General features: G+C 44.2%; 52 protein-coding genes and 2 pseudogenes (2 of these 54 running past the window's edge). 39 read left to right on the top strand and 15 right to left on the bottom strand.

Annotated features, from left to right (window positions below):
- The 6 genes from yycF to PAV_RS09105 form a co-directional block, all read left to right on the top strand.
- A protein-coding gene (yycF, locus tag PAV_RS09125) for a response regulator YycF (protein WP_005545409.1) crosses the window boundary here: on the top strand, nucleotides 1–475 show its 3' portion. The gene continues 260 nt to the left of window position 1, outside the view; only the last 475 of its 735 coding nucleotides appear in the window; its start codon lies beyond the left edge, outside the window; it ends in the stop codon at nucleotides 473–475.
- A gap of 80 nt (nucleotides 476–555) precedes the next feature.
- Nucleotides 556–2,343 (top strand): cell wall metabolism sensor histidine kinase WalK, encoded by a 1,788-nt coding sequence (gene walK / locus PAV_RS09120; RefSeq protein WP_372515385.1) that lies wholly within the window; start codon nucleotides 556–558, stop codon nucleotides 2,341–2,343.
- Nucleotides 2,340–3,119 carry a two-component system activity regulator YycH gene (yycH, locus tag PAV_RS36850; RefSeq protein ID WP_005545407.1) on the top strand — a complete coding sequence of 260 codons (780 nt, stop codon included), beginning with the start codon at nucleotides 2,340–2,342 and terminating at the stop codon, nucleotides 3,117–3,119. Before walK ends, yycH (PAV_RS36850) begins: the two co-directional genes overlap by 4 nt.
- Entirely contained in the window at nucleotides 3,065–3,658 is a 594-nt protein-coding gene (gene yycH, locus PAV_RS36845) for a two-component system activity regulator YycH (RefSeq protein ID WP_338010898.1), read from the top strand. The genes yycH (PAV_RS36850) and yycH (PAV_RS36845) overlap by 55 nt, the downstream gene beginning before the upstream one ends.
- Nucleotides 3,659–3,691: 33 nt before the next feature.
- Complete coding sequence (yycI, locus tag PAV_RS09110; protein WP_005545404.1) at nucleotides 3,692–4,441, top strand: two-component system regulatory protein YycI; 750 nt, start codon at nucleotides 3,692–3,694, stop codon at nucleotides 4,439–4,441.
- Complete coding sequence (locus tag PAV_RS09105) at nucleotides 4,438–5,259, top strand: MBL fold metallo-hydrolase (RefSeq protein ID WP_005545402.1); 822 nt, start codon at nucleotides 4,438–4,440, stop codon at nucleotides 5,257–5,259. The genes yycI and PAV_RS09105 overlap by 4 nt, the downstream gene beginning before the upstream one ends.
- On the opposite strand, the gene PAV_RS09100 is transcribed toward PAV_RS09105, so the two are convergent.
- Nucleotides 5,213–5,437 (bottom strand): hypothetical protein, encoded by a 225-nt coding sequence (locus PAV_RS09100; protein ID WP_005545400.1) that lies wholly within the window; start codon nucleotides 5,435–5,437, stop codon nucleotides 5,213–5,215. The genes PAV_RS09105 and PAV_RS09100 overlap by 47 nt on opposite strands.
- A 241-nt stretch (nucleotides 5,438–5,678) precedes the next feature.
- On the opposite strand from PAV_RS09100, the gene PAV_RS09095 reads away from it, so the two are divergent.
- Both PAV_RS09095 and PAV_RS33280 read left to right on the top strand, forming a co-directional pair.
- Nucleotides 5,679–6,926: a S1C family serine protease gene (locus PAV_RS09095; RefSeq protein WP_005545398.1), complete on the top strand. Its 1,248-nt coding sequence runs from the start codon at nucleotides 5,679–5,681 to the stop codon at nucleotides 6,924–6,926.
- 112 nt (nucleotides 6,927–7,038) lie between these two features.
- Nucleotides 7,039–7,209, top strand: a complete 171-nt coding sequence (locus tag PAV_RS33280) for a CxxH/CxxC protein (RefSeq protein WP_005545397.1) — start codon at nucleotides 7,039–7,041, stop codon at nucleotides 7,207–7,209.
- Nucleotides 7,210–7,361: 152 nt separating this feature from the next.
- On the opposite strand, the gene PAV_RS09090 is transcribed toward PAV_RS33280, so the two are convergent.
- Nucleotides 7,362–7,688: a YxeA family protein gene (locus PAV_RS09090; protein WP_005545395.1), complete on the bottom strand. Its 327-nt coding sequence runs from the start codon at nucleotides 7,686–7,688 to the stop codon at nucleotides 7,362–7,364.
- A gap of 425 nt (nucleotides 7,689–8,113) precedes the next feature.
- Here PAV_RS09090 and PAV_RS09085 point away from each other — a divergent pair, with 425 nt between their 5' ends.
- The 3 genes from PAV_RS09085 (at nucleotide 8,114) to PAV_RS09075 (ending at nucleotide 12,673) form a co-directional block, all read left to right on the top strand.
- The gene (locus PAV_RS09085; RefSeq protein ID WP_005545393.1) at nucleotides 8,114–8,857 is read left to right on the top strand and encodes an MBL fold metallo-hydrolase; all 744 of its coding nucleotides are present in this window, start codon (nucleotides 8,114–8,116) and stop codon (nucleotides 8,855–8,857) included.
- Nucleotides 8,858–9,037: 180 nt separating this feature from the next.
- A complete protein-coding gene (locus PAV_RS09080) occupies nucleotides 9,038–9,652 on the top strand; it encodes a TetR/AcrR family transcriptional regulator (protein ID WP_238555787.1) in 615 nt (204 codons plus the stop codon).
- A gap of 21 nt (nucleotides 9,653–9,673) precedes the next feature.
- Nucleotides 9,674–12,673, top strand: coding sequence for a YhgE/Pip domain-containing protein (locus PAV_RS09075; protein WP_005545389.1), 3,000 nt, complete (start codon nucleotides 9,674–9,676; stop codon nucleotides 12,671–12,673).
- A gap of 142 nt (nucleotides 12,674–12,815) precedes the next feature.
- Here PAV_RS09075 and PAV_RS09070 read toward each other — a convergent pair whose 3' ends face one another.
- The 3 genes from PAV_RS09070 to PAV_RS37535 form a co-directional block, all read right to left on the bottom strand.
- On the bottom strand, nucleotides 12,816–14,126 hold the full coding sequence (locus PAV_RS09070; protein ID WP_005545387.1) for an MFS transporter: 1,311 nt from the start codon (nucleotides 14,124–14,126) through the stop codon (nucleotides 12,816–12,818).
- A 220-nt stretch (nucleotides 14,127–14,346) separates the two neighbouring features.
- A complete protein-coding gene (locus PAV_RS09065) occupies nucleotides 14,347–15,861 on the bottom strand; it encodes a YhgE/Pip family protein (RefSeq protein WP_420798659.1) in 1,515 nt (504 codons plus the stop codon).
- Nucleotides 15,822–16,496, bottom strand: a complete 675-nt coding sequence (locus tag PAV_RS37535) for a YhgE/Pip domain-containing protein (RefSeq protein ID WP_420798658.1) — start codon at nucleotides 16,494–16,496, stop codon at nucleotides 15,822–15,824. Before PAV_RS37535 ends, PAV_RS09065 begins: the two co-directional genes overlap by 40 nt.
- A gap of 439 nt (nucleotides 16,497–16,935) precedes the next feature.
- Between PAV_RS37535 and PAV_RS35525 the strand changes: the two genes are divergently transcribed.
- Nucleotides 16,936–17,112, top strand: a complete 177-nt coding sequence (locus PAV_RS35525; RefSeq protein ID WP_005545385.1) for a helix-turn-helix transcriptional regulator — start codon at nucleotides 16,936–16,938, stop codon at nucleotides 17,110–17,112.
- Nucleotides 17,113–17,274: 162 nt separating this feature from the next.
- Nucleotides 17,275–22,029 (top strand): phosphodiester glycosidase family protein, encoded by a 4,755-nt coding sequence (locus tag PAV_RS09060; protein ID WP_005545383.1) that lies wholly within the window; start codon nucleotides 17,275–17,277, stop codon nucleotides 22,027–22,029.
- A 115-nt stretch (nucleotides 22,030–22,144) separates the two neighbouring features.
- On the opposite strand, the gene PAV_RS34555 is transcribed toward PAV_RS09060, so the two are convergent.
- Nucleotides 22,145–22,312 carry a hypothetical protein gene (locus PAV_RS34555; protein ID WP_005545381.1) on the bottom strand — a complete coding sequence of 56 codons (168 nt, stop codon included), beginning with the start codon at nucleotides 22,310–22,312 and terminating at the stop codon, nucleotides 22,145–22,147.
- A gap of 269 nt (nucleotides 22,313–22,581) precedes the next feature.
- On the opposite strand from PAV_RS34555, the gene rlmH reads away from it, so the two are divergent.
- Entirely contained in the window at nucleotides 22,582–23,061 is a 480-nt protein-coding gene (gene rlmH, locus PAV_RS09055) for a 23S rRNA (pseudouridine(1915)-N(3))-methyltransferase RlmH (protein WP_040735637.1), read from the top strand.
- 219 nt (nucleotides 23,062–23,280) lie between these two features.
- Here rlmH and PAV_RS09050 read toward each other — a convergent pair whose 3' ends face one another.
- Nucleotides 23,281–24,234 carry a DsbA family protein gene (locus PAV_RS09050; protein ID WP_005545378.1) on the bottom strand — a complete coding sequence of 318 codons (954 nt, stop codon included), beginning with the start codon at nucleotides 24,232–24,234 and terminating at the stop codon, nucleotides 23,281–23,283.
- Between the two features lie 151 nt (nucleotides 24,235–24,385).
- Between PAV_RS09050 and PAV_RS09045 the strand changes: the two genes are divergently transcribed.
- From PAV_RS09045 to PAV_RS08990, 12 genes and pseudogenes are all read left to right on the top strand, one after another.
- Nucleotides 24,386–24,946: a TetR/AcrR family transcriptional regulator gene (locus tag PAV_RS09045; protein WP_005545375.1), complete on the top strand. Its 561-nt coding sequence runs from the start codon at nucleotides 24,386–24,388 to the stop codon at nucleotides 24,944–24,946.
- A 538-nt stretch (nucleotides 24,947–25,484) separates the two neighbouring features.
- A pseudogene (locus tag PAV_RS09040) lies at nucleotides 25,485–25,903 on the top strand (response regulator transcription factor); the annotation flags it as partial.
- A gap of 81 nt (nucleotides 25,904–25,984) precedes the next feature.
- On the top strand, nucleotides 25,985–27,091 hold the full coding sequence (locus tag PAV_RS09035) for a HAMP domain-containing sensor histidine kinase (RefSeq protein WP_040735636.1): 1,107 nt from the start codon (nucleotides 25,985–25,987) through the stop codon (nucleotides 27,089–27,091).
- A gap of 107 nt (nucleotides 27,092–27,198) precedes the next feature.
- A complete protein-coding gene (gene vanY, locus PAV_RS09030; protein WP_005545369.1) occupies nucleotides 27,199–28,062 on the top strand; it encodes a VanY-A/VanY-F/VanY-M family D-Ala-D-Ala carboxypeptidase in 864 nt (287 codons plus the stop codon).
- 61 nt (nucleotides 28,063–28,123) lie between these two features.
- Nucleotides 28,124–28,741, top strand: coding sequence for a VanZ family protein (locus PAV_RS09025; RefSeq protein ID WP_005545368.1), 618 nt, complete (start codon nucleotides 28,124–28,126; stop codon nucleotides 28,739–28,741).
- 285 nt (nucleotides 28,742–29,026) lie between these two features.
- Complete coding sequence (locus PAV_RS09020; RefSeq protein WP_005545366.1) at nucleotides 29,027–29,470, top strand: cell wall hydrolase; 444 nt, start codon at nucleotides 29,027–29,029, stop codon at nucleotides 29,468–29,470.
- A 219-nt stretch (nucleotides 29,471–29,689) separates the two neighbouring features.
- On the top strand, nucleotides 29,690–30,430 hold the full coding sequence (locus tag PAV_RS09015) for a LytR/AlgR family response regulator transcription factor (RefSeq protein ID WP_005545364.1): 741 nt from the start codon (nucleotides 29,690–29,692) through the stop codon (nucleotides 30,428–30,430).
- A 1-nt stretch (nucleotide 30,431) separates the two neighbouring features.
- A complete protein-coding gene (locus PAV_RS09010; RefSeq protein WP_005545362.1) occupies nucleotides 30,432–31,703 on the top strand; it encodes an ATP-binding protein in 1,272 nt (423 codons plus the stop codon).
- 136 nt (nucleotides 31,704–31,839) lie between these two features.
- A complete protein-coding gene (locus tag PAV_RS09005) occupies nucleotides 31,840–33,897 on the top strand; it encodes a serine hydrolase domain-containing protein (RefSeq protein ID WP_005545360.1) in 2,058 nt (685 codons plus the stop codon).
- A 377-nt stretch (nucleotides 33,898–34,274) separates the two neighbouring features.
- Entirely contained in the window at nucleotides 34,275–35,480 is a 1,206-nt protein-coding gene (locus PAV_RS09000) for a hypothetical protein (protein ID WP_005545358.1), read from the top strand.
- A gap of 70 nt (nucleotides 35,481–35,550) precedes the next feature.
- Nucleotides 35,551–35,994 (top strand): SMI1/KNR4 family protein, encoded by a 444-nt coding sequence (locus PAV_RS08995; protein ID WP_005545356.1) that lies wholly within the window; start codon nucleotides 35,551–35,553, stop codon nucleotides 35,992–35,994.
- A 372-nt stretch (nucleotides 35,995–36,366) separates the two neighbouring features.
- The gene (locus PAV_RS08990; RefSeq protein WP_005545354.1) at nucleotides 36,367–38,133 is read left to right on the top strand and encodes a GMC family oxidoreductase; all 1,767 of its coding nucleotides are present in this window, start codon (nucleotides 36,367–36,369) and stop codon (nucleotides 38,131–38,133) included.
- A gap of 26 nt (nucleotides 38,134–38,159) precedes the next feature.
- Here PAV_RS08990 and PAV_RS34550 read toward each other — a convergent pair whose 3' ends face one another.
- Nucleotides 38,160–38,297 carry a hypothetical protein gene (locus PAV_RS34550; protein WP_157266713.1) on the bottom strand — a complete coding sequence of 46 codons (138 nt, stop codon included), beginning with the start codon at nucleotides 38,295–38,297 and terminating at the stop codon, nucleotides 38,160–38,162.
- 434 nt (nucleotides 38,298–38,731) lie between these two features.
- On the opposite strand from PAV_RS34550, the gene PAV_RS08980 reads away from it, so the two are divergent.
- The 8 genes from PAV_RS08980 (at nucleotide 38,732) to PAV_RS08945 (ending at nucleotide 45,991) form a co-directional block, all read left to right on the top strand.
- Entirely contained in the window at nucleotides 38,732–39,073 is a 342-nt protein-coding gene (locus tag PAV_RS08980) for a helix-turn-helix domain-containing protein (RefSeq protein ID WP_040735635.1), read from the top strand.
- A gap of 232 nt (nucleotides 39,074–39,305) precedes the next feature.
- Entirely contained in the window at nucleotides 39,306–39,665 is a 360-nt protein-coding gene (locus PAV_RS08975) for a thioredoxin family protein (RefSeq protein ID WP_005545349.1), read from the top strand.
- A 368-nt stretch (nucleotides 39,666–40,033) separates the two neighbouring features.
- Nucleotides 40,034–41,314 carry a cytosine permease gene (gene codB, locus PAV_RS08970; protein ID WP_005545347.1) on the top strand — a complete coding sequence of 427 codons (1,281 nt, stop codon included), beginning with the start codon at nucleotides 40,034–40,036 and terminating at the stop codon, nucleotides 41,312–41,314.
- A complete protein-coding gene (locus tag PAV_RS08965) occupies nucleotides 41,289–42,557 on the top strand; it encodes a cytosine deaminase (protein ID WP_005545344.1) in 1,269 nt (422 codons plus the stop codon). Before codB ends, PAV_RS08965 begins: the two co-directional genes overlap by 26 nt.
- Before the next feature lie 389 nt (nucleotides 42,558–42,946).
- Complete coding sequence (locus PAV_RS08960; RefSeq protein ID WP_005545342.1) at nucleotides 42,947–43,636, top strand: lysoplasmalogenase; 690 nt, start codon at nucleotides 42,947–42,949, stop codon at nucleotides 43,634–43,636.
- A 191-nt stretch (nucleotides 43,637–43,827) separates the two neighbouring features.
- Entirely contained in the window at nucleotides 43,828–44,655 is an 828-nt protein-coding gene (locus PAV_RS08955) for a helix-turn-helix transcriptional regulator (protein WP_005545340.1), read from the top strand.
- Nucleotides 44,656–44,740: 85 nt separating this feature from the next.
- Nucleotides 44,741–45,724, top strand: a complete 984-nt coding sequence (locus tag PAV_RS08950; RefSeq protein ID WP_005545338.1) for an ABC transporter substrate-binding protein — start codon at nucleotides 44,741–44,743, stop codon at nucleotides 45,722–45,724.
- Nucleotides 45,725–45,799: 75 nt separating this feature from the next.
- A complete protein-coding gene (locus PAV_RS08945) occupies nucleotides 45,800–45,991 on the top strand; it encodes a cupin domain-containing protein (protein WP_081505704.1) in 192 nt (63 codons plus the stop codon).
- 74 nt (nucleotides 45,992–46,065) lie between these two features.
- Here the strand turns inward: PAV_RS08945 and PAV_RS08940 are convergent, their stop codons facing one another.
- Entirely contained in the window at nucleotides 46,066–46,587 is a 522-nt protein-coding gene (locus tag PAV_RS08940) for a TIM barrel protein (RefSeq protein WP_238555801.1), read from the bottom strand.
- A gap of 198 nt (nucleotides 46,588–46,785) precedes the next feature.
- Here PAV_RS08940 and PAV_RS08935 point away from each other — a divergent pair, with 198 nt between their 5' ends.
- Entirely contained in the window at nucleotides 46,786–47,493 is a 708-nt protein-coding gene (locus tag PAV_RS08935) for a DNA alkylation repair protein (protein ID WP_005545331.1), read from the top strand.
- A 186-nt stretch (nucleotides 47,494–47,679) separates the two neighbouring features.
- Here the strand turns inward: PAV_RS08935 and PAV_RS08930 are convergent, their stop codons facing one another.
- Entirely contained in the window at nucleotides 47,680–48,369 is a 690-nt protein-coding gene (locus PAV_RS08930) for an MBL fold metallo-hydrolase (protein ID WP_005545330.1), read from the bottom strand.
- A gap of 285 nt (nucleotides 48,370–48,654) precedes the next feature.
- Nucleotides 48,655–49,232 (bottom strand): annotated as a pseudogene (locus PAV_RS08925) (TetR/AcrR family transcriptional regulator).
- Between the two features lie 144 nt (nucleotides 49,233–49,376).
- Here PAV_RS08925 and PAV_RS08920 point away from each other — a divergent pair.
- The gene (locus PAV_RS08920) at nucleotides 49,377–50,615 is read left to right on the top strand and encodes an MFS transporter (RefSeq protein ID WP_326101266.1); all 1,239 of its coding nucleotides are present in this window, start codon (nucleotides 49,377–49,379) and stop codon (nucleotides 50,613–50,615) included.
- 140 nt (nucleotides 50,616–50,755) lie between these two features.
- Here PAV_RS08920 and PAV_RS08915 read toward each other — a convergent pair whose 3' ends face one another.
- The 3 genes from PAV_RS08915 to PAV_RS08905 form a co-directional block, all read right to left on the bottom strand.
- The gene (locus PAV_RS08915) at nucleotides 50,756–51,970 is read right to left on the bottom strand and encodes a spr1629 family repressor/antitoxin (protein ID WP_005545321.1); all 1,215 of its coding nucleotides are present in this window, start codon (nucleotides 51,968–51,970) and stop codon (nucleotides 50,756–50,758) included.
- A gap of 39 nt (nucleotides 51,971–52,009) precedes the next feature.
- Nucleotides 52,010–52,765, bottom strand: coding sequence for a spr1630 family ClpXP-sensitive toxin (locus tag PAV_RS08910; RefSeq protein ID WP_005545319.1), 756 nt, complete (start codon nucleotides 52,763–52,765; stop codon nucleotides 52,010–52,012).
- Between the two features lie 247 nt (nucleotides 52,766–53,012).
- On the bottom strand, nucleotides 53,013–54,203 hold the full coding sequence (locus PAV_RS08905) for a coenzyme F420-0:L-glutamate ligase (RefSeq protein ID WP_005545317.1): 1,191 nt from the start codon (nucleotides 54,201–54,203) through the stop codon (nucleotides 53,013–53,015).
- Between the two features lie 127 nt (nucleotides 54,204–54,330).
- On the opposite strand from PAV_RS08905, the gene PAV_RS08900 reads away from it, so the two are divergent.
- Entirely contained in the window at nucleotides 54,331–55,218 is an 888-nt protein-coding gene (locus tag PAV_RS08900) for a LysR family transcriptional regulator (RefSeq protein WP_005545315.1), read from the top strand.
- A gap of 145 nt (nucleotides 55,219–55,363) precedes the next feature.
- Entirely contained in the window at nucleotides 55,364–56,119 is a 756-nt protein-coding gene (locus PAV_RS08895; RefSeq protein WP_005545313.1) for a suppressor of fused domain protein, read from the top strand.
- A gap of 128 nt (nucleotides 56,120–56,247) precedes the next feature.
- Here the strand turns inward: PAV_RS08895 and PAV_RS08890 are convergent, their stop codons facing one another.
- On the bottom strand, nucleotides 56,248–56,517 hold the full coding sequence (locus PAV_RS08890; RefSeq protein WP_005545311.1) for a hypothetical protein: 270 nt from the start codon (nucleotides 56,515–56,517) through the stop codon (nucleotides 56,248–56,250).
- Nucleotides 56,518–56,941: 424 nt separating this feature from the next.
- Here PAV_RS08890 and PAV_RS08885 point away from each other — a divergent pair, with 424 nt between their 5' ends.
- Nucleotides 56,942–57,671 carry the beginning of a TerD family protein gene (locus tag PAV_RS08885; protein WP_005545310.1) on the top strand. It continues 1,373 nt past the right edge of the window, so only the first 730 of its 2,103 coding nucleotides appear in the window; its start codon is at nucleotides 56,942–56,944; the stop codon falls past the right edge of the window.

Below are 57,671 nucleotides of genomic sequence, written 5' to 3'. Positions count from 1 at the left end.
TAAGGTGCTCGGTCTTGAAATGGGTGCGGATGACTATGTAACGAAGCCCTTCAGTACGAGAGAGCTGCTGGCTCGGGTAAAGGCGCATTTGCGGCGTCAAAACAAGGTTTCGACTCCGACCCAAGAAGAGGACGCCGAGGCGCTATTGGCTGAAAAGCAGGGTATCAAGCTTCACAAGCTGCTTATTGATACGGATATGTATGTGGTATATAAGAACGGCGCAATGCTTGATTTAACTCATCGGGAGTATGAACTGCTGTTCTATTTAGTGCGCAACGCAGGCAAGGTCATGACACGCGAGCATTTGCTGCAGGCCGTATGGGGCTATGAGTATTTCGGAGATGTGCGTACAGTGGATGTGACGATAAGGCGATTGCGCGAAAAGATTGAGGACGATCCAAGTAAGCCGGAATATATCATCACTCGGCGTGGATTGGGCTATATGATGCGCAATCCGCGGAGCGGAGGCTTCTAGTGAAGCGGGGAATAGGCCGGTTTTTTCGTACGATCCAAGCAAAGCTGATTATTATCTATGTATTGCTCATCTTGATTGCAATGCAACTCATAGGCGTCTATTTCGTCAGTTCCATGAAGCATACGCAGACGACCAACTTTACGAAGGAGCTGCAGAACACTGCAGAGCTTATGTCTATTTATGCCGGTCAGACGCTGAAAGGCGATGAAACACTGGATGATGAGCAGACATTGGAGGCGCTGAATAAGTTCGTGCGTAGCTTCATCAATATGAACGGCGTGGAGATTCAGGTACTAGACGTAACCGGAAAGGTACTGACGACATCTGTGCCAACCCATATGGAATATGTGGGGCGTAAAAATACAGAAACGGTAGTAAATCGAGCGCTACAGGGAATGCGGGATAACCAAGAGGTCATTATTGATGAGGATAACGTGCGCAAGCAGGTGTTGGCAAAGCCCGTTTACTCCAGTGGGAAGCTTGTTGGCGCCCTGTATATTGTCGCTTCGATGAAAGAACTGTATGCGACGATTGAGGGAATCAATCGGATCTTCCTCTCCGGGATGGCAATTGCGCTTGGATTGACGGCTGTTCTCGGGGTCATTCTAGCCCATACAATAACACAGCCGATCAAGGAAATTACGAAGCAGGCGACAAAGGTGGCGGAAGGGAACTTTGCAGGTCAGGTTCCTGTAATGGGCACTGATGAAATTGGTCAGTTGAGTGAAGCCTTCAATTACATGACCCGGCGCTTGCAGGAGGCGTTGAACGCCAATGAGGAAGAGAGGGAGAAGCTTACTTCCATCCTGACGAATATGAGTGACGGTGTAGTGGCGACGGACGAGCAGGGACAGGTTATCCTCGTCAACAGACGTGCATGCAAGCTGCTTAATGTAAAGCAAGGCGAAGTCGAGAGCAGCCATATTGCCGAGGTGCTTCGCGTGCCACAGGAGCAGATTAATGAGATGGTGAATGGCAAGCTTAATTGGATGCTGCTACCTCGGACAGAAGCGCATGAGGAGGATGGGGACAGTGAGACAATCTTGCGCATCTCCTTTACGCCAGTTCATCGCCGTGGAGAAGGAATGACGGGCTCGATTGTTGTCCTGCAGGATGTGACAGAGCAAGAGAAGCTAGAGCAGTCACGTCGTGAGTTCGTTGCGAATGTGTCACATGAGCTTCGAACGCCGCTAACGACGATTAAAAGCTATGTCGAGGCGTTGGGTGACGGTGCGCTGGAGGAGCCGAAGCTTGCAGGTCGCTTCGTCGGTGTCATTCAGAATGAGACGGAGCGTATGATCCGTCTTGTGACCGACTTGCTGCACTTGTCGCGTCTTGATTCGAAGCAGGCAAAGCTGCGCAAGCAGGTGACAGATATGACGGAGATGCTGGAGGACGTTATTGATCGATTCTCCTTCCAGTTCCGCAAAAAGGGAATCACTGCAGCAGTGGAAATCGCCCCAGACATCGGGAAGGACGGATCAGTGATGATTGATCGGGATCAGATTGATCAATTGCTGGACAATCTCGTGTCCAATGCAGTGAAGTATACGCCAGACGGTGGCGAGGTGAAGCTGGTTGCTGGGTTGGATGATTCTCGCAGTATGCTGCATGTATCGGTACAGGATAATGGTCTAGGTATTCCACAGAAGGATTTGGAACGAATATTCGAACGTTTCTATCGAGTAGATAAGGCACGCTCACGAAATATGGGCGGTACGGGACTTGGCTTGTCCATTGCCCGGGAAATTGTGCGAACGCATGGCGGGGATATATGGATTGAGTCGGAATGGGGCTCAGGTACTGAAATTACCTTCTCACTTCCGTTGACCTTGATGAATGCGGAAGGGAGTGAGGCAGGCGAATGATTGAGCGCATTAAGACGCTGTTGCTGACATTTCTAGTGCTGTTAAGCTTGCTGCAAAGCTTCTTTCTCGCATACAGCATGCCGAACTTCGACGTACGCAAAAAGTTCACTAGCGACTATATTATGACGGATCCGCTTGGTCCAGAGGAGAAGGTTGAGAATCTGGTGTTCCCGGAGCAGCTCGTGCTTCACCTAGGAGGGAACAAGCATACGGTTCTATATCCAGGCATGACCTTCTATAACATTATCGTCAAACGGCTGCAAGGACGTTCGTACGATGGATTCCAGTATCGTTCAGTCTCTGCGGTAGATTGGGCTCGCATTCGTGAGGAGAACGAAGGGGTAGAGCTGCTGTTCCACGCGCCTATTCCGGTAAAGCTGCTGCAGAGGGTGTTCCCGATCGGCGATGATAGTGTACTTATGAATGAAAGCATCCGTCGAATCTGGTTGTATACCACGAAGGATACGAAGGAAGTCCGCGTCTTCTTCTTCAATGCGGAGGGGGACGCTGTCTATGAGTCGACCAGTGCGAATTTGACGGAGCAGGATGTGAAGCAGCAAGTCGAATTCGGACGGGCCTGGACGCCTTATAAGCTTGTCGATGGAGCGTATTATGTTCCTGAGCAGCCTATTGAGATGCAGGAGGTTACACTGCCGTTTGACCGAATTACGGCGGAGCAGATGCAGCGCAGTTTGTTCAATGACCCAACCGTAACGAAAATATTGAGACTGGAAATTCTGAGATTTATACCGATGTTAAACGGGGGCTTGAAGTAAACCGTGGATTACAGTGGCTCATTTATTCCGATCCAGTTGTACAGACAGAAGGACAACAGGATATCACATCAGATGTAACCGCAGCAGTTCGGTTCATTAACCAGCATGGCGGCTGGAATGGCAGATATCGTGTTACGATGCCTGACAATATGAAGCGGGATTCGTTAAATGGAGCAGCCAGTGAATTAGGAACAGCAATCCGGTTCCAGCAGTATTGGGGCTCTTACCCGATTGTAAATACAAGCCGATTCCGGTTTGGCTATATGCAGGTCACGATGCAGGAAGGCACGGTTACGAGCTATGAACGATCTCTTGTGCAGCTTCATCAGCGTGCAGCGAAAAAAGAGATGCGCAAGTTGGCGATCGGCGATGCATTAATCAAAAAGTTGAAAGAGCTTAGCAAGGAGAAGCCGATATCAGCCATTGATCCCGTATATGTTCCGATATTAGGGAAAGACACGGTTCGACTGCTGCCTGCATGGCAGGTGAAGTACAAGGATGGAACGACTGCATTGCTCGATGAGGCTGCAGGAAAGTAAAGGGGATATTGCTCATCAGAAGGGAGGAGTCACATGGATTGGAGTCGGGCGAAGAATATATTGATCTATGCTTTTCTGCTGCTCAATATTGTGCTGGGCTATCAGCTCTGGCAAGAAGTACGCGACCAAATGCATTCCGAGCTGGATTGGACCTCCCTGTCTGACGCGGCAAAGAAGATGATGGAAGTGAAGAAGATACAAGTGACGGCTAAGATTCCTTCGGAAACTCCGGCCTTACGTGAAATTACGTATCGATTCCTGAAGCGCGGAGAGCAGATTGAGCCGCTTAAACAACCGCAGGATACGAAGATTGTATTCGCAGAGAACGATTTGATCAAGTCGCTTCAAGGGGACATTCCTCATATCGAAATGTACCGATATGACCCGTTGACCGGTCGGAATGGCACCTTCGTCTTACATCAGCGGCTGCCGAACGGGCTGCCCATATTCGAGGTGACACTGGATCTCGTGCATAGTCAGCAGAAGATCCAAGGCTTCCGGCAGCAATATGTGGAGCTGATTGAGGCGAAGGAAAGCAAGGAGCAAAAAATATTGCCGGCTTCTCAAGCTTTGGAGCATGTCATTTTGAGTGCTTTAATGTCTGGAGCTGTCGTTAAGGATGTACAGCTTGGCTATCACGGTCAAATATTCGATGCGGCCAATACGCAGGTGGCGGCGCCATCATGGCGCATCCTGTTGGAAAATGATGAAGTCTATTATGTGAATGCGATAAGTGGGGCGATTGATACGCCGCAAGAAGGAAAGAAGGAGAACGATAGATGAGTTTGCGATTTTCGGTATTGTCGAGTGGATCAACAGGCAATGCAACGGTCATTCAGAACGAGGATGCAACGGTGATGATCGATGTGGGCCTGAGCTGTAAACGGACAGAGCAGCTCCTGGAGGAGCAAGGACTTTCCGGCAAGCAGATTAACGCCATATTCGTTACGCATGAGCATTCTGATCATATTAAAGGTCTAGGTGCATTCTCTCGCAAGCATAATGTGCCGATCTATGCCAACGAAAATACTTGGGAAGCACTTGAGAAGCATGTGGGTGAAATCGCAGAGGAAAATCGGATTGTTATGCAAACCGGCGAGGCGCGCGACTTTGGGGATTTGCGTGTAGAATCGTACGGTATCTCCCATGATGCTGCCGAGCCGGTCGGCTATAAGTTCTATGAAGGCGAAACGAAGCTGAGTGTTACGACGGATCTTGGCTATATGAGCGATAAGGTTCGCGATGAGATTATCGATTCCGATGTACTTGTGCTGGAATCGAACCACGATACGGAAATGCTTCGTATGGGCCGATATCCATGGAACATTAAGCGGCGGATACTCGGGGATATGGGCCATTTGTCCAATGATGCGGCAGGCGAGGCGCTGTGCGAGATTGCGACAGGCAATACTCGCCGTGTGTATTTGGCCCACTTGAGCTTGGATCACAATATGATGGATCTCGCCCGCTTGACGGTGAAGGGAGTCATGGAGGACAACGGCCATTTTTTCAAAGAGAGCGAATTGCAAATAAAAGACACGTATTATAACAAGCCTACGGAATGGGATACGGTTCACGCGAAGTCTGTGGTGCGTCTGTAAGCCATCTATCAAGGTCATTGGCCTTTTGGGAGATATCCTCTTGTGTAATCAGACCCTTCTCCACGAGCAGCTCCATAAGGGTAGATAGTGCCAAGGTGAGACGGTATTGGTCTTCCTTCATATCAGCGAGTTGACCGACGAGGTCGATGTCTGACCAAATTGGGTTAGTTGTCGTCATAAATCGATAGCTCCTTTCGATTAGGGAAGGGATATTGTTCTCTCAACTTCCTGTTTGTATGATAGAATATGTACAAGCTTGCAAATCTAGTACATTTCTTTTTACATGACAAGCTCATAGTATGCATTAATATATAGTGTTGACGATTTTCAGCCATATCATTCCATGGTGATGATGCTGCTTAGGCATCGATTCAACGCGTGGATCGATCCCGGTTGGAGGGTTGAGGGGAGTTGTTCGGATGTGCTTGTTTGATGATGATTTTTTCTCGACAAAGGTGTCTGGCAGGGTAAAGCGAAGATGGCAGGAACGTGAAGCAAGAACAGGATGGATTCTGGGCAGATCCAATTGGTCTGGCCGCAAATGGTCTACCGTGCAAGTAGCTATCGTAAGCTCGGTAGTCAGTGCCTTGTCAGCGGTTATTGTATATAGCTGGATCGTAGGGAGCGGCACGTCCCCACAGCCTGTAGCAGTCAATACTGCGGGAACAGTTGATCCCTATGATCGGATTGTATCTGTAGCGGATAAGGTTGGCCCCGCAGTCGTCAGCATTGTCAATGAGCAGAAGCGATTAGCGGCACCTGAGACCGAGGATGAGAAGGATACGAATCTGGGATCGGGTGTAATTATCAAGCGCGATGATGGCAAAGCGTTCATCCTGACAAATGAGCATGTTGTGCAGGGAGCAGACAAGCTGGAGGTCGTGCTTTCGAACGGACAGCGTAAAAATGCAGAGCTCGTAGGCAAGGATCGCGTGATGGACGTTGCGGTTCTTCGCATTGATGATGCAGGTGTAACAACGGTTGCGGAGATTGGGGATTCACGGCAGCTGCGCCTTGGGGAAACCGTGGTGGCAATCGGCAACCCGCTCGGTCTCGGCGGATCTCTGACTGCTGGTATCGTTAGTTATACGAAACGGCTAATCCCGGTCTCCCTAAACCAGGATGGCGTATATGACTGGGAGCAGATGGTCATCCAGACGGATGCAGCCATTAATGAAGGCAATAGCGGCGGTGCGCTCGTAAACTTGCAGGGACAGGTCATCGGCATCAATACAATGAAGATTGCTACGACCGGCGTTGAGGGTCTTGGATTCGCGATCCCGACGAATGAAGTGATGTCAATTGTGAATGAGATTATGAAGAATGGCAAGGTGGTTCGGCCTTACTTGGGCGTCTATACGATCGATCTGACGAATCCTTATGCCCCAATTACAGAGGAGCAGCGCAATGATCTGAAGCTGCCACATGAAGTGAAGAACGGGGTCATTGTACTGGAAGCCACAGGGCCAGCGAAGAAGGCGGGATTGAAGCTGAATGACGTGATTATCCGCTTCGATAATGAGGCCATTGGTCAAACCCGCGACCTGCGCAAATACCTATATGAGAAGAAGAAGATCGGGGAAACGATGGAGGTTCACTTCTATCGTGAAGGCAAGCTGATGATGACGACTGTACAGCTTGAGGATAAGCCGCAGCAGGGCGGATAAACTAATCAATGTCCATTGATGGGGAAAACAAAGGTCTTTTCCCCGTACTTGTCCTATTTATGTTATGATGGACGTAATAATACAGCAAGATTAGCGAGAAAGAGGGAACGACATGTACGTAGTCTGTAAAGAGCATGTAGAATTGGCAATTGACAATTTTGTAGATGAGTTCGAAGATGCGCCTGATGTAGTCGATTTGGATGGCGTAGAATTCAGTGATTGGGAACGGCCAATCAAGTGCTGTATGGATTGCGAGCAAGAAGCAAAGTTTCTGGTCGTGTAGTCTTGTCGTTGGGCGTATTGGTCTGTGCAGCAAGACAGGGGCTAATTCGTTCATACGGTTCAATAGAGTGTACACAACAAGGGCGCTGCCCCCGAGGTGGGGATACGCCCTTGTTTTTTTGCGTTAGTTGATTAGGAGTGAATGGCAGTAAGTTATTTTACATTCAGCTTGTCCTTAACCTTATCCGGCAACTCATCCTTGCTTATCTCTTCGTAGGCAGTTACTCGTTCCTCATCTTTGACATAGACACGTAAAAAGGCATGTTCTTTAAACTTGCGATTTTCCCCTGTTTTCATAAAAGTAAGCTTTTTCTCATTGCCGTTTTCATCAAATGCAGGGAGTGTATACTCACCTTGCTCATTTGGATCGCCAACAGTTTGGACATAATATTGCTGCTTGCCGTCTCGATTATAGTCACAGCCGACAAGAATACTTGTAAATAAGGTGATGACTGCGAATAAAGTGATTATTCTCTTCATATGTGGTTACCTCCGGGTTATCCATATTCCTGAGTCTTATCATAACAAGTACAAGAGGAAGGACAAATCGATTTACCCAACAGCATCCTTACAGTTATGTCATGTGTCTCGGAGAATATAGAGGAGTGAAAAGAGGGATGACAGCCATCTGTAGAAATAGTCAGCGGCTGGTGATAACGTGGATGAATATGTGGATAAGAAATAGTGGGACTATGGAGAATAGTTATCCACATGTGGATAGCCAAAAACAAAGAGCTATGGGGCATTGAACGCTTTATCTGGCCGAAAATGTACAACGATTTCGTTTAGTAAGCCTATTTAGAGAGAGGACATGCTATGCAAAGCAATAGGGAAATTTCTTCTTGCAAAAACTAATAACATTAGTTAATATATAATTACAATTAGTTAGAAGGGAATGGTCATTCATGCGTATGCGTAAGCAAGGTCACATCTTTCAACTGTCTTTCCTTCCACGTTTGTTTCCGGTGAATTGTTATTTGGTTGAAGAGGAGCACGGACTGACATTGGTGGATGCTGCTCTTCCTTATAGTGCAGTTAGTATATTGAAGGCAGCTAAGCAAATTGGAAAGCCGATTACACGTATCTTGCTTACTCATGCACATGATGATCACATTGGTGCTCTGGATGCTTTGAAGCAAGAGCTTCCTGATGCTCAGGTATTGATCTCTGCTCGTGATGCCAAACTGTTGGCAGGGAATCGAACATTAGAGGCTGGTGAGCCTGTAACACCAATTCGCGGTGGTGTACCGAAAGAAGGGACGATTCGGACGAAGCCGGATGTTTTCCTGCAAGATGGACAAAGGATAGGATCTTTACGCGCTGTGCTTGCACCAGGACACACACCAGGTATGATGGCTTTCTATGATACAAGGGATGGAGCTCTGCTTGCAGGCGATGCTTTTCAGATTCGGGGAGGGGTTGCAGTGTCGGGGATGTTCAAGCCGCTATTCCCATTCCCTGCAATGGCAACTTGGAATAAGGAAGCCGCATTGGCGAGTGCATGCAAGCTAATAGCATTGCAGCCTACCCTGCTTGCTGTTGGTCATGGGGGAATGATTGTGAACCCAGTTTCTGTCATGGATCAAGCGATTCAGGATGCAGAGCGGAAGTGGGGAGCTGTACCCATGAGCAGCAAAATCTTGGAATAGGAAAACGGTTACAAGCGTTCTGTCAATGAGATAGGGCGCTTTTTTGTGTCTAAAATGTGTTGTTTCTTGCAAATTCATTTTACTGGAAGTATAATAGCAAGAATGAATGACCAAAATTCACGATCAGTTCTGTAGTTCTGAAGCCTGTTCAAAATCGCCTCTTTGCGGAAAGGAGGAATTATGATGATCGTTGATCGAAGAACGAGAATAATAGAGGCAGCAACACAGTCATTTTCACTATATGGTTATAAAGGCAGCACCATGGATCAGATTGCGAGACTTGCACATGTTGGAAAAGGTACGATTTATCGCTTTTTTCCGAATAAGGAAGAGCTGTTAGAAGCGATTATGAAAGGGTTCATTCAAGACATTTTGGAAATTGCAAAGTCGTCTATCCAGCAAGGTGCAACCTTCTTAGAGAATCTGCACCGTACGCTTCACAACGTATTGGAGTTTCGATCCAAGCATGATTTGATGGTCGTTCTCTCACACGAGATGAGGGAAATGGGTACCGAGATTGTAATGTCGAAAATAGGCAAGGTTGAAGATGCGCTCCAGCACTTTGTGAAGGAGCAAGTGGAGCTAGCTATTCATTCTGGAGAGTTAAAAAGCTGCGATGCTGAACTAACGGCTTTCCTATTTATAAGAACCTATGTGGCTTTAGCGGTAGATTGGCCGAAGCGGGCTCAGGCTTTTCATCAAGGCCAGATACCACAGTTGCTGGAATTTTATTTAATGAATGGGGCAGCACAAACAGAATTGCGAGAATCGGATAACGCAATACATATTATTTAGAAGAATGGTGGTGGCAGTGGGATGAAGAACATCTTACGCATTTATAAAACGGATCTTCGCAACATTATAACCAATCCTGCTGCAATTATTGTCATTTTAGCAGTAGTGATTCTGCCCTCCCTGTATGCATGGTTCAATATTCTCCCATCTTGGGATCCGTATGCCAATACGAAGGACGTAGCGGTTGCGGTTGCGAACTTGGATAAAGGTGCTAAGGTGGAAGGCAAGGATCTTGATGTCGGGAAAAAGGTCATGGATCAGTTAAAGGAAAATAACAAGTTAGGGTGGAAATTTGTCACGAAGGAAGAAGCTGTCAAAGGGGTCAACCATGGCGACTACTACGCGGCCATTGTTATTCCTGAGGATTTCTCAGAGAAGATTTCTTCCGTTATTTCGGATCACCCAGAAAAGGCGCAGCTCGATTACTACATTAATGAAAAGATTAACGCGATATCGCCAAAGGTTGCGGGTGCAGGAGCTTCAACGCTTGTATCAAATATCAGCAGCAACTTTGTCGAGACGGCAAATAAAGCAATCTTCGATATTTTCAATGATGTGGGCCTCAAGCTGGAGACGAATGAACCCGATATTAAGAAGCTGAGAGACAACATCTTCAAGCTGGAAGAGAAGCTTCCGGAAATCGAGAAGCTGATGAAGTCGGGCCAAGTGGATATTATAAAGGCAAAGGACTTTGTAAGTAAGGCAGAGTCCGCAATTCGTGTCATCAAACGCTTTGAAAATCGACCGGATTCGGTAATTGCAGATGCAGAGAATCTGATCGATGAGGGCAATGATACTTTCCATAAGGAAGTGCCGGTTGTCAAAGATAATTTGCGCAAGCTGCAGGGTGTCGTCAATGATACATCGAAGGTTGCAGAAAATATTATGAACTCGGACTTCGACCTTGGCAAAGTGGAAACAGAGCTCGCCAAGAAGAGTGCTGAAGTGGAGTCCGGGATGAATTCCTTGCAGCGTGTAATCACGACTGTGGAAGATATAGACCGCAATTTAAGAAATAACGGAATGTTCGATAATGTGCTAACCTCCCTGACTGATGCGAAGCGGGGCGCAGAGGATTTGAAGAATCGTCTGGATGAAGCACAAAGAACAGTTGAGTCTGTAAAATCGATTGCCGACGATAAGCTGAAGGATATTCGAAATAAGGCTATTGATGTAAATAACATTTTGGATAAGGCAAGAGCGAGCCTGAACTCGCAGGTTGCTCCAACCGTAACTAAAGCCTTTGATGAGGCAGAGCGGTTGGGCAAAATGTATCGAGAGCATCTTGGCCAGCTGCAAGAGAAGATTGATCGGGTCAATAAGCTTATTCAAGGCAGTGCAACAGATGCTTCATTATCCGATAAGCTGAATACAGCTATAGGGGATCTAACTAATCAGCTGAAGCTTACGCTAAGCTCCTTGGAGAAGTATAAGAATCAACTGGATAAGCTTGCCCAAGTGACTGGCGTAGACACTGGCCTGCTGATTGCCCAATTGAAGGGTATGGAGACGAAGCTGACTCTGCTGCAGGATCGACTAGGCAATGGCAAGCAGATTGGCGCTGAAGCTATAGCAAGAGCAAGTGAGGTCGTCGGTCAGCTCATTAATGATTACGATAACAGCATTAAACCACGATTCCATACGATTCGCGGAGACATGCAGGCATTGAATCGTGATGTTCTGAACATGATTGATAAAATGCAGGTCAGCACGCGCAATGTCATTAATTTGGCCGATAAAGTTATGAACCGCAATACAGCGGACAAAGTAATTGATCAAATCAATAACGCGAAGAAGCATATTGATAGCGGACAAAAAGTGGCGGATCAGCTCATTTCTGCTACCGAGAAAATGAAGCAGACGGTAGACGACGGTGCAATTACAGATATCGTCGATAACATGTATAAGCTGAAAGGGAAAATCGCAGACTTGTCGGATATGCTGATGCGTGCAAGTGAAGCAGCAGGCAAGGCGAATCAGCCGACGAAGGATGCGCTGCAAAAAATTTATGATTCTACGAAGGACACAAGCGCATCTATTGATAAAATCGTGAAGAAGATCGATTCGGATGTTGTCCCTGCCTTCGATAAAGGCGTCAAGGATTCCCGCAAAGGTCTGGATTTCATCAAGAACGTGAAAAAAGAAGTATATTCGATGATTCCAGAAATCGAAGCCCAATTAGCCGATGTGAAGGGCAAAATTAATACTGGGGAAGATGGCCTGAATGAATTTAGTGACAAATACCCGGAACTCAAAAAGAAAGTAAAGGATATCGCTGCTAAAATCCGTGAATTCGAAGCAAAAGGCGACCTGGATCAAATCATTGATTTGCTTCGCAAAGATGCTGCAAAGGAAAGCCAGTTCTTTGCAGAGCCGGTACTGCTCAACCAACATGAATTGTTCCCAGTTCCGAACTATGGATCAGCGATGTCACCGTTCTTTACGACATTGGCATTATGGGTTGGCGGCTTGCTGCTTATCTCCATGCTGATTGTGGATATCGAGAACAAGCAAGATTATAAGAGCTACCAAGTGTACTTCGGACGTTGGATGACCTTTGTAACGATCGGGATATGTCAGAGTATGATCGTGACATTGGGCGACATGTTCCTGCTCAAAACGTATGTCGTGCATAAGTTCTGGTTCTTCGCATTCGGGATTTTCATCAGTATCATATTCGTCAGTATCGTCTATACGTTGGTATCGGTATTCGGAAATGTAGGGAAGGCGCTATCCATTGTATTGCTCGTGTTCCAATTGGCAGCCTCGGGCGGTACATTCCCGATTCAAATGACGCCGAAGTTCTTCCAGAAGCTGAATCCGTTCCTGCCATTCACACATGCAATCGGCATTATGCGAGAAGCCGTGGGGGGAATTCTGTGGGATGTCGTAACGAAGCATGTACTCATCCTGTTGATTTATATCGGAATTGCCTTTGTACTTGGTGTAGGCTTGAAGAAGACGATTAATAAGTCTAGTGATAAGTTCTTGAAGAAGGCGAAGCAAAGTAAGCTTCTGTAAGCAGTTAGGCTGAGATTGTGTAAGATAGGGTAACAGAGTCATGCAATTATATATAGCCATATAAGCAAAAAAGCTGCCTGAGCAATCAGGCAGTTTTTTTGGATTTCGTATGGTTCTTGAGTTTGTGCTGGACGATCTAGACTTATGTAGCAATTCCCTCGGTTTGCAGATCCTTCTGAATACGCTTCTCGCGGAACATAGTGAAGTAGCAAATGGATGAGGTTACATAGAGAACTCCTGTAATACTAAAGGTCATCGCATAGCCCCAATAATAGCCGTGAGTCGTTACCAAATAGGATTGCACTGTGCCCATACTTGCCCATCCAAGCATAAAGGCAGTCTGTGTTAATGAATTTGCAATTCCGCGGCGGGAGTCTGAAATTCGGTCAACCATAACGGCGGATTGAATTGGGTTGGCTGCATTCATAAGCGCTTGCCGGAACAGGAAGCTGACGATGGCAATGGAAAGCGCGTTGGTGAATCCGGTCAACAGCAGGAATGGCAGGGATAGCATTTGGAACACGACGATCGCTGGCACCTGTCCGATTCGCTTCACCAGCGTTGGGCCAATAAGCATAGAAATAATCGTCATGACCTGCCCTAACGAGATTAACAAACCGACCATAGTGATGGAAGTGTCGAATCGATTCGTAAAATATAGGTTCAAGTAGGGAACGACTAGCCCAGAGCCTAAGCCTACAAGCAGCTGACAGAAGGTAAGGCGGCGAATGTCGCGCCATTCTGCTGCCGGATTAGGATGTTGAAGATCTTCTTCCTTGCGTTTTGAAGCTGCTGTCCGTGATGGAGCTGCTGGTTCCGTCTCTGCCTGTAAAGCACCTCGCTTGCGCGCTTCCTTCACGGCAAGCAGCGGCAGGAAGGAGATTAATGTGGCGATTCCGCCCAGCATCAATACGGTTTGTAGGCTCGCAACCCGTGTCCAGCCTGTAGATTGCAGTACATCCGCCAAGGCGCTTCCTCCCATGCTGCCAAATACCTGCGCAGCCAAGCCTAGAGCAAAGTGATAACTGAAGAGCTGCAAACGCTGCTCCTTACGGGCATTTTCCGCAAGGAACGGAACAGCAATAACTTGAAAGGCCGACGCAACTAGCCCTGAAAAAACCGCCAATACGTGCAGGTTCGTAGATGACTCAACATAGGAGCGTCCAATGAATCCGATCCCTGTTAGCAGCGCGCCAAGGATGAGAATCTTCTTCCGGCTCGTGCGATCCCCCAGAAAGCCAATCGGGACAAACATCAAAGCCGTAGCAAGAGATTGCAGGCTGATGAGCGTCCCGTTCATGTCATCATTATATCCGAGTGATTGAATATACAAGTTGTAGAGTACCATGAACATACCGCTGCCCACTTGAAAGCACAAGTTGGCGATAAAAAACAGCTTAATATTCCGATCCCATTGCTTCACGTCTGTCCATACTTGTTGAATTAAGCGCATGTTCGTTCCTCCGATTGTCCATGTTAGCATCTTCCATTGTATCAATGGTTCCGCGAACAAGGAAGGGGTCGAATTGTTCGATTTGGGTTCCAGAGCTCGATGCTCTAAGCTTTAAGTTCTAAGCCAGCAGATGTACTATCGAGCGCTAATGGATAGGATAGAATTCATGAGCGCCCTAGATTATACGTACTGTATGGAACATGCGTGCCTGAATGTAAGGCTAGTGAATCAGTTTGCTCTCCTTCGCCTTTCGCACGAACTTGGCGCTTGACCGGTTGAGCGGTGTCTTTAGCAGAAGGCCCATGACGAGTGTAATCGCAACATAGATACACATCATCATCAAGTCGCGCCACACTACATCCCATAGGATACCGCCGACCGCCTCACGCATCATGCTGATGCCATAGGTGAATGGCAAATAAGGATGAATTGCCTGGAAAAAAGGCGGTGTTACTTGGATTGGGAAGGTACCTCCTGAGCCTGCCAGCTGGAGAACAAGCAGCACGATGGCCAACGCTTTGCCTACGTTGCCGAAGACAGATACGAGCGTATATACTATTAGCATGAATACGACGCTTAGCATCATGCCGAAGAGAACGAACCAGAATGGATTGAGCACGTATGCCTTCAACAGATAGCAATCGCCTAGTGTTACAAGCAAGGACTGCAGCAGCGCGATTGTGACGAAGGTGAGATAGCGACCGAAATACACTTGATGATCCTTATATTTTACGCCTTCCTCATGCACCTCCACCGTCAGAAGCGACACCAGGAGCAGGGCACCGACCCATAATGATAACGTAGAGAAGAATGGTGACATGGCCGATCCGTAGTTCGGGATCGGAAACAGCTTATGTTCTTTCAACACGACGGGCTCAGCGAAAAACTCGCTCTCTTTCTCAAAATTGTTTCTCAGCAAATCAATAATTTCATTGATATCGCCACGTGCCTCTAATGAGCGAATTCGATTCGCGATATCCGTCAGCTTGGATTGCGCTTCCGGCAGGCTGTGCTGTATCTTTGCAATTTCCTCACTACCGACCGAAATCAGCTTAGCGGCATCGTTCAGAATTGTCTTTACGTCAGGCATGTGATTCAGTGCATCCTGCAATACAGTCTGAACATTGTTGACGGTACGCTTTGCTGTCTGAATGCCTTGGACAATATTCGGCTTAATCTCATCATCGTACCGATTTAATATGCTGCCCGTAATATCAGCAGTCTCTTTCGCAATCCGATTCAATTGATTAATCAGGTCTGCCGACACTTTCTCACCACGATCTACCGCGCCGGAGATTTGACGCACAGTGGATAATTGCCGCTCCAGCTTATCTCGTATGGATTTCAAGCGTCCTATAGTGCTGCCAAAGCGATCTCCAGGGACAACCCCATTAAGTCGACTGAACCAGCTGCTAAGGCCATCTACAAGAGTAAGAGCAGTATTCAGCCGACCCTCGGCACGATTCAAAGCCTCCTTCACAAGAGAGGGATCGCTGCTTGCATCTTGCAGTAGGGAGGTCAAATCTTGAATGGCCAATGCCGTCTGTTGAATGGAGTTAAGATCCTGCTTAATAAAGGTAGATATCGTATCAATCCCTTGCTCGCTATAATTGAGCAGATCACCAACGCTGCGAGAGAAGCGGGCTCCTTCCTCGGCCACCTGAGAAACGAGCGGGAGATTACGCTGTGCTGAGGCTACAATGTCATTGGCCTTCGCCGTATCGCGCAGTGCCACATCGACGATATGTGTGAGCTCTGGGAACCCTTTTTCCAGCTTAAAGACGAGGTTTTTACCTTTTCGATGGTCGGGAGCTCATTTTTCAGTTCCACCCCTACATCGTTAAATATTTTAAAGATGGTGCGATTGGCTTCACGAACGAAGTTGGAGCTGACCTGCTCGATGATGCCGGACGCGCCTTTGGCTGTAATTTTCGGTGAAATTGCATTGATCTTCTCATTCACGTAATAGACGATTTCCGCCTTCTGTGGATCATTGGACAATACGGTACCGATCCGTGCGGAAAAATCGGCGGGGATAATAATGGCTGCGTATACCTGTCCGCGTTCGGCGCGGCGCAGTGCTTCTTTCTCGTCCATGAATGTCCAGCCGATCGCTTCATTGGTCTTGAGCGATTCGATGATTTGCTTGCCGATATTGATTGGCTTGTCCATCAGGGTATCGCCCTTATCATTGTTGGCGACAGCAATGGCTACCCCCTTGGTGTTGCTGTAGGGATCCCATGATGCCAGAATGTTGAACCATGCATATAGGGAAGGAAGGGCAATAAGGCCCGTAATCACAATAGCGGCCGCCCAATTGCTTGTAATGCGTTTCAGGTCAGTCAGGTATAGGTTGAAGATGGATTTCATAGCAGTTGCTCTCCCGTTCATTTCAAGAATTGACAACATTGCTATCATTGTGCCTATTTTAGGCGAGAAACATGCGATAAAGGAGGTGATGCCTTAAAGCTGGAGGATACAGTGTACGGATTGTGTGGTGATGGGTCAATGCCAAAGCAAGCAAGGGGAATGTGAACAATTTTTAGGAAAGCGCTTGCATAAATAGTAGGGACGAATCATCCGACTCATGTCAGCTAATTTAGAGAGGGAGGTATTGTAACGGATGAAAAAAGTCTGATGCGTACGGGCAGCTCTGCTCATTAAGCAGTACATTTTATGAAGAGAGGGAAAGGAGGTCGGGTGTACGACTGACTATTAAGATTTGGATAAGATTGGTTAGATCATGACCAGACGCCAACGGTTTATGTTAACGTTGATTACCAAGTAAAGCAGCAAAGGAGGGACATTGATGTTGCGGGTCATGCTCGCGGATCAAGATGTTGTTGAACGCAAGCTAGCCATGCAGATGTGGAAGAGGGAGGATGCACATGCCGCGGGATATACAACTCTTCAATATTTTAATCGCGTATTTAAGCAGATCGTGAAGATGACGCTTCTTGAGTATCGGAAGCATTTTGGCATCTAGCAATTTTTGAATATTTCGTAAGGAGTAGAATCGGCGAAGAAATGAGAAATGCGTTTCATTACTTTGCAGGGACAGCCGACTATAAAAGATGATGTTATAGAGACATGTTATAGAGAGGGCAAGGCCTCTCGTACATTTCACGGTAGGAGGAACACATTACGGATGAAACAAATTCGACAACGATTGGCGGTCGTTCTATCTCTGTGTATGATCTGGTCCATGATTGCATTCACAGGTACCAGTATGGCAATGGCGTCTAGTGCAGGGCAGGGAAGCTTCGGAAAAGTTGTGGATGAGCGAAAGATGGAGCTTGCACCTGGGGTAAATTATACCTGGAACAGTATGGAGCTGCCACAAGGGCAAGAGAAGGTTCATTATGTAGAGTTCGATCCGAAGAATCCTTCCTTGGATTTGCAGCCTGGCATGACGGACGGGAAAGTGTACGGCATGACAGGTGTTACGAAGATGGCCGATCATGCAGACAAGGCGGGAAATCGGGTTATTGCAGCCATCAACGGCGACTTCTATGATATGACGACAGGCGTGCCTCTTGGCTTATTTATGGGTGATAGTGAGATATTGGTGAGTCCGCCGCCTAAGTGGGATTGGTATGCATATGGATTGAAAAAGGATGGAACCTCGATATACGGACTGAGTCCAGAGTTGAAGCGAACGCTTCACATTAGCGGCAAGGATTATGAAATATCGGAAATTAATCGGATGCGTGAAAATGCCGACAAGCTGTCCTTATTCACATCCGTATTTCATACTTCAACCAAAACTAATGATCTCGGCGACGAAGTTATTCTTGATGTGCTGTCGGGAGAAGTAAAGAGCGGCAGCACCTTAAAGCTCAAGGTTGCGGAGATACGCAAGGACAAAGGGGACGCACCGCTTGCCTCGGGCAAGGTTGTGCTGTCTGCTTCGGGAACAGAGAACCGCAAAATCCTCGAACAGCTGAAGGTAGGAGATGAAATCTCCGCAAGCTTTGAGCTGGAGGATGAGTGGAAGGACGTTAAAATGGCAGTCGGCGGCGTGTTTATGCTGGTCAAGGATGGCGTGCCGCAAGAGAATCCTGATAAGGCACTCTACCCACGAGTGGCAATCGGAACAAAAGCTGACGGCTCCATTATCATGATGGTGATCGACGGCCGAGCGCCAGGATTTAGTGAAGGGGTATCCTACGATGATTTCGGCAAGGTAATGAAGGACATGGGTGTCGTCAATGCGCTGTGTCTTGATGGTGGCGGCTCGTCCACGTTCGTAGCGAAGCTGCCGGGGGAGCTGACTCGCAAGGTCCTGAACCGTCCATCTGACGGCAGTGAACGCAAGACGGCAAACGGATTGCTGCTCGTAAATAAGGCACCGGAGCAAGGAACTGCCTCGAAGCTGGTCGTACATCCGAATATGGAGCGAGTGCTCGTTGGCTCTACATTCAAATTCGCAGCAGCCGGAGTAGATGTAAATGGACATCCAGCTCCATATACAGATGTATTGCAATGGGCTGTTGATCCTTCGCTTGGAACGATAGCAGGGGATGGCAAGTTCACGGCTGGATCTGCTGCAGGGAGCGCAAATGTTGCAGTGACTGCAGGTGGCGTGCAGGGGCAAGGCCAAGTCGAGGTGGTAAAGGATTTGACAGACCTCATATTGCCTGACAAGGTAAAGGCTTTTTCTACCGGCGAACAAGTGAATATGCAGGTAACGGCTATTCGAGATGGGCGAGTCGTTGTTGCCGATAATCGCCAGTTTGAGTGGAGGGTCGAAGGCCCAATCGGTTCTATTGATGCTAACGGTGTATTTACCGCAACTTCGGAATCGGATAAGAACGGTAAAATTATCGTCAAGTACGGTAATATTGAGGCATCAATGGATGTAAATATAGGGCTGAAACCTGTTGTATTGGAAGATTTCGAGGGTGGTCTGGATCGTTACTATGAGGAAAGTGGTGCAAGGTACAAGAGTGTAAAGCTCAGCGAGACGGCGGATGAAGAATTTGTACGATTCGGCAGTAAGGCTGCAAAGCTGGAATATGACTTTACCGATACAGTAGGGATATCAGGCGCATACATCAATACGAAAGGCAAGGATAAGTATATTGATATTCCTGGCTATCCGGAAAAAATAAGCGCGTGGGTGTATGGCGACGGTAAAAAGCACTGGCTGCGCGGTCAGCTACGAGACGGCAATGGGGCTGCAGTAGATATTGATTATACGGATGAGAAGACGGGCCTTGAGTTCACAGGCTGGAAGTATATCGAGGCAGCGGTTCCTAAGGGAAGACCTCTTCCGCTTCAAATTTCCATGCCGATTCGATATATGGAAACGAAAAATACAAACAAGAACGATGGGACTCTTTATATCGATCAAATCCGAGCGCTATATGGCCCGAATACGGATGACATGGAGCCGCCAGTGCTGAAGGATTTCTCTCCGGTTGATGGCAGTACAATTCATACTTCGACTCCGAAAATCCATGTGTACGGGGAAGATTTCGGATATGATCCAATCAAGCATCCAGCAACGACGCTGATTGATCCCGATAAGGTGCGCATGTATGTGGATGGACAACTGGTTCAGCATGGATTTTATCCACCGAAGGGTGAAATTCACTATACACCGAATGTGCCTTTGGCAGACGGGGTTCATGTCGTGAAGGTCAAAATTCGTGATATGAACGGGAATCGGGCAGAAAAAGAATGGATGTTTACCGTTGATACCGTGTCATCGAAGCTCGTATATACGGGAGCAAACAATGCTTATGCAGGCAATGTTTACAAGGTGGAGGTTAAAGGATTCAAGCCTTCCCATATTAAACGTGCTGACATTGGATTTATCGTTGATCCCAATTTGATAGAGAAGATAGAAGTAGTTGCAGGCGGTAAACTTGGCCCCGCTAATATCGAGGAAAGTATTACCCCGGATGGGAAAGTGAATCTAAAGTTTTCTGATGTGCATCAGTTGAACTTGAGGGATGACGAAGTGCTCGCGAGAATTGAATATCACCTAAAGTCGGATGTGTCGGGTGCGTTCAAGGTCGATTTTACATCAGGAAGCATTGGATTAGCGGATAAAGGAAACACAGACTTTAGCTTCTTCGGTCTTCCTCTTCACGCGGCCATTGAGTATCATCTGCGCTTGAATTGGAACACGGACGGCATAACCGAGGGGCAGGATACTGTGCTTGGGGTTGTTGATGAGACTGGCGCTCCTGTACAAGGCGCGCGTATCGTGACACGTGAGGGAACAGAGTTGGGTGTGACGGGCGCAGACGGCAAGCTTACCACGAATAAGATGACGGGGACAGTGCGGGAATACGAGCTGCAAGCGAACGAGGGAACACGATTCAGTCCAGTAGTGAAGTTCAAGGTATCCCCGGTGGCGGGCAGCGAATTGCCTTACAACGTGAGTGTGACAATGGGAGTAGATCCGGCAACTTCTCGCGGCTTTACGTGGCATTCCAATATTAACGTGGATGTTTCAGTGGTAGAGATCGCGAAAAAGGAAGACTTCGTCGATTTTAACCATTCGAATGTCATTCGGGTGAATGGCTCGAGCAATATGCTCCATACGTGGGATATCGGTACGGTTCGTGTGCATAAGGCAGTTGTTCAAGGGCTTAAGCCGGGAACGGAATATGTATATCGTGTTGGCAACGGCAGCGACAAGGTGAGTGAGCAGGGCACGTTCAAGACGGCTGAGCTGGACGGTACACGTACGAAATTCCTCTTCTTTGGCGACTCGCAATCCGCGGATGAAGCGGGATTCGAGCTGTGGGGCAATATTGTACGGAAGGCAGTGGCTGATCAGCCGGATTTTGACTTCATTCTACAGGCCGGGGATATGGTCGAGGATGGGTTTAAGGAAAATGAATGGAATATGTGGTTCAAGGCAGTACAGGATACATTCTTGAAGACAACAGTTGTGTCGGTAGTCGGTAACCATGAGGTGACGGGAACACGGAAAAATGATGATTTCCTTGCTCATTTCAACAATCCACAGAACGGGATAGACAGCTTGAAGGGCAGCAATTATTCATTTAATTATCATAATGCCCATATTGCCGTGCTGAATAGTGAGTACGACCTCGAAGAGCAAAAGGAATGGTTGCGACGAGATTTGGCCGCAACGGATAAAACGTGGAAGATCGTTACGTTCCATCGTGGTCCATATGGAAGCAAGAATAATGAGAAGCATATTCGCAATGCTTGGACATCCACATTTGATGAACTTAATGTGGATGCGGCATTAAATGGCCATGACCATGTGTACTTAAGAACGAGCCCATTGCGCGGCGGCAAGCCAGTTGGCGAGGGAGAAGGGACAACTTATATTGTAGCGGGCTCCTCAGGGCCGAAGTTCTATGAGGTTGTTGCACAAGACTGGCAGTACAAAATAGACGGAACGAAGGCGCAAATCTATGTAGCCGTTGAGATTATTGGCAGCGAGATGAAGTTCCTCGTGAAGAACATTAATGATGTTGTCATTGATGAGTTCTCGATTCGCAAGCCACAACAGCAGCCTGTATCGGTCGAGCTTGATCAGACGGACGTAAGTTTGGCTGTAAAAGAAAGTGTAAAGTTGAATGCGAAGATGCTTCTTATCGGTGCTGATCAGACCGTAAAATGGTCAGTTCGTGATGCTTCAGTAGACGGAGCTGTGACGGTAACGTCTGATGGTATCGTGACAGGACACAAGCAGGGGACAGCGGTTGTACGTGCTACGAGTGTAGTGGAGTCCGTGTACGGGGAAAGTTTCATTACAGTTAATGGCCTGCCGGATACGACGATTGACGAGGTCCAACTTGATCGAAACGAAGGAACATTAAAGGTTAGCGACGCTGCAACTGAATGCAACAGTAGTGCCGTTCAACGCCTTCACAAGCCCATTCAGCGTTACACTTGCCACTCCTTCTGAAGAAGAACACCGACCATACAACCGTTTTAACTCCATATGAAGGCACAAATAAAGGGGCTGTTTATCCAGCCCCTTTTGCATGTCAAGTTTTTAACAATCATAGTCGCTATTAAGTTTAGAGCTGCCCTGACAAGAACACGATGAGGCAGAATGCCGACATTATGGACGAGTAGTAGACGGAATATTGTGTTCTCTTCTTGTTGTTGTCGAGCAGGTTGAACAGAAATAGAAAGCTGAGTACCGGAATTAGCAAGTAAGCCATGTACAGAATGATCGTCGCCATTCTTTACACCTCCAAGGTTGTAGTTGTTGGTTAAAAAGCCGATGTAAATATTTGCATAGATGTATTCTATCACGCTTTTACGCGTTTGGGTACAAAAGTTTTTGTTTTATTTTGAAAATTTGTGACAGCAGGCGGCTGATTGCCAACATGGACGAAGGAGATAAATGTCGGGTACACTAACTATATATATGCTGGATCATAGGGAGGGCATGGATCGTTCTCTCTTTTTATATGGTGATTAAGATCAGGAAACGGGGTTAACAGCAACAATGAACATTCAATTGGTATGCGTAGGGAAACTGAAGGAGAAATACTTGGTGCAGGGCATTGCGGAGTACAGCAAGCGGCTGGCTCCATATGTGAAATTCCAGGTGTCAGAGGTACCGGATGAGCAGGCACCCGAGAAAATGAGCGATGCCGAGCTGGAGCAAGTTAAGGATCGTGAGGGAGAGCGTATTCTTGGCCACATTAAGCAGGATGCCCATGTCGTGGCCCTCGCGATAGATGGGCAGCTTTGGTCGAGTGAGGACTTGGCCTCGCAGCTCGATCGGTTGGCTACGTACGGGACAAGCAATGTTGCCTTTGTCATAGGCGGTTCTAACGGGCTATCTGATGCGGTTCTTCGCCGAGCGAATTCGAAGCTGTCCTTCGGCCGCATGACACTGCCGCACCAGTTGATGCGCTTGGTACTCGTGGAGCAGATCTACCGTGCAGTGAAGATAAATCGAGGTGAGCCGTACCATAAGTGACGGCGAAAAATATTGTTGTGGAGAAGGTACGAATATGTTTGCGGGCATTATCTCTATCTCAAGCACGCGTCCGAAATCCGTAATGAAATGCTGCTGACTGACTGTACCCCAACTCATAGGCGATATCCGCACAAGAAATTTATCCATTTCTATGTAAAAAGACAAAGAGCAGCCCAATTGCTAGCTCTTTGTCCTTGACTTTATTTTCAACGTTCCCCATCAAGAACTCTTTGTTGTATAGTAGAACTCCCCTAAGAGATTCCCTATTTCATAACTTCCTGGTGCAAGTTCTTTTTCAACAAAAGCATTGATCCCCGACTTGTCGATCTCATACATCACTTCAATTTCTTTAGAAAATAATAGCTTTTCTTGCGAAAGCAAGTTCGAAAGCGATGGTTGTTGCCTTGGCTTAATTTCTCCCGTATTCAACACTTGCTGAAGGCCCTCAACGTAAGACTCCAACGGACGACTACCTACGATTTTGACTCCTTTATTCTCTTCATTGATCATGACGATCGTTGGAAAACCTCGAACGCCAAGGCTTCTAGCGAGTCTAAAATCCTCATTCAATAAGGATTGGCCGGATCGATGTTCAGCATCTTGAACGATCGCTTCTCCATCCAGTCCAAGCTGATTTACGATGTCAATCATGGCGGATTCCTCCGCGATATTTCGATTAAATGCGAATAAAGCTTCTCGTGATCGTCTTAAGTAATCATAGGCTACTGCATTGCCATGATGTTGCTGAATCACTTTAAATACACGAGAGGGTGGGTAAGAGGATTGAACGGGATCGCTTAGCATCAGCGAACCGTCAATTGGCATACGTGAGTATTCCCCAACCTCTCGCCAGTGGTCGAAGACATGAGCAGGTCCAGATATACCGTTACGTGGATCGACCGGCTCATCCCCCCATTTTTCGAGCAGCCCGCCCATTACCGTTTGGAAGTTGAAAACATGTCCATACTGCGTTTTAAATCGTCGTAGGACAGGGTCAAGCGCCCAGCAGTGTGAGCAGATTGGATCCGTCACATAATAAACTGTAATGGATTTGTGGGGTGGATTGAAATCAATCATTTCCACTTCTTCTTCCCCAGCTACGCCGCAGACACCGGTCTCAAGATCACAAATCATATGATTATCGCTGACTATTCGTTTATCGTCATTTGCCATGATGGTTGCCTCCTTGAAGTTTCCGAAAGATCACTTTGCTTTTACAATCCCATTTTAGCCATAATAAATGTACCGGAACACCAATAGATCATGTGATTTGTCGTTTATACAACACATGGGCACATCTGTTTAAAATGTTGGAGGGACAGGAATGACGAAATCCAAGACAGACCCCCGAATTTTACGAACGCGTAAGTTAATCATGGAGTCTTTTATTGAACTTTCAGGTAAAAAAGAATTCAAGGATATTACCGTGAAGGATATTACGACAGAGGCGATGATTAATCGGGCAACGTTCTACTATCACTTTGAAGACATATATGATTTGCTCGACAAGGTTTTATCCGAAGTGCTTTTGATTAATTTGAATGCGATAGACTTTGGGAATAGCGTGCTGAATGAAGCAACGATTATTGATATTTTCGTAGCTATAACAGATTTCCAGAGCGCGCTATCCAATCGGTGTCATCGAGGATACGATGAGACCATTGCTCGTATTATTCGAGAGCAGCTCGAGATTATCTTCTATAAAATGCTGCGAAAACAACTGACGATGGCGGCGGATGAATCGCTAAAAATCACAGCGCTCCTTTTAAGTTGGGGGTTATATGGTGCTTCTGTGGAGTGGAGGAGAAAGGGGAAGGAATTATCGCCGGAAGCATTTATTCAGCCCGCTATTCCCTTTCTGCTGTCGGGCATTGACCAGGAGTGAGGGTTAAAGCTGACTCTGCCGAGTATTAAGAGATGGAAAGCAGAGCTAAATTGGCAAAGCAGTTATGCAATAAACTAACTACAAGATTCAGGAATGAAACCAAAATCCATAAAAATGTCTGGGTGGGCGTTCTCCTGCGTTTCAAGAGAAATGGCTTCATTCTATTTATCCGCTAGAAAGGCTGTTGGCGATGAAATTTACCACAAGTGTTGGTAAATTTCATCGGTAAAATATACTGGACATCTAAGAGGATATATCACGGGGGGAAAGTATGTTAGACCAATTATTAAGTCCATTTACTTCAATCTTATCGAGGCTAAAATATGGGCGAAAGTTTATGCTTATCAGGAGGTCGCCTCTTTCAAATCGTGTTGTGTGGTGCAATGGATTTTACTGAAAAGGCGTCCTTTTTGCTGTGATATTTTTGTATTTTATTGGATAATCAACAGGCGTGACAATATTTATTGTTCAGTTACATGCAGTTCTGCTGCTCAAAATTAAGTTCAATTAATGATATTTTTGTATATGAGTAGAATGAATGGAAAATATAACAATATTAATAGGTGACGATGATGTTGAAATTGCTGATTTGGTTGCTATACATTTAGAAGGGTATCGTGTCATTAAGGTATTGGATGGGCAAGAAAATATTAATGTTATCCAGACTTAACACATTGATTTACTTATTTTGAATATTGCGATGCCGAAAATGGATGGATATAAGGTTGCACATTGCATTCGCGAAAAACATAATATGCCCATTATTTTTTGAGCGCGAAAATGTCTGATTTTGATAAAGTGCAGGGACTCGTGATTGGAGCAAACGATTGTATGACGAAACCATTCAAACAGAACTCAAACTTGGAATTTGGAGGATTAACGATTTCTCCTGAACAACGTACAGTTACTATATATGGTAAGAATATTGAGTCAACACCGAAAGAGTTTGAAATTTTATAGTTATTAACCAGTTATCCAAATAAAGTTTATAGTGCAGAAGACATTTTTTAGCAGGTATGGAGGTAGATTATAAACTCAATGGTTAAAATACTACGAGGCTTTCGTTCAAAAATGATATTATTGTTATGTTTAAGCATGTTGTTGTCTAGCGCCATAACATACCTACTCTTTAAAGTACTCCAATTGTATTATTATACAAATGTTAGTTATGGAGATACACTAGCTTATTTTCGCAAAATCATACAAAATATTGGAGACCTTAACGTCTTTTTACTGTTATTTATCCTGCTTTCGATATTGTTTTTCTTTTTACTTACAAAACCCTATTCTGCCTATTTCAATGAGATTTCAAAAGGAATTCATTATCTCGCTCAGGGTGACTTTAAGCATCGAGTTCAAATATTGTCAAATGATGAATTTAGTGATATTGCACAAGGCATTAATCAGGCAAGTGAAAAATTGGAAAAGGCTATAGAAAGGGGTGACTTTTCGGAAAATAGTAAAGAGCAGTTAGTATTGAATTTGGCTCATGATTTGCGCACACCTCTTACCTCTGTTTTAGGTTATTTAGATTTAATCCTTAAGGATGATAGCTTGACTGAAAATCAGATCAGGCATTTTTTAACGATTGCCTTTACTAAATCTCAACGCCTAGAACGGTTGATTGATGAATTATTCGAAATAACTAGGATGAATTATGGCATGTTACCAATTGAAAAGAAACAAATCGATTTAAGCGAGCTACTTATTCAATTAAAAGAAGAGTTGTATCCTGTCTTAGAGAAAAACGATTTGATAGCAAGAACGAATATTACTTCCCCTTTATCTATTATGGGTGATGGAGAGTTGTTGGCGCGTGTGTTTGAAAATCTTCTAATTAATGCAAACCGTTATGGATATGATGGGCAGTATGTAGATATCAACGGCTCTATTGATTCAAAGGAAGTAGTTATTCAAGTTATCAATTATGGGGACGCCATTCCTCCAGATGAACTGCCTCATATTTTCGATATGCTTTTTACTGGTGACAAAGCACGAACTCATCAAGAAAATAGCACAGGTCTCGGTTTATTCATTGCGAAGAATATAGTAGAGCAACACAATGGGACAATAACTGCCGAAAGTGATTTAATACGCACTATATTTGAAGCCCGATTACCAATGGAGGATTCCCAAAGAGATTAAGTGTAAAATCCAAATGAAAAATTTAAGGAAAATTTAAAATTTACCCCACTTTTATTTTAAAAGTTTTCCTATCCTATAAACAAGTTACATCAAGGAGGAGACTAAAAATGAAAAAGTGGGGTTTTTTATTGGTTTTTGCATTATTTCTAGTTTTTATTTTTAATATATTACCGATATCCAAAGATAAAGTAGATATTCAAAAATATGAACAAAATGATAATACAGCTACTGAAAATATCCAAAAGATTGAGCTTACGGAAGAACAGATCTATCATGGGAATCTACTCTTGGTCAACAATGAACATCCTGTTCGCCAAAAGAGTATAAAATCAGATGTCATAAATTTATTTACGCACGAAGAATTGACAAAGGGGTATGGGTTACTTGATAACGAAATTAAATTGTCAGAAGAAATAGCTAAAAAATTTTCCAAGATGATAGCTGATGCTAAAAAAGATGGGGTTTGGCACTTTTTAATTAGCAGTGGTTTTCGAGACTTAGATGAGCAAAGCAGACTTTACGAAGAAATGGGTTCTGATTTTGCTTTGCCAGCAGGTCATAGCGAACACAATTTGGGGTTATCGCTTGATGTGGGATCTACTCAAATGAAGATGGATAAAGCACCTGAAGGAAGGTGGATAGAAAAAAATTCTTGGGAATACGGATTTATATTACGCTATCCCTTGGATAAAACGGTTGTTACAGGAATTCATTATGAACCTTGGCATATTCGTTATGTCGGCTTGCCTCACAGTGTGATTATGCAGGAAATGAATTTAGCTTTGGAAGAATATTTGGATTATTTAAAAGAAGAAAAGAGCATTTCTGTTAGTGTTGATGGGACAAAATATACAATTTCATATTACCCCATTTCTCAAAATGAGACAATTGAAGTTGAAGTACCAGCGAATGAACATCATGAAATATCCGGTAATAATATAGATGGAGTGATTGTGACCTCATTTTCTTGAATTAGGTTCTAAAATGATAAAGTCATTGGTTTAAATGTAAAGTTAGGAGACGTATTCTAATATGCTTGCAGCTACAGTTTTGTATACTTATTTTTGTACTATTATTTTTTGTATTGTGTTTCAAACTGGATTTTTATTAAAGGCGCAAAAAAAATTATCTATTAAGCATTTTCTATGGGTGTATGTTTTTCTTTTCTACCTTGCGCTAGTGTATATGGTGACGGGGGTAGGAAATATATGGGTGATAGGAAAATATGAAACATTAATTCGTATAAGTGAAATCAACTTACTCCCCTTTGCTTCTGAAGGTATTACTACATATATTTTGAACATTATTTTATTTATGCCGTTAGGATTTTTATTGCCAACTATTTGGCCGCAGTTTAGAACAATCAAAAATGTTGCATATACTGGATTATTTTTCTCATTGGCTATTGAGCTAAGTCAATTGCTAAATCATAGGATTACAGATATTGATGATTTACTTATGAACACCCTAGGCGCGATTATTGGGTATTTAATATATAGAGCTTTATTTAAAATGATATATAAAAGAGGTGAAATAAAACCTGATATTTCCTCTTTAGTCGTAAAATACGAGGCTGTTTTTTATTTAGTTTGTTCATTTACAGGTATGATACTACTTCATTATCCAATTTTATTTCGAAAAATTTTCTAAATGCACGCCTGTCGATTATCCAATAAAATACAAAAATACATTTGGCCGAACTGGTAGGCTACCATGAGACCGTGCGTAAGTTTACGGTCTACACCTTGCTGCAATACTGGGCACAAGCGGCTTTCGAACAGTGGGATGGTTACCGAGATGGCGCTGACCGTGCAGTTACCTGCGGATTGTATTGTACAATGATGTTTGATGTTATCGCTCTTTATTTTTGCCATAGTAACATATCCGCTTCGCCTACAATATGATGAGTCTAGAGAAATCTAAAGAGGTGAGCAAATGGCAGTCGTAAAAGCCAGGCAACAGGATATTGATATGTTGGCAAGGTTGCTTCGAGCTGAAGCTGAGACCGAAGGCGAAACGGGCATGCTCCATGTTGGAAGTGTTGGCATTAACCGAATAAGAGTGAATTGCTCCGACTTTAAAGACATCCGGACAATTCCCCAAATGATCAACCAGCCGCATGCGTTCGAAGCGTTACAACATGGTATGTACTATCAAAACGCAAGAGAGAGGGAACGCCGTCTGGCGCGACGTGCTGTGAACGGGGAGCGAAGTTGGCCAGCCAAATTCGCCCTGTGGTATTTCCGTCCAGGAACGTTCGAAAATCCCGGACCATGTCCGGAAACCTGGTATAATCAGCCGCTCGCAGGAAGATGGAAGAAGCACTGTTTTTATGAACCGACCGCGGCAGAATGTGAAGATATATATAATACGTTTTAATTGTATGAACGAAAAGAGCTCAGAATCTCTTATCCTGACTTGTCACAGTCATACCGGTTGTCTAAACTTTATCTCATTAAGAGCCGCGTAAATCGCGGCTTTTTTTGGTCTAGTGGAATAAAGTTGTTGCCGGGTTAGAAGTGATTTAAGGGATTCAAATCTGCATTTCGTCTAAAATCTATTACTATAAAATTCAAATAGTCGAGGAGTGCATCATTTATGTATAGAGTGGCTATTTGCGATGATGAGGAAAAACAAAGAGAGATTGTTAAAGGCATCCTGATTACTTTGTCGATAAAGACAAATATAGAATTTGAAATCGAATTATTCGGCTCGGGAGAGCAATTGGTATCTCATTATGAGACCAATGAACCCCCGTTCCATATTCTAATTTTGGATATCGAAATAGGTGGTCTGAACGGGATTCAGACAGCTCGTAGAATAAGAGCGTTACATAACTTGGATGAACAAATTATTTTTCTGACAAGCTACCCTGAATATATGGTAGAAAGTTTTGATGTCATGACATTCCAGTATTTGATAAAACCTGTTGCCCCCTCGATCTTGGAGGAGAAAATCATCAAACTATGCCAGTACTTTCAAACACTTGATAAAAAGTTTATGGTCATCAAGTCAGCCTATGAATCAATCATGATTAAATATGACGACCTTATTAGTATTGAAGCTGCCAAAAGCTTAACGATAAAGAGCAAACTACATTTTATTACTACTGATCAAACCTATAAAAGCAAAGGAATTATTGCAGATTATGCTTTAGCTTTAAAAGACAGTAACTTCCTGCAAATCCACCGTTCCATTATCATTAATCTACTTCATGTGAGAAAGTTTGCTAGCGGAGTTGTTCTCATGTCCAATGGATTGGAATTACCCATAGGCCGTTCTAAAATCAAAGAGGTTAAAGATGTTTATACCAAATATATGATTAGGAAGATCGAATAATATGATTCAAAATAATTTACTTGTTGTTTTTACAATTGTACTTGTGATGGGCGTTCAACTTAATTTTTTCTTCAACTCGGTTTTTGGTAAATCAGCTAAAAAACATAACCGATTCATTTACTTTATTATCTTTGGGCTGCTCGATTTCCTATATCTTGTTATTCCCGTCTCACCAATTTTATCTTCGATTCTAGCCTTGCTTATGATATTTAGTTTCGTACAATCTTATCAAGTAGAGATGAAAACGAAGATCATTTTCTCTATGCTTTACAGCGTTTTAATGTCTCTCGTTACTTGTATATCTCTTTATATTTTTTATACCCTAGATTCAGTTGAGTTTAGCTTTGACCCTGTAAATGAAACTAATAAAATTGTCTACATGAAAGCTATTTTACTCTCTTTCATCATCATGTTTGCCATCATTCAGATCATACGACCACTTGCAAGACATAGTAGTTACTCTTTGCATTATCGTTACTACGTATTAATTTCGGCTATTCCACTTATGAGTATATATCACCTATATATTCTAAATTATAAGACCGTCTATTATTTTATTTCCGCTATTGGCTTTCTTTTCTTAAACGTTATGATTATCTATATTTTTGATTCGATTATTGATAAATATAAATTCATGCAAGAACATACTCAGCTGCAACATCAGATGGATTATCAAGATGCGAATTACGAAAAGGTCGTTCACAGCTTCAAATCCATTAAAAGAATTATTCATGATACGAATCAACAGTTTTTATATATTGAAGAATGTATAAAGCGAAATGAGTTAGCAGCTGCAATGGAACATATTAAGACAACATTAAATAAAGTCGAAGGAGCGTATCAGCGGGTTAATACGGGGAATCTGGTTATAGATGCTCTTATTACAAATACGCTTAATATTGGACATGCCAATGGCATTAGAATAGATATAAAGCTTAATTTATGGTCGCAAGAAATCCATATAGACCGTTATGACTTATGTGTTGTCATTGGAAATATGCTAGATAACGCAATAGAAGCTTCTAAAAAGTTAACGATCGCAGAAGATAGGTACATTCTTATAAAAATACATTCTACCGAGTCTACTCTACTCATTCACATCTTGAATTATATGGAGAATGAAGTTGCCCACTTACATAGCCAAAAACCATCTCCTGAATTTCATGGTATTGGATTAACCAATATCGCTAGAATCTGCGACAAGTACGGTGGTCATATGACCATTGAAACGAAACATAAAGTATTTAATAATATGGTCCTCCTGCCATTTTAAACGAACAATCCTTAGACAACATGTTGTTTAGGGATTGTTTTTTCGTTTCAGGGCGTATTTGAATACAGCAGCCTTCCTCCATGTATGATGAATTCAGAAAGTATAATCTAGAACGAATTACAAGGAGGAATGAATAATGAAGAGAATGGTTTCTGTAGGGATGGCCGCTTTGCTTATTGCCATTCCGGTCAGCCCAGCTTTTGCTGAAACGAATCCGGCTACTGTAAAAGAAAGGGCAAAGGTGCAAGCTTCGAAGCTCCTTTCCGTCTCTGGTGCAAGTGGTGTGCAGTATGCCATTATGGATAAGGGATCCATTGTTTTATCAGATAACGCCGGTGTAAACGATAAAGCTTCCAAAGCTCCGATCACCAAAGACACTATGTTTGGTATAGGCTCGATAAGTAAAATGCATGTGTCTGCTGCAGCGATGATGCTAGCTGATGCTAATAAAATTGATATTGATAAGCCACTTACAACGTATATCAAAGACTTCAAAATGGCAGATGAAAGATATAAAAAGATTACCCCTCGTATGTTAATGAATCATTCGTCAGGGCTTTACGGTACTCATCTTCCGAATAGTTCTTTATTTGATGACAATGATACAATAGTCCACGATGAATTATTGAACAAGTTACAATCGGAACATTTAAATTCAAATCCAGGTGAATTCTCCGTTTATGTAAACGATGGGTTTGATCTGCTTGAAATCATGATTGAACGAGTGAGCGGTATGAGCTATACCGAATTCCTTGCGAAATATGTGAGCACGCCTCTGAATTTAAGCTCAACGAAAACACCACTTGATCAATTTGATAGAGAAAGGGTAGCCAAAGCTTACTTTCCTACGATGGATCAGGCTTTACCCATCGAGAATGCTAACACCCTTGGGTCAGGCGGGCTCTACTCAACTGCAGAAGACTTAACTAAGTTTGCAGATATGTTAATAGGTAATCGAACGGATGTTCTATCTAAACAATCAGCCAAAGCCATGCAAGGTCCTGAATATAAAAGAGGAATATGGGTTTCTGAAAAAGCGAACGCCTTTAACTATGGTCTTGGTTGGGACACTGTTCGCTTGCCAGCGTTTGATGATTACGGAATAACGGCATTATCCAAAGGTGGAGACGTCGCTACTTATCACGGTTCCTTGATTACAATACCAGAACATAATATTTCTATGGCTGTGCTTTCTTCAGGAGGGTCTTCCGTATTCAATCTTGCATTTGAAACGAAAGTTTTATTAGAATACTTAAAAGACAAGGGGCATATTAAGGAAATTCTACCCGAGAAAACATTTAAACCTTCCTTGAAGGTGAACATGCCGTCTGAAATGCTTTCTTATGCTGGATTGTATGGTACAAGGGATTCAACCATAAATATGGAGATTAAGAACGGAGTGATTGATTTACCTGCACAAAACGGAGGGTTGATACCCGCACAAACATATGTGTATACGGGCGATGGACAATTCAAAAGCAAAGATGGCAGTGTAACATTAAGCTTTGACAAACAAACAAATGGAAGAACATATGTGAAGCTTAACGCTTATACGAATAACCAAGGATTAGGTCAGTCCATGATGGTGTTCTATGCCTATCAAAAGCTGGATTCCAATCCACTCCAACAAACAACTAAAAAGGTATGGGAAAATAGAAACGGAAAAAGTTATTATAGGGTGGATGAAAAGATAACTTCTGCATTTTATCTGGCCACGCCAATGATAGCAAAGACAATATCCGTTGATATGGATCATGGATACGCAAATGGGACTAAAATTGTTAATGAGAATCAAGCAGTAAATGCTATCCAAATTCCGATTATGGCCGGAAGAGATGTATTTGATCTCAACTTTTATAAAGAAGGACAGACGGAGTATTTAAAGATTGATGGATTCTCTTATATCAATGAAGATGCTGTTCCAATCCTTTATGATGGCAAGGATTCATTAAGCATCATCATACCATCGAGTGGTCAGGCGAAATGGTATAAAATCGATGAAAAATCAGCCAATCGAGTCATGAACGTTAAGACTCCGGCAAGTGGGGGATTTGCCGTTTACGACAAGAATGGAATGGCTGTGAACTTCTCAAAGGTTACTAACAATCATTCGGTAGTACTGCCTGAAGGTGGGATGATCGTTTTTGGCGGAAAAGCGGGTGATGTATTTAAAATTGAATTGAAGAATAAATAGATTTGGAGCATTGAAGTCCGCCTAACTAGCGGACTTTTTGATTTATGGATATAAGTTCTTGTCCAATGCTCAGGTAACTTGGAAGGACGCAAAGAGAAAGATCGGTACATGAAAAAAAGAGCAGATTGATTTATGTACCGTTTTGTCCATCTGCAGAAGATACCGTACTCCGCTTTGCACCTTATTGTTCAGGATCGAGAGAACCCGGATCGGTAGGCAGAAATGCAAATTGAATCGTTTGTATTTCCAGAATCCAGGTAAAAAGTAGGTAGATTCAGGACAAGCGATCATTATAATGAAATTAAGATACAAGGTAAAAATGAACTCAAGAGACCAAAGTTGTCTTGTAATCAAGGGTAGAAGAGAGGATGACGGAAGTGCCAATTCATAACCAAGCTCACCCTTCTGATTCTGTTAGAGAAGACGGTTGTTATCCCATTGACTTGACGGGCCCTCGCAGCCACAACCTTGTCATTCGGCCCGGTGTGGGGAGCCTATCTATCGGACCGCCGGAATTAGGGCAAAGGGTAGACCTTCACGTCGCGTCAGATGCGAGAATTGATTGGACCGTATTCGATGCCTTCTCCACGCCGGCAGGCTCGCCTTGGCCGCGATTTCTGTACTATTCAGGCAGTGACACGGGCTTCTTGGACTGGGCACAGACACGTCCCATTGAAGAGATGACGTGGGCTCCGATCCTGTCTGCAGATACGGTGGTGGACGCCAGCCAGTCCATTTTGCATAGCTTGCATATCGAGTTGAGCCAGTCCGGAGGGTGCTTGAGCTTGAAGCTTCCGAAGGGATCTTTCCGCCTGAACGTGTCTGGCGATCTATTACGCTTATCGGCCACTGGAAATATGCCGTATTCTCTGACACTAGCGCCGCGCACCGGTCGACGCAAGAATGATCCTCCTTTCACCCTGCCCGACATCGGTGAATTGCACCGGGTGACGAGCCTGACGCTGCAAAACACGCCGCTGGGACAGCCCATCTCGCTGGACTGTCTAGACCGGTTCCCCAACCTTGACTCACTGAGTTTGTGGGGGAACTTCTGCGACATGGGCCTGTTGGCTCGTCATGCCCGGTTAACGAATTTGGAGCTGCGCTTCATGCCTGATTTAGAGGACATGCCCTCCTTGGACACGTGGCCGTTGCTTGAAGGATTTATCGCCTACAATGTGGAAGAGGCCGCGGGCAAGCGCTTAAGGCAGCAAGTGAAAACACGCGCCAAGACACGCCCATGGGCCGGCTATGCTTCAGTGAGCCAATTGCGAAAGCCTGAGTGGTGGGAGAGCGAATATGGCCGCCCGTTCTCGTCTTGGCCTAAACGTCTGGCCAAACTGGCTAACGAAGCTTACAATGCTGCACAGGCATCCTTGGCGCAGGCCCGCAGCCTCGCCGATGCCGAGGCAGCCATTACTGCTTTCACCGTGCGCTTCAATACCCTCAAAGGTATCGAAACCACCGAAAGAGAAGACCTTGGCGAAGCAGTATGGCAACTTAGCCAGTCCGATCACCTGATCGGCCAGCCTATAACGGAGGAGATGGCTGGGCGCTGGTTCGATGCAGCTCGCGATTACTGATTGAAAGGAGATTGTAAACGGGGAACAACTGCTGAACTAAACTGGGGAATTATTGAGAAGGGGATTACCTATGAAGGATGCGTTAATGGAGAGATTAAAGATTTTTCTTCATCAGGAAGATAATGAAACACTAGTAGGCATTCCGGCAAGCCAAGAGGAAATTGTTAGTGCGGAGCAACGGCTGAATGTAAACTTTCATGAGGACTACGTACACTTTATCAAGACGTTTGGAGGAGCATATGCGGGTCTTACGATACATGCATTCTCTAATGGCTCTAGTCTCGGCAATGAAACGGTTGTCGATTTGACGTTGGGGTTCCGAGAGCAATTCAAGGGACATCCCTTTGCAGAGGTTTTACGAACCAGTTATGTCATTTCCATAGATGGATCCGGCGATCCGATTTTCATGAATCAGACAGGAGAGGTTTTCATCGGGTATCACGATACCGGGGAGATCAAGTTATTAGCCAATTCATTCGAGGAAATGATCGAAGAGAATTTTTATGAATGGTAATTTGTTCAATTCGGCAGATTATGCTAATCAAAGAGGCCGTCCCTCAAGTAGATTGATCTACTTTTGGGACAGCCTCATTTTATCTGGTCAGTCAGACCGCTAATTAAGCATTCTGCTCCTGTTACAACTTAAACTGCTTTATTTTCTCTTGAAGTTCTTCTGCCATGATACGACTTAAAAATCCTCTTTATTCGACAGTTCTCTGTCAGAATTCGACCCCCAAAGTAATTTTCGGCATAAAGCTTCTAAAAAGTTAAAGACGAAAGACAAAATGTTCGCATTCATTAAGAGCTCTATCTATATCAATCAGAGTTTATCCACATATCTTAATAACTAGAAGGATACTACTTCAAGAAGAGGGGGGATAAATGAATGGGGCATAAAAAACATAAAAAGAAAAAAGGCAAAAAGGACGTTTTTGATTATATTGTTATTGGTGCTGGAACAGCAGGTGGGGTAATCGCTAAGGAATTAACGGATGACAAAAAAACTTCCGTACTTGTGCTTGAGCCTGGAATAAATAGCACGGATCAGTTGAGTGATCCAAGCGTGTTAAATGCCATTATTCAGGCTAGCGATAATAAGTTTGCCTTCAATTTACTATCTAAATTAGAATCTTCTGTGGGCCGACAGCTTGTTACGGTCAATGGAAGGGTTATTGGCGGGAGCTCGGAAGTGAACGAAATGTATGCTGTCCGGGGAAGTAAAGAATTGTATGACGAATGGGCTGCCCTTACTGGTGAACCTCGATGGAGCTACGACCAAGTCCGGTCCCTGTTTATTCAAAATGAAACCTATACGGGGCAGACACAAAGTCCGAATGAGAGAGGAAGACGGGGGCCTATATTTGTCAGACAGCAGCATATACCTCCTAATGGGCTTATCCAATCGCTAGCAGATGCAACAACTAAAGTACTAGGAATAGAACGTGTTGAGGACTATAACACAGGAGTTCGAGACTGTACATTTTATAAATCTCAATTTCTTCAGAAGGAGGATGGTAATACAATTACCCGTTCCTCTACTGCAACAGGGTATTTAAATGAGAGCATAGTTACGCAGGGTAATGAGTTTCATCCTGATGAGTTTGGGATTGGAAAGAGAAAGCTGACTATTTTCGGCAAAACAACAGCGAACAAGATATTATTCAAGAACAAGAATTGTCAAATGATTGCCAGCGGGGTTCAGTACGTTAGAGATGGTATTTCACAAACAGCGTTTGCCCGAAAAGGCGTGATCGTCTCGGCAGGATTCTCCTCCTCCCTTATCTTACAGCGATCAGGAATTGGCAAATCCAGTGATTTGCTTAGCGCAGGAATTAAACCATTAATTGAAAATCCGAATGTAGGATACAATCTGCAAACGCAAGCCTATGCAGGACTTGCAGTCGAGGTAGAAACATCCCAAATACTACCGGTACTCGGTGCTGACCCTAATCAACCAATTATTTTAGGCGCATTTACAGCTGAGAATAAGAATAATGTGTTGGAGGGCCGCCGCCTTCAGATTCTAGGGGCTCCCGTAGCACTCTTTGTTCCTGCTTCAGACATAGCAAGCAATGGGTGGGAGCTGGATGTAAATAAGCAAGTCAATGTCATGAGTTTTGGTCTTATAGATCTTAACCCCCAGAGTAAAGGGACGATTATGGCCTCGCACAGCGATCCCGAAGCATTGCCGTCCTTTGCCTTTAACCCATTACAACAGAATACAAATGATCTAGATTTCTTGGTGGATCAATATATCAACATGTATAACATTATTCAAGAGGCTAGATTAAATAATAGCGGAATAAAAGCTGTGGTGTACCCGCCGGAGGAAGTTTTCCAAATACCCGATGAGGCAGAAAAAAGACGGCAGCTTAGTGATTTCGTAAGAGCATCGTATTCAAATTTCTATCATTATGGCGGGCAGTGCAAGATGGGGAAGAGCGTTTGCGATGGAGTTGTCAACGGACAGCTTGATGTATTCGGTACAACTAATCTTAAGGTCGCTGATCTCTCAGTTGCTCCTATTTTACCGGATGGGAATACATCCATACCTGTCCAAATGATAGGATTAAATGCTGTGCGCTTTATTCAAAATAATCGATGTCCTTACGTGCTGGATGACGAAGATTTTGAGGATGAACTAGAAGATTAATAAGTGTAATGTCTGACTGGAAAGAATCAGAATTTATTTTTGTCGGATAGAACTGGCGACGCCAGCTCTTTTTTCGTTTTGACGATAGATCCGGTAGGCTGAGACGCATCATAAGTGTTAATTTTATCCTCTGCATGCCCCAGATTGAGCTTGTTATTGTACATGCCTATGCTTCAATAGCACTGAAATATAGAAAGTTTCTTTTTCTACAATTAGCTCTGTATGAACTACATTATAATTGATTCCTTCCATTGTTATCCCGTTTACTAATTTTATGAGACGAAGAAATTCTCCAATTTCGGAAACATAGACATCCGCAGTTGAGCTGTCGGGAAATATGCATTGCACTCTAATAGGACGCATTCCTTCCTTGTTTTTATATCACATATCCGATTCGATACGGGGACTTGTTGATATGATTAAGTTTGTAAAGTTCCAAGTAGCGTTCTTTTTATGCCTTTTAGTTTATTTTTTAAAAAACAGGGCAATCTTATTATATCAAAATTAAATCCCTATAGGGTATATAATTTAAAAATAAACCCTATAGTATCTTGGAGCGCGCAAATGGCTAGTCTATGGTTTGCTTAGGGTGATCGCTGTGAGTGATTTTATGAAGATGGTAGGGGAAGGCATTCGACACTTTCGGAAACTACGCGGACTAAGCCAGGAGGAACTTGCAAGCAAGGCTGAGCTACACGAGACTTATATTGGTAAGTTGGAACGTTCTGAGAAGGTATGTTCCGTCGTAGTACTGGCTAGAATTACGAGTGCGCTCAACCTCTCGATGGCGGAGTTCTTTAGTTACATCCAGCCTGTGAGTGGAGAGGGGAACGATTCTACACTTGCAGAAATTGTGGATAGGCTCCGAAGCAGAAGTTTAAATGAGCAAAAGAGGGTATTGAAAGTCATTGAGGCTATGCTGGACGATCAGCTGGATTGAAAGGGAAAACCCTAATAACGCTGAAGTTTGGATTAAGGCCTTGAGATGGTGAATTGCGAATTTACACTGTCGCATTTTGCCATCCTGAACCTCTGTCAACTATAAAGGGCACCTAAACGGGTGTCCTTATATTTTGTACTATAGATATCACGGATAACCGTATTACAAGTAAGGGGATTTCAATACATCCCACTCCTTGCGATATGATGGATTCCTATACTTGGAGGTACCCATGAGAGAATTTGAGCAATTAACGAGTGTCGAATCGGCAAATGAATTTATAAGGAGCCATCGATTATCGTTTCTCTATATCACCATGACAGGGTGCAGTGTGTGTCATGCATTGCAGCCGCAGGTACAGAAATTAATGATGAAATACCCGGATATCCATCTGGCGACGATCAATGCAGAAGAAGTTCCAGCGGTTGCCGGGAGTTTTTCTGTTTTTACCGCGCCTGTTCTATTGCTTTACGTGGAGGGGAAAGAATATATACGTGAAGCAAGAATCGTGCATCTGGATCTGCTGGACGAAAAAATTCGCAAAATCTATGACTTAGTGACGGGACAATTCTCTGATGAAACCGTGAAATGAACGGTTTAGATTCACGAATGTGCATCTGGTGAACTGCCCAATCATCGATGTCTTGCCCGTCGCAGCTCAAGCAACTTCCAATATTTGCACTTGTTGATACCGATATATCGATTTATAATAGTGACAATTTAATAAGATACCTTTAATTCAGTCCCGTGAGGCTGACAAGGACAGCGGAATGTATGATCTTTATAGGGATACGTGTGTATATGCACGTGTACCTATTGTTTTACTGCGATCGTAAACGGCTTATTGTCAGGGCAACTGGGCAATAAGCCTTTTTTATTGCTCCTGAACGCCATCGATCATTCCTGCCTGTTCCATCTGCTTGAGCATACTCGGTATCTAGACGATCTGGAGGATGGATAATGGAAAAAGTAGATTTGGAATTCTCGTTGCAACCTGTACCACAAGCACATCGGAATGGATTTTGGAAAATACTCGCCGTGATGCTCGGATTTACGTTCTTCTCGGCAAGCATGTGGTCAGGCGGAGCGTTAGGAAATGGCTTAACGTTCAGCGCTTTTATTGGAATTGTACTGGCAGGGAATTTGATCTTGGGCGTTTATACAGGAGCGCTGGCTTATATTGCGGCAAAGACGGGTTTGTCGACTCACTTGCTGACGAAATATGCGTTTGGTTCAAAAGGCTCCTATTTATCTTCAGGATTGCTAGGCTTTACGCAGGTAGGCTGGTTTGGTGTAGGGGTCGCGATGTTCGCAGTCCCAGTTCAGAAAGTAACGGGAATGAACGTGTATGTCTTGATTGCGATTGCAGGCATTTTAATGACAGTTACCGCGATTTATGGAATTAAAGCATTGGCGATACTCGGCACCATCGCTGTACCGGCGATTGCAGTACTAGGAAGCTATTCGGTCATTGATGCGACTTCAACAGCAGGCGGATTGCAAGGATTAATGAGCTATAAGCCGACAGAAATGATGGGTCTTGCTACAGCATTGACTGTCTGTATCGGATCTTTCATCAGCGGGGGGACGCTAACACCAGACTTTGCACGGTTTGCAAAAACAACTCGTTCAGCGGTCGTATCGACAGTCATTGCTTTCTTCCTTGGAAACTCGTTGATGTTTCTATTCGGAGCAGTAGGCGCAATTGTGTATGGAAAAGCGGATATCTCTGATGTCATGTTTCTGCAAGGCTTGATTATACCGGCTATCATTGTGCTAGGGTTAAATATTTGGACGACAAATGAAAATGCGCTGTATGCATCCAGTCTGGGCTTTGCCAATATTACGAAGCTGCCTAAGAAAATCATTGTTGTCTTTAACGGAGCAGTAGGTACAATCATGGCGATGTGGCTGTACAATAACTTCGTAGGCTTCTTGACGGTGCTTGGCTCGATTTTGCCATCGATTGGCGCGATTCTGCTAGCGGATTTCTATATCCTGCATCGCGGATCCTATAAGAAATTCGAAGAAATGAGCTTCAAATCCGTGAACTGGATTGCGATATTGGCATGGATCGGCGGTATTCTGATTGCTAAGTTCGTACCTGGCGTCCCTCCTATTAATGGCTTGATTGGTACAGCTGTGCTGTATGTTATAGGTATGAAGTGTTTCCCGGAAAAACAGTTTAACGAAAACGAGAAAAGGGGAATGAACCGTGATTATTCAACAAGCGAAGCTTAGAGGTCGGGAAGGTTTATGGGATATCGAGATTGTGGATGGAGCATTCAAGACGATTACCCAAAGTTCGCTTTCCACAGAAGGACATGAGGTCATTGATGTGAAAGGGAGCTTGGTGCTTCCTCCTTTTATTGAGCCGCATATTCATTTGGACACAACCTTAACAGCAGGGGAGCCAGAGTGGAATCAGAGCGGTACGCTATTTGAAGGCATCCAGCGCTGGTCGCAGCGGAAGGAAACTCTTTCAGTAGAGGACGTCAAAACGAGAGCAAAGACCGCGCTTAAGTGGCAAATCGCTCAGGGCATTCAGCATGTGAGAACCCATGTGGATGTGACAGACCCTACTCTAGTAGCGCTTAAGGCGCTGCTGGAAGTGAAGGAAGAGATGTCTCCTTATGTGGATCTTCAGCTCGTTGCCTTTCCACAGGAAGGGATTCTCTCCTATCCAAATGGAGTAGAACTGCTTGAAGAAGCTATGAAAATGGGGGCCGATGTGGTTGGCGGCATTCCGCATTTTGAGTTTACACGCGAGTATGGCGTAGATTCGATGAGAATCGTATTTGATCTGGCGGAAAAATATAATCGTCTCGTTGATATCCACTGCGATGAGATTGACGATGAGCAGTCGAGATTCGTTGAGGTAGTAGCCAAGGAAGCTTACGAACGCGGCATCGGCGCACGTACAACGGCCAGCCATACAACGGCGATGGGCTCCTATAATGATGCATATGCGTACAAGCTGTTCCGTCTGCTGAAAATGTCGAAGATCAATTTCGTATCCAATCCACTGGTGAACATCCATTTGCAAGGACGATTTGATACGTATCCGAAACGTAGAGGCCTAACACGGGTAAAAGAGCTTCAAGAAGCAGGACTTAATGTGTGCTTTGGTCATGATGATATTTTTGACCCATGGTATCCGCTGGGGACAGGCAATATGCTTCAAGTTCTGCATATGGGTATTCATGCTTCACAACTTATGGGCTATGAGCAGATCGTGAACAGCATCGATATGATTACGAAGAACAGCGCGACGACGCTGCAAATTGAGGATAAATACGGGATTGAGGCAGGCAAGCCGGCCAACTTTATCGTATTGAATGCGGAGAATGAGTATGAGGCCATTCGCAAGCAGGCTGCGGTACGATATTCTTTCCGTAACGGTAAGATTATTGCTGAGACAAAACCGAGCGAGACCAGCGTGAAGCTGGGCAGTATAAGTGAGACCATTACGTTTCAAAAATAAATAAAAGCAGAGAAGCAGGCCTTAGGGTCTGCTTCTTTTTATATATGCAAGCGACGACAATAATTTCCGAATCATGGTATAATTTCACTAGTAGCAGTTCGACAAATCACCGTATATGATTTCGATAATTCTTGTTTCGGTTGGCATATGTATAACCTAGCGGATCTCTGGACACATGGGATGGGCTGGATACAATTCGAACCAGACGCTTTAAAAGCCCTATGTGAGTTTTGTCTTGCAGGGGCTTTTTCATGCGATTGTAAACCAATAGCGCACAGTCGCATTAGAAGGCTAGTTCTGTAATGTGAGCGTGAAAAAGGGCATACGTATCAGTCAGAATCGGAAGTTCAAGCAAGCAAATACCCAAAATGATGGGGAGGACTTGATTTATGCTTCGGAAATGGCTGGTTCTTGCAATTATCGTAACGGGTGTGATTCACTTGGCGACGCTGTCCTTGGACAGTACCATACTAAACTGGATCTTCAAGCTGCTGCCGATGGCGCTGATCATCGTGCTCGCTGTCAGCTCGCAGCCTGCGGACAAGTTTAGGATGTATAAGATTTTGGTCGTGATCGGATTGATTTTTAGCATAGCTGGGGATGCATTCCTGCTGAAGAACGGAAATCAGTGGTTTATGTTCGGTTTGTCGTCTTTTATGGTGGGGCATCTGCTTTACGTAGCGGCTATGATACGGCGGTGGGAATTTTCACTGTTAGCGTTGTTGTGGTTGGCACCGATCGGCGTATACTCGTGGCTTATTGGTTGGCAGCTGCACAATGGGATCATGGCGAACAGCGATCAAAGCGATTTATGGCTGCCGGTCGCCGTTTACGTCGGCGTCATCTCGGTCATGTGCTGGACCGCGATCATGAGTCGGAACTGGCATGCGTCGGTCGGAGCGATTTTGTTCGCCGCGTCGGACTCGATTCTGGCCTGGAATAAGTTCGTCGGCGCCGTGCCGGCATCAGGCATTTGGATTATGCTGACGTACTTCGCCGCACAGTTGTTTATTGCGGGCAGCATCGCGAACGTATTCAGTGGCAAGCAGTTGTCGAAGTGGCGCGCCCTGAGGATGTAGGTGGGACGCTTTAAACATTTTGAGAAAACCTTGATCGGATGCCGTTACCCGGCTGTTTGAACGTTTGCCGGGTAGCGGCATTTTTATTATCCAAACAGGTTGACAATGATAATCGTTATCAATAATGTGGAGATAGAAATGATACCCCCCTATTTACTGAAAAGACTACTATTTGAAATGAGGGATGCAATGTGAAAATCGACGTTAATCAGTTAGCAGAGCATCTTGCTCACACTCCTTTTCAAGTAGAAGGCGTATATCGATATGCTAAAAGTCCAGGTGTGCCTCACGCTGACTATACAGATTCTTTTCCTGGATTCGTGTTTCCACTTACCGGGAAGACACAATTTCAATTTAATGGAACGCCTTATATCCTGTCGCCAGGAAAAGTTGTGCATGGGGGTGCCAACATGAAACTAGCTCAAAAGTTGTTTGGCAACACCAACTGGGAGTATATCCTTGTTCAATACCGGATATGTCACTCAGAACTAGAAGAGTCAAGCTTTTCCCATCAGCATTTTGAATTATCAACGGGACAATCCCCTCGTCTTATCGAATTAATTATGCGCCTGTGGCAAGTGTATAATCAACGCGGAGGCATTCCGATGTTTCAGACCGAAATGCTGTTTCGCGATGTACTGAATGAAGCTTTATTATGTGTTATTAATAGGCAGAATAGCTGTGAATCACTTACTTTATTTGAACGGGTATCGAATTATATTCATGAATACTATGATCAAAGCCTGACAATAGAATCGCTTGCAGAACATAATAACGTTAATCGAAATCGACTTTCTTACGTATTTAGACGACATGCAGGCATGGGGCCGGCAGAGTATTTATTAAAATACCGTATAAACATGGCGCAAGAAATGCTATTTACAAGTGATGCGCCTGTTCAACAAATCGCGCAAACGGTTGGGATTGCGGATCCCTTTTATTTTAGTCGAGTGTTCAAGAAGCAATTTGGTATTTCTCCTACTGAATATCGAGCGAAGTTCATCAATAATCTATGCTAATTTCATCAGGCATCCATTCTAATCTACAAATGACTTTACTATACTAATGGCACCGAAAGAATACATAATGTTGGAGGCTTTACGTATGCAAAAAAGGATAGGACTATTACTCTCCATGCTATTAGTAGTAGTCATACTTGCGGCTTGTAATGCAACACCTGCTGAAAATAAAGGAGCGACTGCAGAAGGCGCATCTACAACAGCTGTTGAGTCAGCTACAAAGGATTGGCCAAGAACATTTAAAGATGCCTTAGGCAAAGAAATTGTTATCGAGAAAAAACCAGAAAAAATAGCCTCGTTGTGGTACTTTTACCCTGAAATATTAGTTGCATTAGGTGAGCCGCCTGCTGCTACTACGGAGAAAGAGTATCTATCGACTTTATCTTATTTACAAGGGAAGCTCGATGCAGCAGAGGAGTTAGGGGATAAGGTGTCTCCTAGTATTGAGAAAATTTTAGCTCTTGAGCCGGATTACATTTTAGCAACCGAACAACATGAACAAATGTATGAATCACTAGAAAAAATCGCGCCAGTCATTACGTTAAAATACAAGGACATCTATGAAAATTGGCAATATGGACTCCGTACAGTAGCCGAGATTATTGGTAGAGAAGAAGAGGCGGAAAAAGTAATTGATAAAATGATGAAAGAAATCACAACTGGGCGCGAAGCATTAAAGTCGATTCAAGGAGAGTCAGTAGCACTTATATTGTCTTGGGATGGAAAAACTTTTAATGTTCTAGGTGAAGGGAATCCTGTCTATACACTTGCGTTTGATAAAGAAAGGGGACTGGGACTTACACCAGATGATACATTCAAAGGTGCTATTAATAAATTTAATACGTTTGAAGGAATTTCAACGGTTCAAGCAGACCATATCTTCCTTATAGGTGACATTACAAAAAAGGAAACATTAATGAATGAATTAAAACAAAGTAATGTATGGAATAAACTGAATGCCGTAGAGAAGGGCAATGTCTATTTAATGGATAGTTCCGCGATTACTGGTGGCCCGTTAGCTATCGAATACGCTTTGCGAAATATAACAAATGCCTTACATAAACTCTAAAAAGTCGAGAGCATATCATTGAAATCAAGGAGGAATTCATATGCATTACGAGGCTATTAATTTGATGGGGATTTTATATGGCACGAGCATCAAGGTGCCGATAAGGTATTTATTGTGCTCGAAGGGGAAATGTTCATTGCTTTTCGTGATGGTCAGGTAAAAATCTCTAAGGGCGAGATGTTTATTGTCCCGGGGGGAGCCGAACATAAGCCTTTCGCCGAAAAGGAATGCCATATCATGTTGATAGAACCTAAGGCGGCAGGATAAGTTTTGAGTCATAAGAAATAAACAGAGTAAAGGGCCATCCGCTAAGGGTGGCCCTAAAACTTGTTCCGATATGTCTATGACTGCAAGCTTCCGAACACGGGCGTAACAATGTTCTGCTTAAATTGCTCCACCGCTTCGTCGGTGTCGATCGTATAGCCGCCTTCCAGCCCGACAAATCCGGAGAAGCCGGTTTCTTTAATTGCGCGCAGAATATTCACGTAATTTAGCTCGCCTGTGCCTGGCTGATTGCGGCCGGGATTGTCTGCAATGTGGAAATGATTGATTCGGTCGATATAATTGGTAGCGTTGCGAATGACATTGCCTTCCGTAACCTGCTGATGATAGACGTCGAAGACGAGCTTGACGTTCGGGCTGTCTACCCGATCGATCACTTCCACCGATTCATTCGAGCGCTGAAGGAAATGTCCGTAATGATCCACAAGTCCGTTGAGCGGTTCCACCTCCAAGACGATTCCGGCTTCCTTGAGCAGCGGCGCGCAGCGTTTGAGCATCTCCGCCATTGCGGATCGCTGATCCTCGCGAGCCACGCCCTCAAGCGCGTTGCCCGTCTGAGAGATGATGGAGGTGACATTCAGAATCTTACAGGCTTCAATCGTATCATGTATCCCGGCGATATATAATCGTCTCTGAACGATTCATTGACTAGATTGAAGAACTTCGTGCAAATAGGTGGCCTTAATTCTGATCTCATTGGATCCACGCCGCTTTATGATATATTGAAATAAAGACGAGCTTACTCCGTAAGACATACCATTGCAAAGGAAGTATGATTCATGAATCTAGAAACGGTCATGCAAGAGCTTGAAGCTCTTGGCAAGGAACGCACGAAGAAAGTATACCTATCCAATGGCGCGCGCGAGCCGCTTTTTGGAGTAGCTACGGGTCAGATGAAGCCCATATATAGAAAAATAAAACGCAATCAGCCATTAGCTGAGGAGCTCTATGCTACAGGAAATTACGATGCAATGTACTTTGCCGGAGTGATTGCGGATCCTGAGGCAATGTCTGAGGCGGATTTTGAGCGGTGGATCGATCAAGCATATTTTTATATGCTATCGGATTATGTAGTGGCAGTAACTTTAGCAGAAACGGATATTGCACAAGAAGTCGCCGATAAATGGATTGCAAGCAATATGGAACTTAAAATGTCGGCAGGTTGGAGCTGCTATTGCTGGATGCTCGGCAATCGCCCAGACAGTGAATTCTCTGAAGCGAAAATCGCAGATATGTTGGATCTTGTGAAAAATTCGATTCATGATGCCCCTGAACGTGCGAAGTACGCGATGAATAATTTTATCTACACTGTGGGAGTATCCTACCAGCCGCTTCATGATAAGGCAGTGGAGATTGCGAAGGAAGTAGGCCAGGTGGAGGTCAATCGCGAAACTGGAAAAAGCAAGTACTTGAATGCATCCGTGAATATTCAAAAGGCGGTAGAGAAAGGACAGATCGGCTTCAAACGAAAATATGTAAGGTGTTAATCCATTCGGAGCGGATTTCATGAAGAGAGCAGCACGCAGTGGCAGTCACTCGTGCTGCTTTTCGTTCCAGGTGTCTTGGCAAAAAAACGTTTATAAAACATGCCGCTTAGATAGCGCGGTGAACTGGCTGTCACCGCCAGTTCCACTCGCGTTTTTTGCTGAAAGACAGTGTTTAGCTGAACCGTGCTAGAGACGCGCCTTCGCACGGGCGATGGATTTGGATTCCTTAGCGATGTATGCCTCTAACTGATCCGCTGCATGGAACACGGAGTTGCCATGACACACTTCCAATCTAGCAGGGCGCAGCCTGCCGACGATGGAACTGCTTCGCAAAACTTCCTCCATATTAGGGGTGAAGAGAGGCTTGCGCAGCTTTCCGTTTTTAGAAGAAAATAAATCTCCCGCGAGCAGTACTTGATCTTGTTCATGATAATATACGACATGCCCGGGGGAATGTCCGGGTGTATAGTATGGCGTTAAGCTTCCTATCGATTGTAATTGTCCGTGTTCATCTTCGGGCAGCATTTTCATCGTTCCCTTCTCCATGGTGGAGACTGGTTTTTTCCCGGGACGGTAAGGGAGTTCGCCTTCGATATAAGGGATCTCGTTGCGGTGAGCGAATATGGGGATCTGGTTTGTACGTAAAATGTGCTTAAGGGATCCTACATGATCAGGATGACCGTGCGTCAGCACGACTTGTTGCAGCGGACCGGCTTGTAGCTGTTCAATGAACTTTACAATTCCGTTCGCCATCGTCGGCATCCCTGCATCTACTAAGGTGACCCCTTGTTTTTCTACAACAACCCACACGTGGAACGGGATCAATACCCACATTTTTAGGCTCCAGATATGCTCAGAGATTTGCACGATTTTCATTTTCTATCAACCTCCATCTTCAATAGAAAACAATTCTCCTGTATCAATAGAGTTACTAGTTTTGCCAAAGGATGTTCCTAGTTTTAATCTGGGTGCTATCCAGCTTGCTTGACGTCTGCAACGTCATATTATGGCCTGCTTATCGTATCACGATGGATAGGGGTTAGGTAAGTGCTCAATATAAAAAAGGAACAGTCTCCTCGGACAAGGAGATGTTCCCACGAGATGCTATTTTGTATTAAAGGAGTGCGTACAGAGCAGGAACGTAGGGCGCTTCGGCCGGATTCAAGTAGAACGGATGCCTTCAAATGCGTTAGCCACCAAGCTCTGCACATAGGATTCGTCCAACGTATCGCCTGTCACAAGCAAACGATAGAAAATCGGCCCATAAAGGAGATCGATGCATATATCAATGTCGAGATTTTTTTCAGTTCCCCGCGCTGAACCCCTTTCTCCAAAATACCTCTTGCCTCAAGTCGGCGGGGACGGAAAAACCGAGCTCGATAGGCCTCCGCCAATCCTGAATCAAACTGACCTTCGCCTAATAACTCCGTTATGATGGTTCCCTCCCGGCTCGTCAAGAACCGGGCTAAATTCGTAGCGTGAATTTGAATATCTTGAAATGTTGAACCCGTATCAGGCACGGGCAATCTGGCCGTAGCGGCATACAGAAAACCATCCATAACTACGGCAGCCTTGTTAGGCCACCATTTATAAATCGTGGCTTTGCTGACTTGGGCGCGATCAGCAATTTTATCGACTGTTACGGCTTCAAAGCCATTTTCCAACAATAAATCGTAAGATGCGGAAAGGATAGACTTTTGCGCTTCTACATTACGCGGCCGGCCTCTTTTTCCAGTCATCTAATCAACACCTTTCATCCATACATATCTTGCCCGAGAAAAATAAACGATACGTTCAGTATACCAATTGTGAATAAAAAATAAAGTTGAAGACTACCTATTTACAAAACTATACGTTCAGTATATTATTTGATTATCAAATTTATAAACGATACGTTCAGTATTTATAAAAAAGAGGAGGAATCTAAAATGACTGCTTCAAACATACAAACAATCCAGAAAAATATTCCGACATGGCTAACCGTACTTCTGGCTGCCGCATGCGGTATCATTGTTGCCAATCTGTACTATGCGCAGCCCTTGGTCGGGGTAATCAGTTCTTCAATCGGGCTGTCTGCAAACAGTTCTGGCTTTATCGTGACGCTAACGCAGATTGGTTACGTAGTCGGGTTGCTATTTGTTGTACCTATGGGGGATATTGTTGAGAATAAAAGGCTGATTGTCATATCTTTACTTCTTACAGCGGTTGCCCTTGTCATTACGGCAGTGTCGAAGCAAGCGTTTCCGTTTTTAGCCGCTTCGTTTGTCATCGGTTTGGGGTCAGTCGCTGCGCAAGTGCTCGTACCTTTTGCGTCATACCTTGCATCCGAATCTTCGCGCGGTCGTGTTGTCGGCAATGTCATGAGCGGTTTGTTGCTGGGAATCATGCTCGCGCGCCCTTTATCGAGTCTGGCAGCTGACTTCTTTGGCTGGCATGCCGTGTTCGCTTTGTCTGCTGCAGCTATTCTTATTTTGGCGATCGTACTGTCGAAGGTATTGCCTACCAGAAAGCCTTCGTCAGACACTCCCTATACCGCTCTACTCGGTTCGATGTGGCATTTGCTGCGAAAAACCCCAATCTTACGTCGTCGGGCTGCCTATCATGCATGTGTGTTTGCGACGTTTAGCTTATTTTGGACAACGGCTCCAATGCTTCTATCCAGCCCGATCTTTGGTTTTTCTCAAAAAGAAATCGCATTGTTCGCGCTTGTTGGAGTTGCGGGTGCAGTAGCTGCGCCTGTGGCAGGGCGTTTGGCTGATCGCGGCTGGACTAGACCCGCGACTGGGGTTGCCCTTGTCACTGTCGTCATTTCGGTTCTGTTACCGCTTCTGATTCGGACGGGTTCACCTATCGGAGTAGCCGTTCTCGTCATTTCAGCCATATTATTGGATGCCGGTGTATCCGCAAATCTGGTGCTTGGACAACGAGCGATCTTTTCGTTAAATCCAGAATTCCGTAGTCGCCTGAATGGGCTTTTCATGGCTATTTTCTTCTTTGGAGGTGCTATCGGATCTGCAATTGGGGGATGGATATACGCCACGGGCGGATGGAGTGCCGCGTTATGGATCGGAATGGCTTTCCCGATCGTTGCCATCCTTTATTTTGCTACAGAGAAGAAGTAGGTGGCAATGAATCAACCGGTAAGCGGGGAGGGTAAACATTTTACAATTGGCCCATAAAAAAATCCCCTTTCCGTTCACTCGTTTGCTCAGGGCGGCCTGACCTCACGTTAAGTGTGCGTAAAGGGGATGCTGGTTCATATCTATGCTTTGATTTTATTGGCAGAAATACGTTCCGTAATTTCAGTAACATTTTGCAGACCAAAGTCCAAGTCTCTTGTCATATACTTCTCGAAAAAGCTCGGGTCAATTCCCGTCATATGATGAAAGAAGGATACTTCAACCTTCCAATCGTGTTCGATCATGTGGCCAATATCCACTATTCCCTTTTTTGAAACGAAATCAATGATTGTTTTGATTTTCATTGGTTTCTGGATCGGAATGATATCATCAAGCGGCTCCATTTTCAAATAACCTTTGCGATGCAATGCCGCGTAAAAATTTCGATGTCCTTTGGCCTCAATGATTCCAAGGTTTGCGGCTCTATAGCCTAACACTTGCAGGGACGTTTTCCATTTCTTCTTTAAATCTACGTAGCCATCTGGATTGGTAGGACGGGATATATCCTTCATGTCTAATGTGAATTGTTCTTCCGGCAGTAACAAGGCTCCGGCAAACATGTTCGCTTCATTTTCAATATTCTTGTGTTCTTTTCGATCTAAGTTTGCGAACTCAAGCTGGTAATGGAGCAGAAGATGTCCAAGCTCATGGGCAAGATCAAAATTCCTCCTAGCGGCTGATCGTTTCATATTCCCTAATATAATATAGGGGCGTTCATTTCGGGTCCACAAACTATAAGCATCAATCTCCTCGCCAATGGCCTTTTCGAACACGAACACGCCGCTTTTCTCAATTTGGAACAGAAGATCATCATTGCTGGATGTCGATAAATCAAGCCTTTCTCTCGCTAAATGAGCAACAGTGTTGATTTGGGCAGACCTATCGTCGTTCGTATGTTCTATATACTCCATCACTTCGTTCCGAAGCTTGATGATTTTGAGCGTCGGATGGCTTACATAAGCTGTTATATAGTTCACAAAAGAATCTAAATATTCGATATGCTTGGCTTCTGCCTGTGTCTTGGAGATGACATTCAACACCTTGGAACGGTACGCAATATTCATTACATCCACATTTAAGGGCGTCATATATTTTGCAAGCATGTCTTTCGAATAAAAGTATTTACTTTTTACGTTAAAGATTCGTTTCAATTCATTCACGATCTGCATTTTCGGCGTGGTATACGCGTTCTCGTACTGCCAGACTGCTTGTTCGGTTACACCTAACATGTCGGAGAGCTGTTTGCGCGAATATCCGTGCATGATCCGTAAATTGGCTAGATTATCGCCAAAGAACATGCCTGTCCCTCCTTAATTTCTTAAGACCATTCTAATTGTTTATAAATTATGCTGTTCTTCTTCAATTATTCCAATATCGAATGCTGCCGGATCCAAGGCATCATCGTTCACATCAGGCGCTATAACATCGCGATCTTCATCTGTTAACTCAGCTCCAGATATGAGGTCAGATAGATCCTCTACACGATAAGCAACATTATCACTTGGATTAGGCAAGTAGTGCTTTATTTCGGATATTTGGTAAGCCTCATCAATATTATAGGTTAAAATATGAAATTGGCTGTAAGTTGATGTGAATTTTTCAAGCTCGTCTTTTAAGAAGCTGTCTACAATGAACAAGGAAAGCTGTTCAATTCGCTCTGCGTGGTTCCCTCTTTTCGATAAGGGAGGAGAGGCCGGAAAGGATAGGCCTGTATTGATTCTCGAGAGTTCATGCAAATACGTGCGTCGCGGTCCTTTCGTTCCTCCACCGTTAGGAAGCCTAGCTTGAGAGAAACAATTTTCATTGAAGTAAGCAGCATTTTTAATAAGAAAAATAACTTTAGAATCGATATGGATGAATTGTAAGTAATCCCATGTTAACCCTGCTTTGGACTTTTTGTATGTAAAGCCGTGAGCAGTACACTCTTCAGCAAGTTTGCTTTCGATAAAATTACCCTTGGTCCAAGCAAAAGCTGAACTAATCTTCATGTTTGATTTGCGGTTTTTACGATGTTCAATATAGTCACGGTAACCATCGACAATGGCATCAACAATCATTTGATTGTGTTCAGGACTGAATTTGTATTGATCCATCTTATACACTCCAATTCAATGAATTATGAAGATAGCTATAGTTTAATCGAAATAGGAGTGTAAAGAAATGATTTTTTTATTATTTTTAAAGTTAAGTTGTATATCTTTATTCATTTTTATAGTTGGTGCTTGAAAATATTCTTGTCTTCTTGAAATGATATTTCTGACTATTTCTCAGGAAAATAAAAAGCCCCTCCGCCTAAGAGACGGAGAGGGCTCGTTTGGATATGCGGTTTCCCAAATCCACTTAATTCGTATAGTTATCGAAATACCCTTGAATAAAGATAATCGGTGTACCTTTATCTCCGCTGCCGGAGGTCAAATCGGACAGAGAGCCGATGAGATCGGTCAATCTGCGAGGGGTTGTGCCTTGCGCCTCCATCGCGCCTACGAGATCCGCGTCTTTGTTGCTGATGTATTGAGAGATCGCTTGCTTCAACTCTTCGCCTTTTAAATGAGCAAAGTTATTGTCAGCAAGGTATTTCAGCTTCACTTCATTGGGTGTACCGTTAAGGCCTGCTGTGTAGGCTGGCGATACAACCGGGTCAGCAAGCTCCCAAATCTTGCCCACAGGATCCTTGAACGCTCCATCGCCATAAATCATGACTTCAACTTGCTTGCCCGTTTTTTCTTGGAGCCTGCGCTGGATATTGTCCACGATCGGCTGGCAGTTGCGCGGGAACAGCTTCACGCTGTTCTCTGTGGATTTGTTGGAGCCTAACAGGCCATATGCTTCGTTGCAGCCGCTGCCGTCAATCGATACAGTCATGATATCGTCGAGGCCATATACGTTTTCTCCGCCGTTTGCCTTCAAAATCTTCTTCGTTCTGAAACGGGTATGGATATCGCAAGTCAGCACGTTTTTCGTGTACTCCAGAATCGTCTTTGGATGATTCGAGAAAATGACTTCGCATTCCACGCCGTACTCTTCGATCAGTGATTTATAGTAGTCGATATAATCAACGCCGGTAAAGGTATGCTTGTTATAACCAAACAGATCACGGAATTGCTGCTCTGTCAGCACATCCGTCCAAGGGTTGATTCCTTTTTCGTCGAGCAGGTCGAGATCCACCAAGTGGTTGCCTACTTCATCCGATGGATAGCTGAGCATGAGCACAACTTTTTTAGCGCCCTTTGCAATACCACGAAGGCAGATTGCAAAGCGATTGCGGCTTAAGATCGGGAAAATGACACCAACTGTTGCATCTCCGAATTTGGCGCGTACATCCTGCGCAATATGATCGATTGTCGCATAGTTGCCTTGCGCACGAGCAACGATGGATTCCGTAACGGTAACGATATCTTTATCTTGAATGTGGAAGCCTTCCGCTTCGGAAGCTTTCAACACGCTATCTACAACAATATCCTCGATGCTGTCCCCTTGATTAATGATAGGGCAGCGGAGGCCTCTAACGACTGTTCCAACCATTCTTTCCAATATAATCGCTCCTTGGGACGCGTATAGTGAATTGCATGATTTGGCGTTCCTATTTGTACTATACACCTGTCTAATGATATAAGTGAAATTAATATATTGAATATTAGATATAAGGAGTGCTTATGCTGTGAGTAAGTTAGATTTATATAAAGTGTTTTGTACAGTGGCGAAACGCAACAGTTTTTCAAAAGCAGCACAAGATCTTTACATGACACAGCCAGCCGTCAGCCAAGCAATCATGCAGCTAGAACGGGAGTTAGATACTCGGTTGTTCACTCGAACATCGAAGGGGGTATTTCTAACGAATGAAGGCAGACTTTTATATGAGTATGCAGATTCAGCCATGAATTTGATTCATGTTGGTGAAGAAAAGATGCTGGAGCTAAAAAATTTAACGACTGGCGAGTTGAAAATCGGTGTTGGCGATACAATCTCCAGATATTTTTTACTTCCCTATTTGGAGGAATTCCATAATCGATATCCCAATATTAAGTTCAAAATCATAAACGGAACGACCCTCGAAATATGTGCGCTGATTAAGTCAGGCGGAGTCGATATTGGCATTTGCAATTTTCCGTTGGAGGATCCTGCATTGGAGTTGAGACCGTGCACAGACATTCAAGATATTTTCGTATACGGGGATAAATTCAAAACAATGTTATCTGGGCCTGTCAGCCTTGAGACAATCGCCAAGCTGCCATTGATTTTCCTTGAATCGAAGTCCAATTCCAGAAAGTATGTCGAGGATTATATGGGGTCGAAAGGTGTACGGATCGCGCCCGATTTTGAATTGGGTTCGCATCATTTGCTGCTGGAGTTCGCCAAAATCAATTTAGGCATCGCTTGCGTGACGAGAGAATTTTCACAAGAGTATTTAGATAAAGGTCTGCTGCATGAGGTTCAATTGGTGGAGGAAATCCCGAAGAGAAGCATTGGTATATGTTTTTTGAAAAGCGTATCTTTATCTCCAGCTTCGACGAAGTTTGTGGAGATTATCGAACATAACAGGTTTTGATTATATGCGTCTATATGCGTCAAGATTGTTACGAAGTGCCAAAATGAAGCTGCGATCAGGGAGTAGATGAATGAAGACGGGGCCTGTCCTATGGTAGACTAGTGTTATTAATATTTACCATTTACGAATGAGACGAGGGGATAAGATGGGGTTTCTGAAAAAGATATTCGGCGGCAAGAATGATGGGGAGAAAGCGAATGACGGCACTACAATTTACACATATGACGAAAGTGCCAATGATGGTGGTTATGAGCCTCCTGCACCGATGGAATACGTGGAAGATATCGTTGCCCATTTCGAAAATGTATTCCCGGGGAGAAACAGCAGCGTTTTTCATGAGATTATATCAGATATCGTACATATTGATGTCAATGTTATGGAGCCTACGGAAGAAGAGCCATTCTGGGTGTTATATACGACCGGTATGAGTGACTTGCCAATGACGATTCCAAATGAGATCCAAGCCGAGCTTGATGAAAATATTGATCGGGCTGAAGTGATGATGTTCCTTCCAGCTTCGTGGGAGCTATCCGAAGAAGCTTTCAAGGACGACAACAATTATTGGCCGATCCGGTTAATGAAGCAGATGGCTCGTTTTCCACACCAGTATAATACCTGGCTGGGATATGGACACACGATCCCGAATTATCAGGACTATGAGCCTTATGCCGATGGGACAGGCTTGAATGGGGTTGTATTTTATCAGTTAAAAGAAGAAATCAGCGTCATTCCGACCAAGGACGGAAATAAGGTTCATACCTATTTCCTGATTCCTCTGTACAAAGAGGAAATGGATTATAAGTTAGAGCACGGGATGGATGCATTAATAGACAAATTATCAGAGTTGGAAGATGGAGTGCTCGAGTTAGATCCAAAACGAAGAAATACGTGCAAGTCGTAAAAAATAATTTCTAGTTCTTTTCTAGAATCTAAAACGCCAGCCCTTTCACATCATGGAGAGAGCTGGCGACTTTTTTAGGTAAGTACGTGGCATTTAGTTAAGGTTCTGTTAGAAAAAGGGAAAAGCTTTCACTTATTCCGAAAAGGGTTGACTAAGAACAAAATTACAACCCCTAAAAGAAACAACAAAATCCCTTCAATTTTGTATGACCAAACCGCGGAGTGAATAAAAGAGCCAAAAATATCAGTAGTATCTGATTGTACATTCTGGTAATTTGCCAGAACTAACATGGCTTTATCCATACCCATATCAGTGCTTTGGGAGATAAACCGAAAGCCAATAATAAAGAGGATAAGCGAACAAATGAAAGCAATAAATAACGTGATTTTTGATTTCATTGTTTTCATTCTCCTTTGGTAAAGTAACAACGACTTTCTATACGCTGTTACTTTACCAAAATTTACTCCCCTGATCAATGAACCCAATCGTTAGTTGTCTTGCCAATAGGGAAGCAGTTGTGGAAAGGAAGAACTGAGGTCAGCGTCCCTATTCCTTTAATGGAAACTTCAGCAGTCGTAATACTTTCACCCTGTTCGCGTGATGTGAAGTATGTGAAGATGGATACATCAAAGGTTTGAAGCCGCTCGGCTTTGGGCTTTTGATCTTCAGGCTATTGCGATCCTTCCTTCTACTTCATTGGCGAATTAGGGTCGCAGCTTTCCTGAAGACGCTAATTAGGAGAGGGGGCATCCAGGCTATCATATTCCTTCCTTCTATTGAATCTTCCATTGAAACTAGGGGTATGGCTTTCCTGGAGTCTTTATGATGATGAACACCATCTATCTGCGTAGAGCGAATAAGCTGATTGTGAACCATGGGCAGGGAGGTAATCGAATCTCTAAAGCCCATTTGGCTACGGCATTGAAGAACATAGAGCAGCTTGGATATACGTTATCGAAGCCATTAATAAACGCCGTCCGTACCTTGTCCAAGGAGCAGTTCCATGCGTTTTATAAGGGGCTGATCACAGATCTTAAGGTGATGGTAGGTGCCCACGTAACATACAAACCAATGTATCCGGATTTTCCAGAGCAGGTGATGCAGGAAGATGACGTGGAGTTGTACCTGAATGCCATTTATCATTATCTGACCTTGGAAGTGCCGGAGAATAAGGCAGCAGATCGCCCGCCAATGCTGGATAAGGTCAATCTTAAGATGATTGATTTAGGCAACAAGTCGGACTTCCATACGATGATACGCCATCTTATTCAGGTCAAGGGGTCAATTTCCGAGACGGATAAAGAAGATATCGATGCAGTTGTCGAACATGCGGATATCGATGAACTGGAGGACATTCTGCCTGCCGAGATTCCATGTAAGGAAAACGTGGGCTTTGTAGCCGCCTCCTTAATGAAGCATGATAAGGCAAACATGAATCTGATCCGACCGTACTTCAAGACCGCTACCGATGTCCTGCGCCTCGCTGTTGCTTGGTCGGCTGGCGACGTTAGCCTTGCTGAGCCTACGCGCTTCCGCAAGTTCAAGCGGCCGG

This window comes from Paenibacillus alvei DSM 29 (assembly GCF_000293805.1).
Classification (GTDB): Bacteria; Bacillota; Bacilli; order Paenibacillales; family Paenibacillaceae; genus Paenibacillus_B; species Paenibacillus_B alvei.
The sequence above is the reverse complement of the archived record's forward strand: the minus strand, read 5'-3'. Positions and strand labels throughout refer to the sequence as shown.

Coding starts and splice junctions, on each gene's coding strand:
- PAV_RS08895 (WP_005545313.1), top strand. CDS start 55,364: ATGGGGTTTCTGAAAAAGATATTCGGCGGCAAGAATGATGGGGAGAAA.
- PAV_RS08915 (WP_005545321.1), bottom strand. CDS start 51,970: ATGTTCTTTGGCGATAATCTAGCCAATTTACGGATCATGCACGGATAT.
- PAV_RS09095 (WP_005545398.1), top strand. CDS start 5,679: ATGTGCTTGTTTGATGATGATTTTTTCTCGACAAAGGTGTCTGGCAGG.
- yycH (WP_005545407.1), top strand. CDS start 2,340: ATGATTGAGCGCATTAAGACGCTGTTGCTGACATTTCTAGTGCTGTTA.
- PAV_RS09070 (WP_005545387.1), bottom strand. CDS start 14,126: ATGCGCTTAATTCAACAAGTATGGACAGACGTGAAGCAATGGGATCGG.
- PAV_RS08960 (WP_005545342.1), top strand. CDS start 42,947: ATGCTTCGGAAATGGCTGGTTCTTGCAATTATCGTAACGGGTGTGATT.
- PAV_RS09045 (WP_005545375.1), top strand. CDS start 24,386: ATGACGAAATCCAAGACAGACCCCCGAATTTTACGAACGCGTAAGTTA.
- PAV_RS09075 (WP_005545389.1), top strand. CDS start 9,674: ATGAAGAACATCTTACGCATTTATAAAACGGATCTTCGCAACATTATA.
- PAV_RS08950 (WP_005545338.1), top strand. CDS start 44,741: ATGCAAAAAAGGATAGGACTATTACTCTCCATGCTATTAGTAGTAGTC.
- PAV_RS09085 (WP_005545393.1), top strand. CDS start 8,114: ATGCGTATGCGTAAGCAAGGTCACATCTTTCAACTGTCTTTCCTTCCA.
- PAV_RS34550 (WP_157266713.1), bottom strand. CDS start 38,297: ATGTACAATAACAAGCTCAATCTGGGGCATGCAGAGGATAAAATTAAC.
- PAV_RS08995 (WP_005545356.1), top strand. CDS start 35,551: ATGAAGGATGCGTTAATGGAGAGATTAAAGATTTTTCTTCATCAGGAA.
- walK (WP_372515385.1), top strand. CDS start 556: ATGCAACTCATAGGCGTCTATTTCGTCAGTTCCATGAAGCATACGCAG.
- PAV_RS08935 (WP_005545331.1), top strand. CDS start 46,786: ATGAATCTAGAAACGGTCATGCAAGAGCTTGAAGCTCTTGGCAAGGAA.
- codB (WP_005545347.1), top strand. CDS start 40,034: ATGGAAAAAGTAGATTTGGAATTCTCGTTGCAACCTGTACCACAAGCA.
- PAV_RS09100 (WP_005545400.1), bottom strand. CDS start 5,437: ATGACGACAACTAACCCAATTTGGTCAGACATCGACCTCGTCGGTCAA.
- PAV_RS09015 (WP_005545364.1), top strand. CDS start 29,690: ATGTATAGAGTGGCTATTTGCGATGATGAGGAAAAACAAAGAGAGATT.
- yycI (WP_005545404.1), top strand. CDS start 3,692: ATGGATTGGAGTCGGGCGAAGAATATATTGATCTATGCTTTTCTGCTG.
- PAV_RS09010 (WP_005545362.1), top strand. CDS start 30,432: ATGATTCAAAATAATTTACTTGTTGTTTTTACAATTGTACTTGTGATG.
- PAV_RS09035 (WP_040735636.1), top strand. CDS start 25,985: ATGGTTAAAATACTACGAGGCTTTCGTTCAAAAATGATATTATTGTTA.
- rlmH (WP_040735637.1), top strand. CDS start 22,582: ATGAACATTCAATTGGTATGCGTAGGGAAACTGAAGGAGAAATACTTG.
- PAV_RS08930 (WP_005545330.1), bottom strand. CDS start 48,369: ATGAAAATCGTGCAAATCTCTGAGCATATCTGGAGCCTAAAAATGTGG.
- PAV_RS34555 (WP_005545381.1), bottom strand. CDS start 22,312: ATGGCGACGATCATTCTGTACATGGCTTACTTGCTAATTCCGGTACTC.
- PAV_RS09020 (WP_005545366.1), top strand. CDS start 29,027: ATGGCAGTCGTAAAAGCCAGGCAACAGGATATTGATATGTTGGCAAGG.
- PAV_RS09080 (WP_238555787.1), top strand. CDS start 9,038: ATGATGATCGTTGATCGAAGAACGAGAATAATAGAGGCAGCAACACAG.
- PAV_RS09005 (WP_005545360.1), top strand. CDS start 31,840: ATGAAGAGAATGGTTTCTGTAGGGATGGCCGCTTTGCTTATTGCCATT.
- PAV_RS08990 (WP_005545354.1), top strand. CDS start 36,367: ATGGGGCATAAAAAACATAAAAAGAAAAAAGGCAAAAAGGACGTTTTT.
- PAV_RS35525 (WP_005545385.1), top strand. CDS start 16,936: ATGTTGCGGGTCATGCTCGCGGATCAAGATGTTGTTGAACGCAAGCTA.
- vanY (WP_005545369.1), top strand. CDS start 27,199: ATGAAAAAGTGGGGTTTTTTATTGGTTTTTGCATTATTTCTAGTTTTT.
- PAV_RS33280 (WP_005545397.1), top strand. CDS start 7,039: ATGTACGTAGTCTGTAAAGAGCATGTAGAATTGGCAATTGACAATTTT.
- PAV_RS37535 (WP_420798658.1), bottom strand. CDS start 16,496: ATGAAATCCATCTTCAACCTATACCTGACTGACCTGAAACGCATTACA.
- PAV_RS08890 (WP_005545311.1), bottom strand. CDS start 56,517: ATGAAATCAAAAATCACGTTATTTATTGCTTTCATTTGTTCGCTTATC.
- PAV_RS09090 (WP_005545395.1), bottom strand. CDS start 7,688: ATGAAGAGAATAATCACTTTATTCGCAGTCATCACCTTATTTACAAGT.
- PAV_RS09025 (WP_005545368.1), top strand. CDS start 28,124: ATGCTTGCAGCTACAGTTTTGTATACTTATTTTTGTACTATTATTTTT.
- PAV_RS09050 (WP_005545378.1), bottom strand. CDS start 24,234: ATGGCAAATGACGATAAACGAATAGTCAGCGATAATCATATGATTTGT.
- PAV_RS09060 (WP_005545383.1), top strand. CDS start 17,275: ATGAAACAAATTCGACAACGATTGGCGGTCGTTCTATCTCTGTGTATG.
- PAV_RS09105 (WP_005545402.1), top strand. CDS start 4,438: ATGAGTTTGCGATTTTCGGTATTGTCGAGTGGATCAACAGGCAATGCA.
- PAV_RS08910 (WP_005545319.1), bottom strand. CDS start 52,765: ATGGATCAATACAAATTCAGTCCTGAACACAATCAAATGATTGTTGAT.
- PAV_RS08975 (WP_005545349.1), top strand. CDS start 39,306: ATGAGAGAATTTGAGCAATTAACGAGTGTCGAATCGGCAAATGAATTT.